The sequence below is a fragment of the Tumebacillus amylolyticus genome, assembly GCF_016722965.1.
GTDB lineage: Bacteria > Bacillota > Bacilli > Tumebacillales > Tumebacillaceae > Tumebacillus > Tumebacillus amylolyticus.
The window spans coordinates 1-56,463 of the sequence record NZ_JAEQNB010000004.1; the positions used below are offsets into that span (position 1 = coordinate 1).

The window sequence follows — 56,463 nt, forward strand, 5'->3', positions numbered from 1 at the left end:
GAAGGGATAAGCGCTGAAAGCATCTAAGCGCGAAGCCCCCCTCAAGATAAGACTTCCCACACGGTCAACGTGGTAAGACCCCCTGTAGACGACAGGGTTGATAGGCTGGAGGTGTACGTGCCGCGAGGCATTCAGCTGACCAGTACTAATCGGTCGAGGGCTTATCCTAAGTTCTTGAATCACACACAAAGTTTGCTCCACCAGTTTCATGTCTCGTGATGATGGCGGAAAGGTCACACCTGTTCCCATCCCGAACACAGAAGTTAAGCTTTCCAGCGCCGATGGTACTTGGACCGCAGGGTCCCGGGAGAGTAGGACGTCGCGAGGCAACATGCAGCATGAGAAAGACCCGAGCCTACAGGGCCTCGGGTCTTTTTACTAAAAATTTTTGACAAGTGTAGAGGAGGTTGACCCCCATGTTGAAGTCTCCTATCGGTCGTTTGCGTGCCATCGGGATCATCGAGGGACTGTCGTTTCTCGTGCTCCTTTTGATCGCCATGCCGCTCAAATACGTCGCAGGGAAACCGGAAGCGGTGCAAATTGTCGGGGCCGTTCACGGTGTGTTGTTTGTGCTGTACATCGGAGCCGTTCTTCTGGCGGCGAAAGCGCGTCGGTGGTCGTTCGGACGCGTGGTGATCGCGTTGATCGTGTCTTCGATCCCGATCGGAACCTTTGTGTTCGATAAGAGTTTGCGCCGTGAGCAACATAACCTTGCATAATTATACAGTAAGACCTGGTCCATTCATGGATCAGGTCTTTTTTTTGATCAACAGCCGTTGATAAATAATTTTTTTCAGTAATTATTTCTTACGCTTTTTCCACTTTTTAAGGTATCATAAGGTAATGGTAATGTTGTTGGCGACTTTTCCGGAAGGGAGGTAAATATCTTAGGAGTTAACGGTATTGATTAAATGGCTGACAACGTGTACCATCTAATTGGGGAAACTATGGATTAAATGGGGGATAACAATGGGGATCTTGGTTAGTGAATTGGTGAAGAACTTTAAGGACTGGGGTATTACGCACGTTTTCGGTATCCCGGGCAAACCGATCGTTCCGCTCTTGGGGGAGTTGGAAGATCAAGGCATCCGTTTTGTATTGAGCCGACATGAAGCAGGCGCAGGCTTCGCGGCAGCAGGGTATGCATTCCGTAAAAAAACGGTCGGTGTAGCAATCGGGACTTCGGGCCCGGGCGGCACCAACATGCTGACAGCTGCAGCGCAAGCGAAGGCGTACAACTTGCCGGTCTTGTTCATCACAGGTCATTCGTCTATGAAAGCGGTTGGGACAGCCCATGGGCAAGATTCCAGTGCTTTCGGTACGGACTTGGAGCGTCTGTTCGAGTCTGTTACCCTGTTCAGCGCACGTGTGGAGAGAGCTGATCTCCTGCCGGTTTACTTGATGCATGCGATTCATAAAGCGACGGTAGGAGCTCGCGGGCCGGTGCATTTGTCGATACCTTATGATGTTTTCTACGAGAAAATCGAGCCCTTCACCGTGGAAATTCCGACGGAAGTTCCGCAGATGATCTCGTCCAACGCCGAGAAAGTCGTAGACCTCTTGAACCAAGCGAAAAAGCCGCTCTTGTTCGTCGGCAAAGGCGTTGTGGCTTCAGAGGCTTATGACGAAGTCATCGAGTTGGCTGAACGCTGGCATGTACCTGTGATGTCGACTCCGGGCGGCAAGGGCGTATTCCCGACCCATCATCCGCTGTGCCTGGGCGGTTTTGGTTTGGGCGGTACGGAAGAAGCGACCGAATATTTGAAATCCGGTGTTGACCTCATGCTCGTTGTGGGCACCAAACTTTCGGACATGTCGCTTGCTGGTTTCACCACCGACATGTATCCGAAGCAAGTGGCTCACTTTGACATCGACATCACCATGGTCGGCCGCTCTCTACAAGTTCCGACGCTGGCTGTACAAGGGGATGCGAAGCAGAACCTTCGTCGTGTACTGGAACTCCCGAACTCCGTGGAGCTCCCGGTACGCGACTACTCGGCCTTTCGCGAAATCGCCGCTTCTGTGGTGACCGATTCCGACTCGTCTGATTCGGTAAAAGCCTTGATTGAAACTTCCTCTGTGGAAGCTGTTGAAGAAGAAGAAGGCAGCGGTATGATCTCCGCTACGGAGACCGTTCGCGCGATGCGTCGTGCATTGCCGTCGAACGCGCTGCTCTTCGGAGATGACGGCAGCCATACGTTCTATGCGATCGCAAACTATGACATTCTCGAGCCGGGCACGTTCTTCTTTGACGATGTGTTTGGTGCGATGGGTCATGCGATCGGGTACGCGGTTGGCGCGAAATTGGCCGAGCCGGATCGTCCGGTTGTCTGCTTGACGGGGGACGGTTGCATGTTCATGCATGGTACGGAAATTGCCATGGCCGTCCAAGAGAAATCGCCTGTCATCTTCGTCTGCCTCAACAACGGTCGTCTGGACATGGTTGAAAAAGGCATGTCCCGCATGATCGGGTCTGCAACCGGTTCTGTGTACGAAGATGTGTTAAAGGTCAAGGAGTTTGCAGAAGCGATGGGTGCCACCGCACATTGCTGCCACACGATTGAAGATGTGGAACAAGCGATTGCACTCGCTCTGGAAAACACCAAAGGACCGACTGTCATCGAAGTTCTGGTCGACCCGTTTGAAACGCCGCCGACCATGAAACGCGCACTCTAATTCAAGTGTAACAAGGGAGAATGGAATCGATCATGGAAAACGAACGCGCCAAAGTTGGTTGGAACATCGTCGAAGACAATACCGGAGAGTACGGCAAAGCAAACGTCGATGACGTGAAAAAGAACTTCCCGGTACTCGGCAAATGGGAAGTGGAGTTCGGTTTCGGCGAGATCTGGTCTCGTCCGCAATTGGACATGAAGCAGCGCGAACTGATCACGCTGGCGGCTCTGACCGTTCTGGGAGATGCTCAACGCGCGCTCGACCACCACATCCGCGGTGCGTTGAAAGTAGGCCTCACGCCTGCTGAAATCTCGGAAGTGATGTTGCATTGCGTCGGGTACATCGGGTTCCCGCGCGCGATGAACGCTCTGTACATCATGAAGGACGTGTTCGATGAACTCGGTGTGGAACTGCCGAAAGACTAACGCCAAGTCAAGATTGGAAGTACCACCAGACCTGATCTCTTAACGGAGATCAGGTCAATTCATTATCGGGGTATTCTGTCTCAAAAGTTCCCGAAAATAAATTTACATATAAAGAGGTATTCCATCGTAATACAGCGAATATAAAACAAAGGTTAGTAGACTAAAAGATAACAAAGGAAAATGAGGTGTCGTGTCAAGGGATTCGAACAAAAAATTGCGAAGATATACGCTGGCAGCAAGTTGAACTGAGGTCGTACATGATGTTGAATGCAATTCGTTCAATTTCGTGGTTGAGAGATCGAAGAGATCTTCTCACCGCCAAGAAAGGGTGTAAAGGTGATGGCGATTTTAAGATTTTTGAAAAACAAGTGCTTCTCGAACCTTACAAGTGAATCGCAGAAGAACAACTTGCTGTTTTTGATCATTGTTTCTGTTTGTTCGTTTGCTGAGTTGAACGTTACCGTATCCGTAGGCTTCCTTACTCAGGCGAACCTCATTTGGGGTATCGTGATCCTGACCCTCTGGACCATCGGTGCGGTGCTCTTGTTCATCCCGGCCTTGGTGAGACTGTACAAGTACATTATGATGACTTGCTGGTTCGGATTTACCCTGATGGTCATCTACATGTTCAACGTTATGCCTTCGCAGTTTGAATCGATCTACTTCATGCTGGCATTGGCACTTATCTACCTCAATGGTCGACTGATTTGGTATCTTGGTATTACGGCAACTGTATTCACCGTTTTGGGTTACATGATGTGGAAAGACATCTTCTTCCCGCACAGTGATGTGACCGACCTGAACGTCCGCTTTGGTATGATCCTCCAAGTTACCTTCGCAATGTGGGGTGTTACCTCCATCGGGAAATACCTGCTGGGTGTCCTGAACAAGGAAAAAGAAGACGTGATGCGCAAAGCATCCGAGTTGGAGAAAGTCCAAGGGCTCATCCAACAAACCGCATTCCGCCTCAAGGAAAACTTCGATGTCCTCAAAGGCAACGTCGAAATTTCCAACCAATCCTCTGAAGAAATTCGAGTCGCGTTCCACCAGATCGCGATCGGTGCACAATCGCAAGCAGAGAACATCTCCTCCTCCGCGATGCAACTGACGGAGATGGAGCAATTGATGGACAACCTGTTGGATCAAGTCCGTGGGGCGGCCAACAACATTAGCGAGAGCCTTTCGTTCTCGCACACTTCCAAAGAGAAGCTCGGACTCTTCGAAGAGCGCATGCGCATCTTGGACGAGATCATTCACGAAACCGGCATGGTCGTTCGTACCTTCACCGAACAATCCAAGCAGATCAACGGCATCGCGCAATTGATCACCGGCATCTCGAACCAAACCTCTCTGCTCGCACTGAACGCGAACATCGAGGCAGCACGCGCCGGCGAAAACGGTCGCGGCTTCGCAGTCGTAGCAAACGAAGTCCTCAAACTTGCAGAAGAGTCCCAAAAATCTGCACAGGGCATCCAAGAAATTCTCACCAAGTTCAAAGAGCAAGCGGACATCGTCGAAGACCGCATCGCCCGCGGCGAGAAAGTCCAAGAAGAGTCCTCGCAAATGCTCCACGACATTCTGTTCAACGTCGAACACCTCGGCAACTTCATCACCTCGTTGGACAACTTGATGGGGAACATCGTTCACCACCAAGAGAACTACAAGACCAAGACGACGCAAATCGCGCAAGAAGTTACGGATGCTTCCTCCATCACCGAGGAAACGTCGGCGGCAACGCAAGAGATCTTGGCATCCATCGAGGAATCTTCCTCGCGCAACCGTGACTCTGTCCGTGCTCTCCACGACGTCAACGACTATGTGGAAGAACTCGAACGCGTCATGAACTCGGACGCTGCAGCAACTGCAGAAGAAACCGACAAGTAAGAACAAGCGTCTACTTCGAAAAAAAGGCTTGGTCCCATTTGGGATCAGGCCCTTTTTTCAAAAAAGCGTGTTGACACTCTCATGCCGACCATGCTATATTACTAATGTCTTCACCACATTATATGCGGCCATGGCGGAATTGGCAGACGCGCAAGATTCAGGTTCTTGTGGGGGCAACCCCGTGGAGGTTCAAGTCCTCTTGGCCGCACCAAACGAATGTAAAAAGCAAGAAGCCCGATCTCATCACAGAGATCGGGCTTCTTGCTTTTTATTGCCTGCTCAAAAAAAGACTCGAGCCCCTACAGGCCCGAGTCTTTTTTTACATCCCGATGTACTTCGCATACAGACTTCGTGCGACCGACAGATCATCTGTCCCTTGCACCAGCACGCGCCCGTCTTCGAAAATCACCAGACGAATTTCCTCCGTCGCGTAGAACCGCACCAAAAACTTGTTGCTCTCGACACGCCCGCTCGTTTCCAAGCGTTTCGCCAACGCCGGGAGATCGACTTCCCACGGTTCAGACGGGGAAATTTGAATCGTGTTGCGACCGCACAGGGTGGTCGTTTCATCGCCGGCGCGCGTTTCCAGATACAGAAACTCTCCGCGTCCGCAGCACGGACAATCGGCCCGGCGTGCTTTCGAAATGTCGATGGAGTTCGTGCTGTAGTCCCACATCCCGATGTTCAGCATCGTCCGGCGCACTTTGTCCAACGCGCCGACGAGAATTTTCATGCCTTCCACCGCTTGGTAGGATGCCACGACATGAATGATCGGCCCGACTACGCCTGCTGTATCGCAAGTCTGCGTCGTCCCCGGAGCCGGAGCGCTGTCGAACATGCAACGCAGGCACGGAGTGTCGCCCGGCAGAATCGGCATCGTCATCCCGTGCGCAGAGACCCCGCCGCCATACACCCACGGAATCCCGTGCTTCACGCAGACGTCATTGATCAAAAAGCGGACTTGAAAATTGTCCGTCCCATCCAGCACCAAATTCACGTCCGACAGCAGAGCTTCTGCATTCTGCCACGTCAAATCGGCGACAACCGGCTCAATTTGCACACCGGAGTTCACGCGATGCAACGTCTCATACGCCGCCATCGCTTTGGGCATGCCGTCTGCGGCATGGGATTCATCGTACAGCATCTGTCTTTGCAAATTCGACGCTTCCACAAAGTCGCGGTCGATGACGCGCACGAACCCAACTCCGGCGCGCACCATATGATTGGCGAGCACCGTGCCCAGCGCACCCATGCCGACGATGGCGACACGGCTGGTCAGGAGCTTGCGTTGTCCTTCTTCTCCAATGCCGTCAAACAAAATCTGTCGCGAATACCGCGAGCGGTCCAACGTAACGTCCTCTTGCATATGTACTTATCCCTCGCTTCCCGGTCGCAACGGGTTCCACGGGCCTTGTTGGTGGCCCATCCATTGGGTGTTATCCGACCAGACTTCTTTTTTCCAAACGGGTACGATCTCTTTGAGCCGTTCGATGGCGTAACGGCCCGCTTCATAAGAAGCGGCTCTGTGCGGAGTGGCGACGGCGATCACCACAGCGGCGTCCTCGATCTCCAATTTCCCGACTCGATGTGCCATCGCGACCTGCGTGTCCGGCCAGCGCTCTTGAATTTCATCGGCAATTTGCGCCATCATCTTGATCGCCATCGGCGCGTACGCTTCGTATTCGAGATGCACGGTGCGCTGGCCGTGCGTCATCTCCCGAACGGTGCCGACGAAGAGGTTGACCGCACCGCAGAGCGGGTTGCGGACTTTTTTCAACATCTCTTCTACAGAGAGCGGGGATTTCGTGATCAGGAACCGTTCCTCCGTCATCTCTGTGTCTTGACCGCCCGATACAGGAGGCAGGATGGCGATCTCGTCGCTCGAAGACAGCACCGTCTCCGGCGTTGAATAGGCATGGTTGACCGAGGCGAACGCAACGCGCAAAAGCGAACTCGCTCCGGGATGCTCGTCTGCAAGGCGAGCGAACAAGTCGGCAACGGTAGCTCCCTCCGGCAAGTCGCCCGACCACGTGCGGGACCCGACGGCCTCCGCCACTCCGGCAAATAAGTGGACGTTGATCTGCATAAGGTAGTCAATCCTCTTTTCTCCGAGTTGGATGTCCATGTATGCTATAATAATCTTTGCCTGACAGAACGGCAACAGGAGGAACGTATGACGGATTCTCATTTGACCCATTTCAACGCCGAGGGCCGTGCCCACATGGTCGACGTTTCGGAAAAAAGCGCGTCGGATCGCTCTGCAACCGCCGCCGCTACGCTGCGCATGCGCGCGGAGACCCTCACGCTCATTCGCCAAGGCAAGATGAAAAAAGGCGACGTCCTCGCCGTCGCGCAAGTCGCCGGCATCATGGCTGCGAAAAAAACGTCCGACCTCATTCCGATGTGCCACCCGCTCCCGTTGACCAAGGTGGACATCTCCTTCTCCGAGCGCTCGGAGACCGAACTCGACGTGGAGGCAACTGTGAAAACCACCTACGTCACCGGAGTCGAGATGGAAGCGCTGACCGCCGTCACCGCCGCAGCGCTCACGGTATACGACATGTGCAAGGCGGTGGACAAAGGCATGGTGATCGCCGACGTGAAGCTCGTGGAAAAAACGGGTGGCAAGAGCGGAGATTTTCGCCGTACCTAATACATACCTCAGAGAATAGGAGGCGACCCATAATGGCTGCTTGGAACGTTGGCATCCTCACATCCAGCGACAAAGGCGCTCGCGGCGAACGGGAAGACCTGAGCGGACAAGTCATCCGCGAGATGGTACGCGATGTGAACATGGAAGTGACCGAATACATCGTGATCCCCGATGAATTCGAGGTGCTTCGGGATTCTCTGCTCCACTTCTGCGACGAAGTGAAACTCGACCTCGTCGTCACAACGGGCGGCACCGGCTTGGCGAAACGCGATGTCACGCCGGAAGCGACGTTGGCGGTCATCGACCGTGAAGTGCCCGGCATGGCGGAGGCGATGCGCGCCGCGTCGCTCGCGAAGACCCAGTTCGCCATGCTCTCCCGCGCCGTCGTCGGCACGCGGGGCAACACGTTGATCGTAAACCTGCCCGGCTCTCCGAAAGGCGTGCGCGAATGCCTGGAAGTGATCTTGCCTGTGATTCCACACGCGTTGGAAATCTTGCAAGGCACGCACGGGGAACACAAGTAAGCCCCCCTCAGAACACACCCAAACCCTTCTGAAAAAATTTCTTCAAAAAAATTTGCCGAAGGGTGAAACTTTTTTGGAACAAGTGTCGTCTTCTATGGTGAACAGTAAAATCGGCTCCCTCCATTCGCGTATGGCTAGCGCAACTTGGAGGAATGTTCCCCTACAACAGACACGCTCTGGCAGGCGTGAGGGGAAACGTATCGAGCTTATAAGAAAATGAGACCCCTCTATCGAGCCGGGGGTCTCTTTTTCTTTTTCCGGGATATTTTGGGTCTGCGTTGTTCCATACTAAGGAAGACTGTATGGGAGGTGTGAGACGCGATGATGAAATTTGCCAATGCACGGCGGCAGAATCCGAGGCAACTTGCGGGTACGGCACGTGCCGACCGCAGAACCAAAGTGTTGGTCAAAAGGTTGCAGCCGGGCGACATCGCCGTCCTGCATCACACCGACCTCGATGAAGTGGCGGCCGATGCGCTGATCAAAGCCCGCGTCCGTGCGGTGATCAACACGGCCCCTTCGATCTCTGGACGCTACCCAAACTTAGGCCCGCTCAAGCTCGTTCGAGCGGGAGTCCCTTTGCTCGATGCACAGGTACCAGATGTGCCGGATGTGCTGTCGGCGCTCGAAGAAGGCGGACGCGTGCAGGTTCAGGAGAATCTGTGGCTCCTCGAAGAGCAAGTGCTGGGCTCCGTGGACTGGCTCGACGAAGAAGCGGTCTTGGCGCAGATGGCGCGCTCGATGAAAAACCTGCGGGCGGAACTTGAACAGTTCGTCGAGAACACGTTGACGTTTGCGAATTTGGAGAAAACGTTTTTTCTCAATGAACTACCTCAGTTGAGCCTGCGCCTGTCCATGCAGGATCGTCATGTACTGGTCGTCGTGCGCGGGCCGACGTACCGCGACGATTTGCGGGCGATTGCCTCGTACATACAAGACGTAAGACCCGTGCTGATCGGCGTCGACGGGGGAGCAGATGCGTTGATGCAAGCCGGGTTTCGCCCGGATTTGATCGTCGGCGACATGGACTCGGTGAGCGATGAAGCGTTGGCAAGCGGAGCGGAGTTGATCGTGCACGCCTATCCGGACGGTCGTGCGCCGGGACTCTCCCGATTGGAAGATCTCGGCTTGCAATCGCATCTCTACCCGGCGCCGGGCACCTCCGAGGACGTCGCGATGCTTCTCGCGCACGAACACGGCGCCGAGCTGATCGTGGCGGTCGGCACGCATTCGAACATGATTGATTTTCTGGAAAAAGGCCGGCGCGGCATGGCGAGCACTGTGCTTACGCGCATGCGCATCGGCAACAAACTCGTCGACGCCAAGGGCGTTTCGCTGCTCTACGGCTCCAAAGTCGGGTGGCGGGCGGCGTTGGTGGTGGCAGGTGCGGCGATGGTGCCGATGGCGGTTTTGTTATGGTTGAACACGTCGACGCGCGTGTTTTTGCACCAGTTGGTTCTGAATTTGAAATTGCTGTGGTCCTGAAGTTGACAGGAGGGGAGCACGACGTGTACGGCATCCGCTATCACATTCTAACGCTCGTCGCTGTGTTTCTGTCGCTTGGGCTCGGGCTGTTGCTCGGGGGAACACTCGGTGAGCAAGTGATCGTCAAACAGCAAACCCAATTGCTTCAAAAACTTGAAGATCGCTACACGCAAACCAAAGCGGACAACCTCAAACTCCAAAAACAATCTCTTGATCTCTCCCAACAAACGTCCGATCTGCAAAGCTTGATGTCGCAAGTCGGAGGCCATTATGTGCGGGACAAACTCGCCGGACAAAAAGTCGCCGTGCTGCAATTGCAGTCCGCCGACCTCACCGCGATTCGCTCCACGCTTGAAGCTGCGGGAGCCAACTTGACCACGACGGCGGAAGTGACCGATGCGCCGGGGCTGCTCACCGCCTTGCAAACCGATGAAGTGGCGGATCTGCTCGGGGTTGGCAAGGACGCTGATGAGAGCCGACGAAGTTCGGCCCTTGCCAAGAATCTCGTCCAAGAGCTCTACGGAAACGAGCAGGGGACAGAAAGCGAGCCATCCACCCAGAGCCTCGGCCCGGTCACAGACTGGCTCAAATCGCACAACTACTTGACCGTCACAGGCACCGTCGGCAGCAAGCCCGACCATCTCGTTCTCGTCGGCGGGGCGAGCGACGCGACGGTTCTGCGCTTACGAAAACTGGACTTGCCGTTGGTCCAACAACTGCGCGAGGCGGGCTTACATACGGTCGGAGTGGAGCGCTCCGACGTCGCACATTCCAGCATCGCGAATTTCTCCGACGGCGGGTTCTCGACCGTGGACAACATCGACCACGTCACAGGCCGTGTCGCGCTGATCGACGTGCTGAGCGGTGCGGTCGGTCACTACGGCACCAAGAAAACAGCCCAAGCCCTGCTTCCGTACGTCACGAACGCCAAGGAGGTCTCCATCACGAGATGAACGGCTATCCCAAGATCGAACGCTATCGAAAAAAAGTCGCCGTCCTCATCCCGGCGTGGAACGAGGGAGACATCATCGACCGCACGATTCTCGCCGTCCGCACGCTGGATGCCGTCACGGAGATCATCGTCATCGACGACTGCTCGACCGATGAAACCTACCGCATCTCCCTGGAGTCGGGCGCACGAGTTGTGCGCCATCGCAACAACCACGGCAAGGGAGCCGCGCTCTACTCCGGCATCCTCAGCACCGATGCGGAAATCGTCGTGTTTCTCGATGCCGACATGGGCGAGACGGCTGTCGAGATCGAAAAATTGCTCCGCCCGGTGCTCGAAGATCGCTGTGACATGACCATCGGTCGTCTCCCAAGCCCCTTGCGCGGCGGATTCGGTCTGGTCAAAGGCTTCGCACGACGCGGGATCAAACATCTCTCCGGCGTCGAACTTCAAGCTCCGCTCTCCGGTCAACGCGTGCTCAACCGCCGCGTGCTCGATGCGATCGGACGGCTTGGCAACGGGTACGGTGTCGAAGTTGCGATGACGATTGACGCTGCCCGCAAAGGCATGCGGCTCTTGGAAGTGGAAGTGGACATGAAAAATCGCGAGTACGGTCGAGACCTGCGCGGCTTCCTTCACAGAGGCAAGCAACTTCTGCAGATCGCGCGCGTGCTCCTCAACAGGTGGCAGATGAGATGAACCCTTTTTTCAATGACACGATGTTACGGCTGATCGCATGCATTCTGCTCTCGTTCTGGGGCGGCTATCTCTTGACGAACCAACTGATGGAGCCTTTGAAAAAAGCGTTCGTCGCCGCCGGCTTCGTCCGCTCCAACTATCGCGGTCAACACATCCCCGTCGGACTCGGCGTTTCGCTGTGGGGCGGGGTTTTTGGCACGATGGCGCTGCTGCTGATGGTGGGCGATGTCTTCCACATGTCCTGGTTGCAACAAAAAGACCTGTTGGCGATCCTCACGGTGAGCACCGGATTTCTCGTCATCGGCCTGCTCGACGACCTCGCCGGAAACCGCGACACGACAGGGCTGATCGGGCACATTCGCCGTTGGCTGACACAGGGGGAAGTGACGACCGGTTTTTTGAAAGCGGTGTTCGGACTCCTGCTCGGCTTCCTCGGTGCGTACTTGAGCGGGGCAGAGGGCTGGCGGTTGTTGCTCGGCGGGTTGACCGTTGCGCTGTCCGCAAACTCGATGAATTTGCTCGACCTGCGGCCCGGACGGGCTTGCAAGGGCGTTTTTTTCTCCCTCGTGCTGCTGTCCTTGGTTTCGATGCGCGGGTTGGAGAGCCCGGCGTTCTGGCTGTTGCTTGGCGCAACTCTTGCGTACTTCCCCGATGACTTGCGCGCCTGCACGATGATGGGCGACGCCGGTTCGAATTTGCTCGGCGGGGGCGTCGGGATGTTGGTCGTGTTGACCTGTTCAACGACGACGCTTGGCGTTTGGCTTGCGGCGTTGGTGATCTTGCACCTCTACGCGGAGAAATACTCGATCTCGGAGACCATCGAGCGCAACCGACTTTTGCGCTGGATCGACGTCCTCGGAAGGCAAGCATCCTGAATTTCCCGCTAGCATCTCACATCTCCATCCCCTATCATAGGAACGATAGGAAGGCGGGGATGCACGATGAAAAAAAAGATCTGGCTCGCCACGCTCGTCGCAGCAGCCGGAACACTGCTCGCCGCGACCCCTTACGCGCTTAAAAAAGGACAGTCCCCCGCACAGCCGACTCTCGCGGAACCTGTTGCCACAGAATCGACTCCGGCAGACGGCCCGACGTTCGGACCACCGATGCCGGACTGGCAATCGGAACTCACGCAACCGTTGGCGGTGCTCGGGTACTACACCGTTTCCAATACGAACAAGTCTTCGCTGAACTCGCTGAATTCATTTGGCGGCGGGTTCTTGAACCAGATGACGACGATGACCTTCTCGGCCCAAGCAGACGGCAGCATTGCAGGCCAAGCTCCGCCGGACGGCATGCAAGCGGCACAACAGAAGCAAGTCAAAGCGTTGGCGTCTCTGACCAACGGCAAGGACGGCTTCTCAAAGGACGTGGCGCATGCGGTTCTCAGCGACCCGAACTTGCGCGGGCGGTTGGTTCAAAACGCAGTCGTCCTTTGTCGGCAGGGTGGGTATGGCGGGGTCAACGTCGACTTTGAAAACATGTTGCCGAGTGACCGTGCGAATTTCACGGCCTTCATGACCGAACTTGCAAACGGGTTGCACGCGGACGGAAGGACGCTGACGATCTCCGTCATGGCGAAGACGTCCGACTTCCCGAAAAGCGATTGGATCGGCACGTTCGACTATGCAGCACTGGGACAAGTGGCCGATCAGATTCAACTCATGACCTATGACCAGCACGGCACATGGGGCGAACCGGGTGCTGTCGCGGGTCTGCCGTGGGTGGAGAAAGTGGTACGCTACGCTTCTTCGCAGATCCCTTCGCAAAAACTCCTGCTCGGGATCGCCGCTTATGGCTACGACTGGAACATGGGGGACGCAGGGAAGAACAAAGCCATTCCGTTGAAAAACATCCCGGCGCTCTTGAACAAAACCGGAGCCCAAGCCCAGTGGAACGACGCCGAACAATCGCCGTACTTCACGTACACGGCCGACGACGGTTCCACGCACAACGTCTGGTACGAAAACCCGCAATCCATTGAAACCAAAGCCAAACTCGTCTCGCACTACCACCTCGGCGGCATTGCGATGTGGAAGATGGGATTTGAGGACAATTCCTTCTGGCAAGCGGTGAAAACCGGGTTGCAAGTACCGCAAGGACAGTAGAGCAAGCCGATAAAAAAAAGACCTCGTCCCAGCTCGGCTGGTCGGAGGTCTTTTTTGCGATTCCGTTTCTATTGCTGTTGTTGCATGCGCTTCTGCAGTTCCTTCACGATCCAATCCTGCGTCGCGGCATCGAGTTTGCCGCCGTTGTTCTGAACGGCTTGCTCGATGACCTGTTGGACGATTTGGTCGCCCAACTTTTTCTCTGCGTCGACGACCGCTTGGTTTTTCATGAGGTCGCCCATGAAGGACTCGACTTTGTCCTTGGTGGCGTTGGCGGCCGACATCAGTTTGTTTTTCAACTCGGTGTTGTTCTGCAGTTTGTTCAACGCATCTTGCGCCGACTGCTGAAGTTGGTTGCTCACGTCTTGCGAGCATCCCGCCGAAGTCATCGCGGTGCAAAGCAGTGCCCCGGTGAGCAAGAGGAGGGTCAGTTGTTTTTTCATGAATTCCACACTCCTTACTTGGTTTTCCAAGCCGGCGGGCGTACTTTGTTCTGCTTGCGGTCGCGGTAGAACACAAATCCGCCGAGGAACGACAATCCTCCAACCATCAACACGCTGCCGATCAACACTTTCCACCAGATCACAATCTCCGGATTCGCGATCTTGTCCACAATCGCGATGCGGATCAAGTTCAGCCCGTATCCGGACAACACAAAGATCCCAATCAGGATCACCCATACGATGAAACGTCCCACGATCTATCCGTCCTTTCTCAAGGTCCATGCTTCTCTCTAGCATACGCTTTCGTTACCTACTATATCGTACGATTCCAACACCTTCAAGAAGGAGATCAACCTCCCCTGACGAAGTAATTCTTTGCATGCAATTTTTTTCACACATGCAAAGAGTTGCAGAGTAGGATGGGGGTACTTGTCTTGATATATGCATTGATTGTAGGAGCGGGCCGCGGGGGGACGGCGATGCTTCGCGCTTTTCACGATTTGTCCTCTGTATCTGTCATCGGCGTCGTTGACATCGACGAGCAGGCACCGGGGATGGTGCTGGCTCGCGAATTTGGCATCCGAACGGGGCGCAGTGTGGAGGAATTCGCCTCGGAGCAGATCACCGTTGTATTTGAAGCGACGGGGGATCGACAGGCGTATGAAGCGATTCGCGGCCACCTGTCTGAGCGCACGGCGTTGATTCCGGGTGAAGTGGCGAATTTCATGATGCGACTGTTGCTGGAGAAGGAAGGTCTGATCCACGAACTGACGATCACCAACCAGAAGCTCGGCGTCGTTCTCAACTCGACGCACGACGCGATGATCGCGATCAACGACCAGGGCATCATCACCCTGTTCAACGCCGCAGCAGAACGCCTCTCCGGAGAGCGTGCCGACGAAATGATCGGGGAATTGGCGAGTGTCGTTATCCCGAATTCGCGACTGCACGTTGTACTGGAAAGCGGCGAACCGGAATTGAACCAACTGCAAGTCCTCGATACGAACCGCATCATCACCAACCGCGTACCGGTGCGTGACGAGCACGGCAACCTCGCGGGGGCGGTCGCCGTTTTTCGCGACATCACGGAAATTCAGACGCTGGCCGAGGAAGTCACCGACCTCAAGGAATTTCGCATGCTGCTCGAAGCGATCATCAATTCGACCCAAGACGCGATCTCGGTCGTTGACAAAGAAGGCCGCGGGATCATGATCAACCCGGCGTACACGCGTCTGACGGGGCTGACCGAAATGGACATCATCGGCAAACCGGCCGATGCCGACATTGCAGAGGGCGAGTCGATGCACATGCAAGTCTTGAAAACGCGCCGTCCCGTGCGCGGGGTCTCGATGAAACTCGGGCCCAAACGCCGCGAAGTGCTCGTCAACGTCGCTCCGATTGAAGTCGACGGCGAACTCAAAGGCTCGGTCGGGATCGTCCACGACATCTCCGAAATCAAGAAGTTGACCGACGAACTCAACCAAGCCAAGCAGTTGATCCGCAAACTGCAAGCGAAATACACGTTCGAAGACATCATCGGCACCTCCAACGAGATGGTCATGGCGATTGAACAGGCGAAAAAAGCGGCCGAAACGCCCGCCACCGTCCTCCTGCGCGGCGAGTCGGGGACGGGGAAGGAACTTTTTGCCCATGCGATTCACAATTTGAGCGCCCGGCGTTTTAACCAGTTCATCCGCGTCAATTGTGCGGCTCTCTCCGAGTCGCTTTTGGAATCGGAGCTGTTCGGGTATGAGGAGGGCGCGTTTACCGGAGCGAGACGAGGCGGCAAAAAAGGCCTGTTCGAAGAAGCGTCCGGCGGGACGATTTTTCTCGATGAAATCGGGGAACTCTCCATGCACATGCAGGCGAAAATTCTGCGCGTCCTGCAGGAAAAGGAAATTCTCCGCGTCGGCGGGGCCAAGGCACTGCCCGTGAACGCCCGCGTCATCGCCGCCACCAACGTCAATCTCGAACGCGCCATCCAGCAGGGGCAGTTCCGCGAAGACCTCTACTACCGCTTGAACGTCCTGCCGATCATCATCCCGCCGATGAGGTATCGCAAGGGCGACATCGAAACGATCTCACATCGCCTGATCGCGAAATTCAACGAGGAATACGGTCGCAAAGTCGAGCTCATCTCGCCGTCGGCGCTCGTGCGGATGCGCGATTATTCGTGGCCGGGCAACGTCCGTGAATTGGAGAATGCGATCGGACGCGCGATGATCCAGATGAAGTTCACGGAGACGGTGATTGAGCCGCATCACTTGATCCTTTACGGAGAAGCGGCCAGCGGGGTGAAGGAAACGACGCTCCCCGTGCCGGTCGCCGCGTTCCACGAACCGGAAGGGGAGTTGCAGACGCTCGATGATGTGGTGGGTCGCGCCGAACGCCAACATCTTGAACTCGTCTTGCAGAAAACCAAGGGCAACAAAACCGAAGCCGCCAAATTGCTCGGCATCGCCGTGCGCAGTCTGTATTACAAGTTGGAAAAGTACGGCATGCAATAAGTTGCGCATTCCTGAAAAAACTTGCTTGCAAAAAACTGCGCAACTTTGCAAAATACTGCACACCTCAAAAGAGTTCACCGTATAGGGAGAACTCTTTTTTGTATAAAAAATGACCGATGTATCAGGGTTTTGTAATCGCTTTCAAAAAACTTGGCATCGATCTTGCATATATAAATTGGCGTGAACGAGAAAAAGCCAATATTTTTTCCGACCCAAACTTATACGGACGGTGGATGTAGCAGAAACTGTCCATATATGCCGTTCACTACCACCCTAGACATAAGTTGTGGTATTCTGTTGCTTGTGAATAGGGTGTTCGAAAAAAAGTCACTCACTCTCCAATCACACTACGCAAAACACCTGAAGGGGGCACTATTGTGAAAATTTTTGAATATATGGAGAAGTATGATTATGAACAGCTCGTCTTCTGCCACGACCAAGCATCCGGTCTGAAGGCGATCATTGCGATACATGACACCACGCTCGGTCCGGCACTCGGCGGCACCCGCATGTGGACTTACGATAACGAAGAAGCAGCAATCGAAGACGCTCTGCGTCTCGCAAAAGGCATGACCTACAAAAACGCAGCAGCTGGCCTCAACCTCGGCGGCGGCAAAACGGTCATCATCGGCAACCCGCGCACCGACAAGTCGGAAGCGATGTTCCGCGCATTCGGTCGCTACATCGAATCTCTGAACGGTCGTTACATCACCGCCGAAGACGTCGGTACCACCGTGCAAGACATGGAGTACATCCGCCAAGAAACCCGTTATGTCACCGGCGTTTCGGAAGCGTTCGGCTCCTCCGGCAACCCGTCTCCGATGACCGCACTCGGTTGCTTCGTCGGCCTGAAAGCAGCTGCGAAGGAAGCATTCGGCACCGATGATGTAACCGGCAAAGTCGTTGCCGTTCAAGGCGTGGGCAACGTCGGCTACTACCTCTGCAAACACCTGCACGATGCGGGCGCGAAGTTGATCGTCACCGACATCAACCAAGAAGCAATCGACCGCGTTGTCACCGAATTCGGCGCAGAAGTTGTGGCACCGAAGGACATCTTCGGCGTACAAGCCGACATCTTCGCTCCGTGCGCACTGGGTGCAATCATCAACGATGAAACCATTCCGCAACTCAAAGCGAAAGTCATCGCAGGTTCTGCGAACAACCAACTTCGTGAAGAGCGCCACGGCGACATCATCCACGAAATGGGCATCGTCTACGCTCCGGACTATGTCATCAACTCCGGCGGCGTCATCAACGTTGCAGACGAACTGAACGGCTACAACGCAGAGCGCGCAACCAAGAAGATCGAGAACATCTACAACATCATCGCCAACATCATCGAGATCTCCAAGCGCGACGGCATCCCGACCTACAAAGCGGCTGACCGTATGGCCGAAGAGCGCATCAGAACCTTGGGTTCCTCCCGTTCGAACTACTTGACCACCGAACGTTCCATCCTCTCGAAGTAACCATTATACGCAGCACTTCTTTATAGATACGTTTGGAAGGAGTCACTCCCTCATGGCTGAACAGTTAGATGTAGTGATCCTGGGCGGGGGCACGGGCGGCTATGTAGCCGCCATTCGTGCTGCCCAATTGGGGTTGAAAGTGGCGGTTGTGGAGAAGGACAAAGTCGGCGGCACCTGCTTGCATCGCGGTTGCATCCCGTCCAAAGCCTTGCTCAAGAGCGCGGATATCCTCGCCACCGTTCAGAAGTCCAAGGAGTTCGGCGTCAACATCGACGGCACGGTCTCGTTTGACTTCGGCAACGTCATGGCGCGCAAGGAAAAAATCGTCGGCAACTTGCACAAAGGCGTACAGTCGCTTTTGAAAAAACACAACGTCCAAGTCATCGAAGGCACCGGCACCGTCATGGGGCCGTCGATTTTCTCGCCGCTGGCGGGCGCCGTTCGTGTAGAACGCCCGGACGGTGAGCAAGAAATCATCAACCCGCGCAACTTGATCGTGGCAACGGGCTCTCGTCCGAAGTCTCTGCCGGGCCTGACGGTAGACGGCAAGCATGTTATCAACTCCGACCATGCATTGGAGCTCGAAGAACTGCCGAAGTCTGTCATCATCGTCGGCGCAGGCGCGATCGGTTGTGAGTGGGCTTCGATGTTCTCCGACTACGGCGTGCAAGTCACCCTCGTGGAATTCGCGCCGCAGATTCTGCCGCTCGAAGACGAAGACGTCGCCGCAGAACTTGCGAAACTGCTCGGCCGCCGCAAAACCAAGGTCAAGATCATGACGTCGACCGGCGTCCTCCCGGACACCTTGAAGATCGAGGGCGACACCGTCACGATCCAAGCCAAAGTCAACGTCGGCACCGACAAGGAAGCGATCGAAACCCTGTCGGCCGAAAAACTGCTCGTTTCTGTCGGTCGCGGCGCTGCGATTGACAACATCGGCTTGGAAGCGACCGAAGTGCAAATCGACCGCGGCACCATCGTCGTCGACGAGCACTACCGCACCAAGGAGAAAAACATCTTCGCCATCGGCGATGTGTTGAACACTCCGCAACTGGCGCATGTTGCATCTCATGAAGGCATCCATGCGGTCGAAGTGATTGCCGGACTCCATCCTCATCCGATTGATTACGCGATGATTCCGCGTTGCACCTATACTCGTCCGGAAGTGGCGTCTGTCGGGTACACCGAACGTCATCTTCGCAACGAAGGACGAGAGATCAAAGTCGGCAAATTCCCGTTCCGCGGCATCGGCAAAGCGTTGGTCAACGGCGAATTCGACGGTTTCGTCAAAATGATCGCAGATGCGAACACGGGCGATCTGCTCGGCGTTCACATGATCGGTCAGAATGTCACCGACATGATCTCGGAAGCGGGCCTCGCTGCATTGCTCGATGCAACCGCTTGGGAGATCGGCCTCGCCATTCACCCGCACCCGACGCTGTCGGAAGCGATTGGTGAAGCGGCGCTTGCGGTCGATGGCATGGCGATCCATTATTAAGGCGTACTAGTATCGACAGGAGGTTGTGGAAGCATGTCTAAGTTGAATCACAAAGATCTGGGCTTGACCGATGATCAAGCGCTGGAGATGTATTACTACATGCTGCTTGCGCGTAAACTCGACGAGCGTTTCTGGCTGTTGAACCGCGCGGGCAAAATCCCGTTTGTTATCTCCTGTCAAGGTCAAGAGGCGGCGCAAGTAGGCGCTGCCTTTGCCCTTGACAAGAACACAGACTATGTTGCTCCGTACTACCGCGACCTCGGTGTCGTCTTGGCGTTTGGCCAAACCCCGACCGAAGTCATGATGTCCGCATTCGCGAAACCGGGCGACCCGAACTCGCACGGTCGTCAGATGCCGGGCCACTTCGGCGGCAAAAAATACCGCATCTTGACCGGTTCGTCTCCGGTTACGACCCAATTCCCGCACGCAGTCGGTGCAGCACTTGCAGCCAAGATGCGCGGCGAGAAGTCTGTCACGTTCACGTCGACGGGCGAAGGTTCGTCCAACCAAGGCGACTTCCACGAAGCTTGTAACTTTGCCGGGGTACATAAACTTCCGGTGATCTTCTGCGTCGAGAACAACGGCTACGCAATCTCCGTTCCGCTCGACAAGCAGCTTGGCAACCACAACACCGCCGACCGCGCACTGGGCTACGGATTCCCGGGCTACTCCATCGACGGCAACGACGTGCTCGAAGTCTACAAATACTTCAAGGAAGCGGCAGACCGTGCTCGCAACGGCGAAGGCGCGACTTTGATCGAATCCCGTACCTACCGCTTGACCCCGCATTCCTCGGACGACGACGACAGAAGCTACCGCGCACGCGAAGAAGTCGAAGCGGCGAAGAAAAAAGACCCGCTGATCACGTATGCGGAGTACCTGCGCACAAACGGCGTCCTGACGGCTGAACTGGAGCAAGAGTTGACCGACCGTGTCATGCGCGAAGTCAACGAAGGCACCGACGCGGCGGAAAAAGCGCCGTTCTACGAACCGGAAGACGTGCTGACCCACGTCTACGAAGAACGTTAGGAGGTCTCGTCTCATGGCGATTAAATCATACATCGAGGCTGTCACGGAAGCGCTCGCAGAAGAGATGGAGCGAGATCAATCGATCTTCATCCTCGGCGAGGACGTCGGCGTTCGCGGCGGCGTGTTCCGCGCAACGGCCGGCTTGATCGAAAAATTCGGCGAAGACCGCGTCATGGACTCTCCTCTGTCCGAATCGGCGATCGTCGGCGTCACCACCGGCGCTGCGATGGTCGGGATGCGTCCGGTAGCTGAAATTCAGTTTGCAGACTTCATCTTCCCGGCGTACAACCAGATCGTCTCCGAAGCGGCGCGCATTCGCTACCGCACGAAAAGCGACTGGACCGTTCCGCTGACCATCCGCGCTCCGTACGGCGGCGGTGTTCACGGCGCTCTGTACCATTCGCAATCCATCGAAGCTTTGTTCCACCACGTACCGGGCATCAAAATCGTCATGCCGTCCACTCCGTATGACGTCAAAGGCTTGCTCAAAGCGTCGATTCGCGACAACGACCCGGTGCTGTTCTTGGAACACAAGCGTTGCTACCGCCTGATCAAAGGGGAAGTGCCGGAGGGCGACTACACCATCGAGATCGGCAAAGCGGATGTCAAGCGCGAAGGCGACGACGTCACCGTCATCACCTACGGCCTGATGGTTCACTACGCACTGGAAGCGGCGGAGACGCTCGCGAAGGAAGGCATTTCCACGCACATCCTCGACTTGCGCTCGATCAAACCGATCGACCGTGAAGCGATTCTTGAGGCGACCCGCAAGACCGGCAAAGTCTTGATCGTGCACGAAGACAGCAAATTTGGCGGCGTCGGCGGCGAAATTTCGGCGATCATCGCCGAAGAAGCGCTGTTCGATCTCGACGCTCCGATTCAGCGTCTGTGCGGTCCGGACGTTCCGGCGATGCCGTACTCCCCGCCGCAAGAGAAGTTCTACATGCTGAACCCGACCAAGATCGCGGACGCAATCCGCGAACTGGCGAAATTCTAAGCGCGGACAGGAGGAACTTCGAACATGGCAACCCTCAAAATGCCCCAACTCGGCGAGTCCGTTACCGAAGGCACCATCGCCAAGTGGCTGAAACAGCCGGGGGATATTATCAACAAATACGACCCGCTCGCAGAAGTGATTACCGATAAAGTCAACGCCGAAGTACCGTCCGAGTTCGTCGGCACCCTGACTGAAATCCTCGTTCCCGAGGGCGCAACGGTTGCAGTCGGCACTCCGATTGCGATCATTACAGAAGCTGGCGAAGTAGCAGCTCCTGCTCCGGTCGCAGCGGCACCTTCTGCTCCGGCGGCAGCTGCACCGACTCCGACTGCGGCCGCAACTCCGGTTGCCGCTTCGACTCCCGCAGGCGCGGATCGTCCGCGTTACTCGCCGGCAGTCATGCGACTGATCCAAGAACACAACGTCGACCCGAACCTGATCGCAGGCACCGGCACCGGCGGTCGCATCACTCGCAAAGACGTTCTGACGTTCATCGAACAGGGCGGTGCGGCAGCAGCTCAGGCTGCAACCCTCACCAAAACCCAAGAGGACCTCGCGTCTGTCGCAGCTCCGACGCAACCGGCAACCGGCCTGACCGAACTTGGCGCCCAAGGCGTTCAAGCGGCAGCAGCTCCGGCTCCGACCGCACCGTCCGCTCCGGCGTACCAAGCGGCAGACGGTGACACCGTCATCGAAGCGACCGGCATCCGCAAAACCATCGCGCGCCGCATGGTCGAGTCCAAGCACAACGCACCGCACGCTTGGACGATGATGGAAGTTGACATGACCAACCTCGTTCGTTTCCGCGACCGCAGCAAGGAAGCGTTCAAGAAAAAGGAAGGCGTCAACCTGACGTTCCTCCCGTTCATGATCAAAGCTGTCGTCGATGCGATCAAGCAATATCCGATCATCAACTCGACATGGCAGGACGACAAGATTATTATTAAAAAAGACATCAACATCTCGATTGCCGTCGCCACCGACGATGCGCTGTTCGTTCCGGTGATCAAAAACGCCGACCGTCTCTCGATCCTGGGTCTTTCCCATGCGATCAACGATTTGGCGAAGCGTGCGCGTGCAGGCAAGCTCAGCCCGAACGACATGTCGGGCGGCACCTTCACCGTCAACAACACCGGCGCGTTCGGCTCCGTGCAATCGATGCCGATCATCAACGCTCCGCAAGCGGCGATTCTCTCCATGGAATCGATCATCAAGCGTCCGACCGTGATGCCGGATGATTCGTTTGCGATCCGTTCGATGATGAACATGTGCATGTCGCTCGACCACCGCGTCCTCGACGGTTGGGTTTGCGGCCAGTTCCTGCAGGCTGTCAAGAAAAACCTCGAAAGCGCACTCGAGCCGACCTTGTACTAATCTTGCAAAAAGAGGTGTGCCAGCGTGGAAGAGCTTGACGTTCTCGAAGAAAAACCGCTTCGCCGCCCGGACTGGCTGAAAATCCAGTTGAAGACCGGGCCGAACTTTACCGAACTCAAAGAGCTGATGCGGGGTCAAACGCTCCACACCGTTTGTGAAGAAGCTCGTTGCCCGAACATCTACGAATGCTGGGAGAACCGCACGGCGACGTTCATGATCCTCGGCGACATCTGCACGCGTGCTTGCGGCTTCTGCGCGGTCAAAACCGGCCTTCCGACCGAACTTGACCTCGCCGAACCGGAGCGCGTTGCCGAATCGGTTGACACGATGGGTCTGCGTCATGCGGTTGTCACCGCTGTAGCTCGCGACGATCTCAAAGACCACGGTGCCGCCGTGTTCGCAGAGACGGTCCGTGCGATCCGCCGCCGCCGACCGCAGTGTACCGTTGAAGTGTTGCCGTCCGACATGGGCGGTAACATGGAAGCGTTGCATGCGCTGCTCGACGCCGAGCCGGATATCTTCAACCACAACATCGAGACGGTACGCCGCTTGACGTCGAAAGTCCGCGCCAAAGCGACGTACGACCGGACGCTCGAAGTGCTTCAGCGCTCCAAAGCGTACAAACCGCACATCCCGACGAAGTCGAGCTTGATGCTCGGCCACGGCGAGACATGGGACGAGATCATCCAAGTCATGGACGATCTGCGCGCTGTTGATTGTGACATCATGACGATGGGCCAATACCTCCAACCGACCAAGAAACATCTCCCGGTCCGCAAGTTCTGGACGCCGGAAGAGTTTGCCCAGTTGAAGGAAGAGGCGTTGAAGCGCGGTTTCAAGCACGTCGAATCCGGCCCGCTCGTGCGCAGTTCCTACCATGCTCACGAACAAGCACAGTCGGCTGAACAACAGATCAAACAAGCGAAGTAAGTCAAAAGAATCACAGCGAGGCTTTGGCCTCTGCTGTGATTTTTTTCAGGAGGCAGAGCGATGAGACCGCAATGTGACATCTATGACCTTCATCGGGTGGAGTACGGACAAGCGTTCGACCTGCAAAAAAGCGCCGTGCGCCGCATGTTGAGGGGAGAACTCGGCAACACCGTCCTGCTGCTTGAGCATCCGCCCGTCTACACGATCGGACGGGCTGGAGGAGGAGAAAACGTCCTGATCGGAGAGCAGGAGCGAGAAAAACTCGGCATCGCCCTGTTCGACGTCGACCGTGGGGGAGACGTGACCTACCACGGGCCGGGTCAGTTGGTCGGTTATCCGATTCTGCATCTGCGCGATTGGAAAAACGACGTGCGCGAATACCTGCGCTTGTTGGAGGAAGTCATCATCCGCCTGCTTGCGGGTTTCGGCATCGAAGCGGGCCGCAAGGAAGGGATGACCGGCGCGTGGGTTGGCAACGAAAAAATCTGCGCCATCGGCGTGAAAGCAAACCGCGACACGGCAAACCAAGGTTACATCTCTTCACACGGCTTTGCGTTGAACGTCGACCCGGATCTATCGCACTTCGGCCACATCGTTCCCTGCGGCATCACCGAGTTCGGCGTGACGTCGCTTCGTAAAGTGCTGGGACGCCCGGTGGAGATGGAGGACGTGAAACAACGTTGGCAATCCGCTTTCACCGAAGTTTTTGAGATCGACTTGAAGATGGGCACGGCAACGGTCGACGAACTCAGCACCCGCTGGGGCGAAGTCCTCTAAGCAGGAGAACACTACGCAGGAGCGGCGAGACCGATACTGCTGGTACTGCAAGGGCCCGTTTTCGCGGGTCCTTTTTTTAATGGAGAGGGCTGACGTTTTTTTGTATGAGTATTCATTCAGTATTGCGTCTTGTAATCGCTTTCGTATGGTATAATAAGGCGGTGTGACCACTGTCCTCATTTTTTACTTCCTCTAGGAGGGTTTTTCATGTCTGATTTCAAGACCCAGTATGACGCTTGGCAAGCCAAAGCGGACAAAAGTTCGTCCCGTTTCCCGGAACGCAAGGAGGAGTTTACCACTACCTCTGAAAACCCGGTGAAGCGCCTGTATACACCTCAAGACGTGCAAGGCGACTACATGGACAAGTTGGGCTTCCCGGGCGAGTATCCGTTCACTCGCGGCGTGCAACCGACGATGTATCGCTCTCGCTTCTGGACGATGCGCCAGTATTCGGGCTTCGGTTCTGCCGAAGAAACCAACCAACGCTTCAAGTACTTACTCGAAAACGGCCAAACCGGCCTCTCCACTGCATTCGACCTGCCGACGCAAATCGGCTATGACTCCGATGATATGATGGCCAAGGGTGAGGTCGGCAAAGTCGGCGTCGCCATTTCGTCGCTCGCCGATATGGAGCGTTTGCTTGACGGCATCGCGTTGGACAAAGTCTCCACCTCGATGACGATCAACGCTCCGGCGTCCGTCCTGCTCGCGATGTACATCGCCGTCGCAGAGAAAAACGGCGTCCCCGCAGACAAGATCTCCGGCACGATCCAAAATGACATTCTCAAGGAATACGTTGCACGCGGTACGTACATCTACCCGCCGGCCGCTTCCATGCGTTTGATCACCGACATTTTTGAATATTGCTCCGAACATGTGCCGAACTGGAACACGATTTCCATCTCCGGCTACCACATTCGCGAAGCAGGTTCCACGGCTGTACAGGAAGTGGCGTTCACGCTCTCCAACGCCATCGCATACGTCGATGCAGCGGTCAAAAAAGGCCTCGACGTCGACAAGTTTGCTCCGCGTCTGTCGTTCTTCTTCAACGCGCACAACAACTTCTTGGAAGAGATCGCGAAATTCCGCGCCGCTCGCCGTATGTGGGCCCACATCATGAAGGAGCGCTTCGGCGCCAAAGATCCGAAGTCTTGGCAACTGCGCTTCCACACCCAAACCGGCGGCTCCACGCTCACCGCTCAACAACCGGACAACAACATCGTCCGCGTGACCCTGCAAGCACTGGCAGCCGTTCTCGGCGGTACGCAGTCTCTGCACACCAACTCCAAGGACGAAGCGCTCGCGCTCCCGACCGAAGAGTCGGCACGCATCGCGTTGCGCACCCAGCAGATCATCGCCAATGAATCGGGCGTCGCAGATACGGTCGACCCGTTGGCAGGTTCCTTCTATGTAGAAGCTCTGACCGACCAAGTGGAACGTGATGCGCTGGCCTACATCGCGAAAATTGACGAAATGGGCGGCGCTGTCAAAGCGATTGAGCAAGGCTACATGCAACGCGAGATCCAGAACGCTTCGTACCAAACCCAGATGGCGATCGAAGACGGTTCCGAAGTCGTCGTCGGCGTCAACAAGTTCCGCATCGAGAACGAACCGAAGCCGGAACTGATGAAGCTCAACCCGGAACTCGAACGCACCCAGTCTGCCCAATTGTCCGAACTGCGCAATACCCGCGACAACGAAGGAGTTCAAGCGGCTTTGGACGCGCTGCGTCAAGCTGCATCCGGCACCGACAACCTCATGCCGCACATCGTGCATGCCGTGAAAGTCTACGCGACGCTCGGTGAGATTTGCAACGTGATGCGTGACGTGTTCGGCGAATACCAACCGGCTCAATGGTAATGGAGAAGGAGGAGCACCCCAATGTCTGAAGCAAAAATTCGCGTCCTCGTCGCGAAACCGGGTCTTGATGGTCATGACCGCGGCGCACTCGTCGTCGCAAAGGCCCTGCGCGACGCGGGTATGGAAGTTATCTACACCGGCCTGCGCCAAACTCCGCAACAGATCGTGGCAACGGCGATCCAAGAGGACGTCGATGCAGTCGGCCTGTCCTCGCTGTCCGGGGCGCACATGCATCTGTTCCCGGAAGTGGTTCGCCTCTTGAACGAACAAGGCGCGGGTGACATCCTCGTCGTCGGCGGCGGCGTCATCCCGGACGAAGACATCCCGCAACTCAAGGAAGCCGGCATCGCAGAAGTGTTCACGCCGGGCTCCTCGCTCAGCGTCATGGCCGATTACATCCGTGACAGCGTGCAAAGCAAGAGGGGGTAACAGCATGGCCGTTAACGCATATAAAATCGACCATGTCGCCATCGCCGTCCACTCGATTGAAGAGACGTTGCCGGTCTACACGGGCGGCATCGGACTGAAATTCCTGCACGAAGAAGTCGTCGAGGACCAGATGGCGCGTCTGGCATTCATCGAGGTGGGGGAGAGCTTGATCGAACTGCTCGAGCCGACCTGCCCGGAGTCTCCGATCGCCAAGTTCTTGGAGAAAAAGGGACCTGGTATCCATCACATCGCCTATGCGGTTCCCGATGTCGTGGAAGCGCTCGCCTCCGCCAAAGAAGCCGGGTATCGCCTGATCGACGAAGTGCCGCGCAAGGGCGGGCACGGGAAAATGATCGCGTTCCTGCATCCCAAGGATACCCACGGCGTCCTGACCGAGTTCTGCCAGCGTATCGAAGACTAGAACTCCCGTAGTAGAGAGAAGTGGAGGGGACTCTTTTGGAAAAAAAGATCATGGAACTTCATGACCGTCGCCGCAAGATCGAACTCGGCGGCGGTGACAAGCGAATCGCCGCTCAACATGCCAAGGGCAAGTACACCGCTCGCGAACGCATCGAGATGTTGCTCGACCCCGGCACGTTCCGCGAACTCAACCCGTTCATCGAACATCGCGCCACCCATTTCGGCATGGACAAAGCCGAAGCACCGGGTGAGGGCGTTGTCACCGGCTGGGGGAAAGTCAACGGTCGCATCATCTACGTGTTTGCCCAAGACTTCACCGTGTTCGGCGGTGCGCTTGGCGAGATGCACGCGCTGAAAATTACCAAATGCATGGACCTCGCTGCGAAAAACGGCGCTCCGGTCATCGGCCTGAACGATTCCGGCGGCGCACGCATCCAAGAGGGTGTCGCTTCTCTGGATGGCTATGGTCAAATCTTCTACCGCAACGCGATCTACTCCGGCGTCATCCCGCAGATTTCCGTGATCATGGGCCCGTGTGCCGGCGGTGCTGTGTATTCCCCGGCGATCACCGACTTTATTTTCATGGTCGAAGGCAACTCGCAGATGTTCATCACCGGCCCGAAAGTCATCGAGACGGTCACCGGCGAGAAAATCACCGCAGAGAACCTTGGCGGCGCACGCGTCCAAGAATCGATCTCCGGCGTCACGCACTTCAGCAACAAAACCGAAGAGGACGTCTTGAACGACGTTCGTCGTCTGCTCTCGTTCCTCCCGCAGAACAACATGGAAGAGCCGCCGCGCGTCTACAACAAGCCGGATAACGGTTGGAACGACGAACTCGTAACCGTCGTGCCGGTCGAACCGACCAAAGCGTACGACGTGCGCGAAGTCATCCACCGCGTCGTCGACGACGGGGACTTCATGGAAGTGCAGAAAAACTTCGCGAAAAACGCCGTGGTCGGCTTCGCTCGCATCGAAGGCCACCCGATCGGCATCGTCGCCAACCAGCCGAAGTTCATGGCGGGCGGTCTCGACATCGATTCCTCCGACAAAATCGCCCGCTTCATCCGTTTCTGCGACTGCTTCAACATCCCGCTGGTCACGTTCGAAGACGTCACCGGTTTTATCCCGGGCGTTATGCAGGAACACCGCGGCATCATCCGACACGGCGCCAAGATGCTCTACGCGTACTCCGAAGCAACCGTGCCGAAGATTACGATCATCTTGCGCAAAGCGTTCGGGGGCGCGTTCGTCGCGATGAACTCCAAATCGATCGGCGCAGACCTCGTCTATTCGTGGCCGACCGGCGAAGTTGCCGTCATGGGCGCAGAGGGTGCAGCCAACATCGTGTTTGCCAAGGAAATCTCCGATTCCGAAGACCCGAACGCAACGCGTGCAGCCAAGATCGCCGAGTACAAGGAGAAATTCTCCAACCCGTACGTCGCCGCGTCTCTCGGCATGATCGACGATGTCATCGACCCGCGCGAAACGCGTCAGAAGCTCAAGGAAGGGTTGGAAATTTTGCGCACCAAGCGTGAAACCCGCCCGCCGAAAAAACACGGCAACATCCCGCTGTAGGAGGTCTCTCCATGAGTAGCGAACGATTTGACGTGACGTTCATCCGAGGGCCGCGCGATGTCTCGCCGTGGAAACAAGCGGCACGCCGCCTGAACCTTTTGACGAACAGCCCGCAGAACGACGAAGACGCTCTGCGCGCTCGCTCCGCCTACAACGAAAAACGCGACGGATTCCGCCTGGAGCAGTACCCGAACGCGATCTACCAAGAGAAAGGACGAGAACGCAGATGTACCAAGTGAATCGTGAACGTCTGATCCAAACCTTCCTGGAGTTGGTGCAAATCAACTCCCTGTCCCGTGATGAACGCAACGTTGCAGACCGCCTGACCCGCGAACTCCAAGAACTTGGAGTCGAAGTGGTCGAGGACAGCGCAGGGGAAAAAGTCGGCGGCAACGCCGGCAACCTGATCTGCACGTTGAAAGGGGACGAGTCCAAACCGACCATCCTCTTCACCTGCCACATGGACACCGTAGCCCCGGGCCTGAACATCAAACCGCAACTGCTCGAAGACCGCATCACCTCGGACGGCACCACGATCCTCGGCGCCGATGACAAAGCGGGCGTTTCCGGCATTCTGGAAATGGTGCGCACGTTGAAGGAGCAAAACCTCCAACACGGCACCATCGTGCTGTTTCTGACGATGGGCGAAGAGACCGGCTTGCTCGGCTCTCGTCATGCGGATTGGGAGAAACTCCCGAAAGTCGACATGGGCTTCGCGTTCGACTCCAACGGACCGATCGGCAAAGTCGTCACCCAATCTCCGGCACAAGCACGCCTTGAAGTTACCGTTCACGGCAAACTCGCACATGCGGGCGTCAACCCGGAAGCGGGCATCAACGCGATCAACGTGGCAGCATTGGCGATCTCGCGCATGAAACTGGGTCGCATCAACGAGCGCACCACCGCGAACATCGGCAACCTGCACGGCGGGGACGCGACCAACGTCGTCTGTGACAAAGTCACCATCGCGGCGGAAGCTCGTTCCTTGGTACTCGACGAGCTCGACGAGCAAGTCAAGCACATGGTCGACACGTTCCACGCAGCCGCAGAGGAATTCAAGACCACGTGCGACATCTCCGTGCAACGCATGTACTCCAACCTCAACCATGACGTCGAGGCTGAAGTGGTGCAAACGGCATTCAAAGCGGTTCGTTCGCTTGGCTTTGAACCGACCACGATGGCTTCCGGCGGCGGTTCTGACGCGAACATCTTGAACGGTCAAGGCATTCCGACCGTCAACATCGCCATCGGCTATGAAAAAATCCACACGGTCGAAGAGTTCATTCGCCTCAACGACCTCGAAAACGGCGCACGCCTGCTCGTCGCGATGACGCAAGCTGTGCTCTAATACGCCTTCCGAAAAGCAACCACCCCATCCGTGAACGAATGGGGTGGTTTTTTCATGTACACTAAACAGGTAAACGGACTAGTTGTGTCAAACAAATAGAATTACAACAAGAGTGGAATGGGGTTGAAGGGAAAACAACATGAAACTGCGCACAAATACTTTAGGCATGTTGCTGGTTATGGCTTTGGTCCCGATGGTCGTCATGGGCGGTGTCAGCAACTACATCTCGATGAAGGGATACACCAAATTGCAAGACGCAGCGGTGCAATCTGCGGAGAAGAAAATATCGGAAAGCATCGAATCGGAAAAACGCACCGCCACGTTGATCGCCGGACTGGCCGCACGAGACCCCCAAATCGACAAAGCGTTAACCGACAAAGACCACACCGCGCTTTCCATCGGGTTGGATACCTTGTTCAAAACGCTGAAACCGCAGGGCGTCACGCTGATGGAAGTCGGGGACTCGATGGGGGTCGTCCAGTACCGGGCGCACGATCCGGGCCACTATGGGGACGACAAGTACAAAACCGCTTCGGTTTCCATGGCCCTGAGCCTGCACCATGCGGTCGGTGACATCGAGACGGGATTGTCCGGATTGGCCATGCGCGGCGTCGCACCAATTATGGACGACAGCGGCATCGTACACGGAACTGTGACAGCCGGGTTCAACATGGATCAGAAATTCGCCGACAGCATGAAAAATATCATCGGTGGCGACATCACCGTCTATTACGGAGACGCCCACGAGATGATCACGTCGACGCTCGGGGAGCAGGAAGCACCGCTGACCGATCCTGACATCGTCAGCGTCGTCTACGACCAGCAATCGCTCTATCGCACGACGAACACCGTGAAGGGCCTTTCTTATGACTTCATCTACGTGCCGCTTACCGACTACGATCATAACAACACGCTGGGTGTCGTCCGCATCGGCATCTCCCGGGAAGAGATCCTCGCGTCGGAACGAAACCTGATGTATGATTCTGTGGGTCTTGCCCTGCTCGTCATCTTGCTCGCGCTGCTCGTCGGCACGAAAAACTCCAACTCCATCGTCCGTCCGATGGTCGCCGTGATGGAAGGGCTGCAAGAGGCCTCGAACGGTCGCTTGCGTGAGATCCAGCCGATCAAATCGGCGGGCGAGTTGAAGCAGTTGCAAGACTTCTACAACGTGATGATCGCCAACATCCGCGGACTGCTTCAGAAAGCAGCGGGGACAGCTACACAAGTTGCCGATCTCTCCGAACACCTCTACGTGGGGGCTCAAGAAGCGACGCAAGCCGCGGGACAAGTTTCTGCCGCCATCGAAGATGTGGCACGCGGCACCGAATCGCAGAACGACGCGCTTCAGCGAGGCAACGACCGCTTGACCGTCGTCGTGCGCTCCCTCGAAGAGATCGCGAGCCGGGCGAACGGCTTGCGTGAGATGGCAGTCGTTGTGGACGAAGCGTCCCACGTGGGACGCTCCACGATGCAACGCACGCGCGAAGAGATGGATTCCATCAAGTCGCATGTCGAACTCACAGCGTCGACGATGAACGCTTTGGGCGAGCAGTCGCAGAAGATCGGGCACATCTCGGAGTTGATCTCGGGCATCGCCTCGCAAACCAACTTGCTTGCGCTCAACGCCGCCATCGAAGCGGCACGCGCCGGTGAACACGGGCGCGGATTTGCGGTCGTCGCCGACGAAGTTCGCAAATTGGCGGAGCAGTCCGGCAACGCAGCGGATGAAATCGCCCAACTGATCGTCCTCATTCGGGAGCAAGTGCAAGCGAGCATCGCCGGCATGCAGGAGGGCATCTCTGCTGTCCAATCGGGCAGTACGGCAGTCGAAGAAGCGGAGCACGCGTTCCGGATGGTCGGAGATCGACTGGACGGCGTCACGTCCGGCATCGCAGACGTGCATGCCTTGACCGAGGAAGCCTCCGTGCAATCCAACGGAGTCGAGCACGAGTTCCATGAAATCGCCTCCGTTGCCGAAGAGTCGGCCGCTTCTTCACAGGAAGTCGCTTCAGCCGTCGAAGAGCAAAGTGCGACCATCGGGTCGCTGTCTCAATCGATGGAAGACCTTAAACGACTTGCCGATGATTTGAAGCAAGCTGTCGATCAATTTCAATTCGAGTAAGTAAACCGCATGAAGACCAGTTGAAGCTCTGCTTCTTCGGGTCTTTTTTTGTTAAAAGTCTGTCTAATCAAAAGGAATCCGACAAGATTCGTCAAATCTGTACAATAGGAAGTTACGGGGTAAAGGGGAGCGACACCATGAAATTACGTACCCAAACGGTGGGCCTGTTGTTGAGTCTGGCACTCGTGCCGATGATGGCGATGGGAGTAGTCAGCAATACCGTGTCGATGCGTGCGCTGTCCGACTTGCAGGCAACGTCTGTCCAAGCCGCACAGAACACCGTCGTGCAAGCGATTCAATCGCAAGAGCAGAACGCCACGGCGCTTGCCATCCAAGCGTCGCGCGACCCGCAGATCAATGCGGCCTTGCAGACACAGGACCGCAAGAAATTGTCGGAGTTGATTGATCCGGTCTACCAAGACCTGAAAACACAAGAACTTTCCGTCCTCGAGATCGGCAATTCGATGGGGACTGTCATCTATCGGGCATACGACCCGGAAAAGTTCGGGGATAGCAAGTCTGCCAATCCGATGATCTCGCTTGCGATCTCGTCGGGCAAGACGATCGCTGCCGTCGAAGAAGACAACGATCGCCTCTCCGTGCGCAGTGTCGCCCCGATCAAGGCCGGCAACATCGTCAAAGGCACGATCTCCTACGGCTACGCAACCGATGACAAACTCGTCCAACGTCTCAAGGGCATCGTCAACGGCGAAGTGAGCGTGTACAGCGCCGCCACGAAAAAAATGCTCGTTTCCACCATCCAAGGGGAGCAAGACACGATGAGCGGTGACGCGTTGCTGGCAAGCGTCATCGACAAACAGCAAGCGTTTCAGACCACGGGCGATGTCAACGGCGCGCCGTTCGATTTCGTCTACGTTCCGCTCACCGACTATGACAAAAACGTCACGCTCGCCGTCATGCGCGTCTCGATGTCGAGAGAGGCGATTGTGAGCGCCCAACATAAGATCCTCACGTACAGCATCGCGCTGGCGGTTCTGACGATCTTGCTCTCCGTCTTCATCGCCGTGCGCAGTTCCAACCGCATCGTGCGTCCCATGACGGCGGTGATGGACGGCTTGTCGGAAGCGGCAAACGGTCGCTTGCGTCAGGTGAAAAAAGTCAAAGCTTCTGGAGAACTTCAACAGTTGCTTTCCCACTACGATCTCATGATTCGCAACATTCGCGATCTCATGATGGTTGCGGGACAGAGTGCGGCGCAGGCGTCGGAGCTGTCCGAGCAGATTCACAGCGGCACCCAAGAAGCGACGGCGGCCGCCGAGCAAGTCACCCGCTCCGTGGATGAAGTAGCGTCGGGCAGCGAACGCCAGAATCAGTCGCTGCAACGCGCCAACGACGAGATGAGCAACATCGTGCACGACTTGGAGAGCATCGCGGCTTCCACCAAGGAACTGAGCGACCTCGCCCTTGACGTAGACGTTGCTTCGAACGCCGGCCGCAAGACCCTGCAACGCACACGCGAAGAAATGAACCAGATCCACCGCCATGTCCAACACACCTCGGAAACGATGAACATCTTGGGCGAACAGTCGGAGCGAATCGGTTCCATCGTCGACGTGATCGGTGCGATTGCCGGACAGACCAATCTCTTGGCACTCAACGCCGCCATCGAAGCTGCACGAGCCGGGGAACAGGGACGGGGCTTCTCCGTCGTCGCCGACGAAGTGCGCAAACTCGCCGAGCAATCGGAGCTGGCGGCACGTGAAATCGCCGAGCTCGTTCTGGGCATTCGCGAGCAAGTAGAAGCGAGCATCGCCGGCATGCAACAGGGCTTGCAAGCGGTGATCGGCGGCGAGCGGGCGATGGTCGAAACCGAGCAGGCGTTTGGCATCGTCGGAGAGCGTCTGCTCGGTGTGACGAGCGGAGTGGCAGGGGTCTACGAACTGACGAAGACCGCCTCGCTGCACTCCAAGATCGTCGAGCAGGAGTTCCATTCCATCGCCCACGTCTCCGAAACGACCGTCGCTTCCACCGAGGAAGTCGCGGCCGCCATCGAAGAACAGAGCGCGATGATGATCTCTCTGGCGCAATCAATGGAAGAACTGCGTCGTCTCTCTGAAACCCTCAACGGAGCGGTCGGACGATTTGAATGCAACGAGTAATGGATCATTAAAAAAGAAAGCGGCACTCTCATGAGACGAGAGTGCCGCTTTTTCTATTTTTCAAAAAAAGACTTTATTTCGCCCGCCGAAAAGAATATAGTAAGGATACCGACAAATTCGTGAAGTTTTTGAAGCGATTGAAAAAAGTTTAAGAGAAGGAGTGACCCCAACAATGGAATCATCCTCATCATGGAAACGCACCGTCTGGATTCTTTGGTTCGGCTCGTTGCTCACCAATGCAAGTTACACCATGGTCGTGCCGTTCCTGCCGCTGTACCTGATCCAAGAGCTCGGGGTTGCCAAAAGTGACGCCAACTGGTGGTCGGGGATCATCTTCTCGGTTTCCTTCCTCGTCGGTGGAATCATGGCGCCGTACTGGGGCGCACTTGCCGACAAGCACGGCAAGAAAAAAATGATCTTGCGCGCCGGATTCTCGCTGTTCTTCGTCTACTCGCTCGGTGCGTTTGTCCATTCCCCGTGGGAATTGCTCGGCGTGCGCGTCTTGCACGGCCTGGTGGCAGGCTTCGTGCCCGCCTCGATGGCCATCGTCGCCTCGACCACTCCGGAGAAGCACATGGGCTGGAGTCTCGGTCTCATGCAGACCGCGGGTGCTACGGGCGGCATCCTCGGCCCGCTGATGGGCGGAGTTTTGTCGGAGATCTTCGGCATGCGGATGTCGTTCATCGCCTCCGGGGTCTCCGTTTTGCTCGCCACCTTGCTCGTCCTGAAATTCGTCCACGAGACGCCGGTCGCCCCGGCCAAGGAGCGCTCCCGCATCCGCGACGACGTCAAAGTCGCGTGGAACAACCGCCCGATGCTGCGGGCGCTGTCGATCTTGATCGTTTTCCAAACCGCATTGGCGATCTTGCAACCGGTCCTGACGCTGTACGTGGCCGATCTGCAAGGCAGCCTGGACGGTTCTGTACTCTCCTCAGGCCTGATCTTCTCGCTCTCCGGCATCGCGATGATCATCGCGGCTCCGTACTGGGGACGCTGGGGGCAGAAGCAGGGCTTCCGCAGCACGTTGCTGATCGCGTTGCTCGGAGCGGGCGTGCTGACCATCGCACAAGTCCTGCCTGACAACTTGCTGACGTTTAGTATCAACCGTTTTGCCATCGGGTTGTTCATGGCGGGGATCTTGCCCGCATGCAACGCCATCGTCGTGGAGAACACATCGGCTGACTTCCGGGGTCGTGCGTTTGGCTTGACGACGTCCGCCAACCAATTCGGCGCGATGATCGGCCCGCTGATCGGCGGCTTCATGAGCGGCTTCGTCTCGATACCGTTCGTGTTCGTGATCACCGGACTGCTGCTGCTCGTAAACGCCGGCAACGTCATGCTCTGGCCGCGTCAATCGGTCGTCAAACCGCAAACCGCCAAAAGCGCATAACCTCACGTTCAGCAAAAAAAAGGGAGCCCTTCACGTGGAAGGACTCCCTTTGATTGTGTAAAGGTGGAGCATGGAGGTCTACAGTTGCGAGTCGATTTGATCCAACACGGGATGTGAGATCACCGCACCGTTCAGTTCATAGACGAGCACCGTGTCGGCCGCCGGCACTGTTTCCTCGACATAGTGCTGGTTGGGGCAGGCGCGGTATCGACTTCCGAAACCGGTATCCGAGGGTATGGTGATCAGTTTGTCGTTGCAATACGGGCAACGTCCGGTCAACGGTTTCCAAAAGCGGTTCCATGCGTTCATCTGTTATCACCATATTCCCTATCATTATACTTGGATTATACGGCGGCGAATCCTCCCGCGCAAGTGCAACTTTTGTGGTATCATAAAAATATAGAAATTGACCGTTGTCAAGGCGTACAGGGGAGGCATAAACGTGACGGCTGCAGATGTTGCAGTATACGTGATCATAGGCTTGATCGGTTCCTTTTGCTCCGGCCTACTAGGCGTTGGCGGGGCGATTGTTACATACCCGCTTCTCTTTTTTGTTCCCCCATTGTTTGGGGCGTATGCGATGACGCCCAATGAAATTTCGGCGGTGACGATGTTTCAAGTGTTTGCGTCCAGCGGGATCGGGATGTTGATGTACCGCAAATCTCCGTGGTTGAACCGAAGCGTCGTACTGACGATTGGCGGAGGGATGACCGGAGGGAGTTTGATCGGCAGTTTGTTGTCCGGTTTCATGCCGGGGCAAGTCATTCACATCCTGTACGGTTGCATGGCACTGCTCGCCGTCGTGCTGATGTTGAAAAAACGACAAGGCGGAACGCTTGAGAGTGCAGAGCCGCCGGCGCACATCGAATTCAAGCGGTCGCTTGCGATCACGCTTGCCGTCGCCGTCGGGTTGCTCTCCGGCATCGTCGGAGCGGGTGGGTCGTTCCTGCTGATTCCGATCATGCTCGGCATTTTGAAACTGCCGACCCGAACGGCGATCGCTTCGTCCTTGATCGTTGTGTTTCTCTCCTCGATTGGCGGTGTGATCGGCAAGTCGGCGGGGGGACATGTCCACATCGCGCTGACGGCGATGATCGTCGCGGCGAGTCTGTTCGGCTCCACGTTCGGGGCGCGGATCGGGCAACGTATGAACGTGCAGGTGCTTCGTTTGGTTTTGGTCGCGATCATTTTCGTCTCTGCGCTGAACATCTGGGGCGAGTTGATCTACAAGTGGATCGAAACCTAAGACCGAAGATATGAAAAAAGTCCACGGGGACCGCTGCCCCGTGGACTTTTTTTTACAAGACGATCCCGCGATGGTTGAGCGTTTCGAGGATCAGGGAGTGTGTGCCGAGCAGTTCCTTAAAAGCGACTTCAAACGATTGCGTGGTGGCAAGCGAATCGCAGAGCTCTTGGGTCGCTTGTTCAAGTTCGTGCAGACGGTTGTGGCTGCGGTAGGAGGAGATGGCGAGTCGCAGTGATTCGATGCCTTGCGTGTGGCGGTTGTTGGCAAGGTGCAGGGTGGCAAACAGACGGTGCAGATCGCCCGTCTCCGGTTGGTCTGCCGGAAGCATCTCTTGGGCGCGAAGGGCCACTTGCTCGGCGAGCGGGTAGTTGAACGATTCAAGCGCCATCTTGCCCAAGGCAATCAGCGTGGTGCTTTCTGCCACTTCATCGCCTTCTCGCTCGTATTCGTCGGCGACTTCTTCGAGGACGGCCATTGCAGCGCTGAGCGACCCGGTTTCTCCTTGGAGGATCGCGTGTTGACGGCGAACTTCCAAGAGCGAATGTTGGAAGCGCATCGTTTTGTAGAGGGTGATCGCTTGTTCCAAATGGTGAATCGCTTTGCTGTGCTGTTCGAGGCGGCGGTAAGAATCGCCGAGACGACGATGCAGTTCTGCCATCTCGCGGATATGGCCGGAGTCGCAGTAGCGGGTGACGAGGTCTTCGTAAATTTCCACCGCGTCTTGAATTTTGCCGGAATCGAAGTGCGCCGAAGCGATGCGGGTCAACAGTTCGACTTCGAGCGCCGGGTCGGGGCAATCGGTGCGATGGAGTTCGTCGAGGCCGTGCAACCAATTGTGCAGAGCCACGGGCAAATTGCGTTTCTCATAGGCGATGTGGCCGAGCATGAGCAGCGACTGCACAGTCGCATCGACATGGCCCTCCACTTGAGCGAGTTCCATCGCTTGTTGGAAATTCAATTCGGAAGCATGCAGTTTGCCTTCGTGAAACTGGCAGGTGCCGAGCGCTTGGAGCAGGTCGATCTGCGGAATGTTGCCTTCGCCGGCGTGGTCGGCTACGCTTTCCAAAAGCGGTAGGGCGGCGCGGTATTCTTTGGAAGCCATCATCGTTTGCGCCATTTTAAAGGTGCTCATATGTTCAAGGTCAAGGTCTACATTGACCAGCAGCTTGTCCAACGTGACATCTAATTTTTTGGCGATCTCGAACAAAATTTTATAACTGGGTCTTGCACGGTCCGATTCAATTTGCGAAATCATGCTCGGCGTACAGAGATCCTTGGCAAGATCAATTTGGGTCATCGATTTTTTTAGGCGCATCTCTCGAATGCGGGTTCCCAAGCTTAACATATGTGATATCTCCTTTTTTCAAGACAATCGTATTTTGTGAAATCACTCTAATACTAAATATGATAATATTCACTTTGAAGAAAGGGAAGGTCTGAGAGAAAGGTAGAGAAACATTCCGCCTTTTTCGAAAGTTTTCTAGTTGATGAGAAAAATATTCCTGAAAGCAGGAATTATGTTTAGGTGATCAAAACTATGGTATCATTCTAAAGTGCAGATAATTCAATTCGAGGTGATTCACCATGACACTGGCGATCGACGAACGAAATCGCCTCATAGGCGAAAACCTTCGCAAATATAGGTTGCTTAAAGGGTTAACCCAAGATGAACTGGCTGAAGGACTTTGTAGTGTCAGCCAGTTGAGCAAAGTGGAAAATGGGAAGACCTATTTGAAGCGAACGATCTTAAAAGAGATGTCCAACCGCTTGGGAGTCACCGTCGAACGGATCGAATCACAAGACGCGCTGTTGGAAGAATTGAGCGAGACGTTGCAGTTGGCCAAAGACTCTCGAACGGCCGGCAACATCGAGCGAGCGTTGGAGTATGTGGTGCTCGTGGTGGAACAGTCGCGGGCGTTTGAGTATCCGTCGTTGTTGCTGGAAAGCTTGCAAATTCAATGTTCGTTGCTCAATCAGATCAACGAAACGGAGAAAGTTATCCAGATTGTGCAGGGAGTCTTCGAAGAAAACTTGCCGATGACGGCGGAAGACCGGTTGTTTTTCCATTTGGAATATGGGATTGCATATGAATACAGCGGTCACCAAGTTGCGGCATACGATGCGTATTGCCGCGCCGATCAGGAAATTGACAATCTGCAAAGCAACTTTGAAACCCGTTTTCGCGTCTACTACTCTCTGGCGCGCATTCATTTCAGTATGAACAACCACCGCACCGCCCTGCGTTATTTTGAGAAGGCGGAGCTGATGGCGACCGAGATCAACCGACACTTGTGGCGGATTCGTTCTACTTATATGAAAGCGACCGTCATGAGGCTGCTTGGCAACTTCGAGCAGGCGGAGGAGATCTTCACGGGAACGCTCAAGGAAGCGACCGACAATCAATACCTGATCGACGTGGGGATTATCAACAACAACATGGGCTGTATGTACCTGGAGCGCGAAGAGTACGGACAAGCGTTCTCCCATTTAAATCGTGCCGTCAAAGTCTATGAGATTCTGGAGAACCACAAATTCCTGTGCGAAACGCTGCTCTATCTGGCGGAACTCAAGTTTCGAACGGGTGAATATACCCGGACGATCGCGTATGTGGAGCAGGCTTTGGAAGTTTCCGAACGCGCCGCGAAGCAGACGTACCAAGAGCGCGCCAAGGCGAATCGCATCTTGGGTTGGGTTAAAAGGGAGCAAGGGGACTTTGAAGCCTACGTTACACAGTTGGAAAAAGCTCTAAACATTTACGACGACAATCACGTGGTCTTCGAAGCGTATGAAGTTGCCAAAGAATTGGCAGAAGAATTCTATAAAAAAAGTGATTCTAGGGCTGTTGAAATCTATCGAAAAGCTGTACAATACAATGAGAAAGCACTAGAATTCGGCAAGAGGAGGTGACGGGATTCATGAAAAAATTCGTAGCTTTGGCACTGGTGGCTGCACTGGCATTCGTCTCCATCGTTTCCACAGTTGAGCAAAAGGAAGCCAACCAAATGCCTCCTTACAACCTGGTAGGTACGACGACGACTAAATAAATAGAACGTATCTGGAAAGAGCTCGCCGTCAAAACCGGGGAGCTTTTTTGTGTTTTACAGGATTTAGGAAACATATGTATGGGTAAGAGAGAGGGGGAGCCTTATGCATTGGTTCTATTGGGCCGCCGGGATCATGCTCGCGTTCGTCGCGTTGATCGCGTATTTCATCTATACGCCGTCCATGCAACGCGCCGAAGTGTCCAGCGGCTTCTCGATCCAAGACCTCGTCGGCAAGATCGGCGTTGTCACTGTGACCATTCCGGTCAAGGGCGGCTATGGCGAAGTGTTGATTCGCGTGGGTGCGAGCAACACCAACCAAATCGCCGGCAGTTTTTCGGGCGACCCGATTCCGGAAGGCACACGCGTCGTGATCGTCCGTGCGGCTCAGCACACGATCTACGTCTCACCGTTCGAATAAGAAAGGGGTTGTCGCTCACATGCCACCGATCTATGTCACTCTCCCCGCCGTTTTTCTCGGAGTCTTATTGATTCTCGCCCTTGCATTCTGGGCTCGATATCGCACCGTCGGCCCGGAGTCGGCGATGATCGTCACGGGCAGTTTCCTCGGGCACAAAAACGTCAACGTCGACGAATCGGGCCGCAAGATCAAGATCGTGCGCGGCGGCGGTGCGTTCATCGTGCCGATTTTTCAAAAAGCGGAGTTGCTCTCCTTGCTCTCTCATAAACTTCACGTCTCCACGCAGGAAGTGTACACCGGGCAGGGCGTGCCGATCATGGCGGACGGTGTGGCGATCATCAAAGTCGGCGGCACGGTCGAGGACGTCGCCACGGCGGCGGAGCAGTTCATGGGCAAGGATGAAAAAGCGGTCGATGCCGAAGCGCAAGAAGTGCTGGAAGGCCATCTGCGGGCGATCTTGGGCGCGATGACCGTCGAGGAAGTGTACCGCAACCGCGAGAAGTTCGCCCAAGAAGTGCAGTCGGTCGCCGCCAAAGATTTGCGAAAAATGGGCTTGCAGATCGTCTCGTTCACCATCCGGGACGTGCGGGACAAAAACGGCTACCTCGAAGCGCTCGGGAAACCGCGTATCGCCGCAGTCAAGCGGGACGCCGACATCGCAGAGGCGGAAGCGTTCCGCGATGCCCGCATTCAGAAAGCGAAGGCGCACGAAGAAGCCCAGCGTGCCGAACTTTTGCGCGACACGAACGTCGCCGAAGCGGAGAAAGACAAGGAACTGAAAGTGGCATCCTTCAAACGGGAGCAAGACATGGCGCGTGCCGAAGCGGACCAAGCGTACGCCGTGCAAGAAGCGCGGGCGAAGCAGCAGGTCGTGGAAGAGCAGATGCAGATCGAACTGGTGCGCAAGGACCGCACGATCGAGTTGGAAGAAAAGGAGATCGTGCGTCGCGAGAAGCAATACGACGCCGAGGTCAAGAAAAAAGCGGACGCCGACCGCTACGCCGTCGAACAAGCGGCCGAAGCGGACAAAGCCCGCCGCATGCGTGAAGCGGACGCCCAGCAATACAAGATCGAAGCGGAAGCCAAAGCGCATGCCGAACAGAAGCGATTGGAAGGCTTGGCGATTGCCGATGCAGAACGGGCAAAAGGGACAGCCGAAGCGGATGTCATCCGCCTGCGAGGTCTTGCCGAAGCGCAAGCCAAGGAGAAACTCGCCGAAGCGTTCCAGAAGTTCGGTGAAGCGGCGGTCTTAGACATCATCGTCAAGATGCTCCCGGAACTGGCAGGTCGAATCGCACAGCCGATCTCGCAGATCGACAAACTGACCGTCGTGGACACCGGTAACGGAGCCGGCGCCACCCGCGTCTCCAACTACGTCACAGAACTGATGGCCACCGCCCCCGAAATGCTAAAAAGCGTCTCCGGCCTCGACGTTGAAGCCCTGATCAAAGGGCTCACCCAACGCAAAACCAAAGTGGAATAAAAAAAGCCCGCCGTCTCCCTGCGAGACGGCGGGCTTTATTACAGACCGTATTGCGTCAGCAACTTCTCCGCAACCGACCCCTCATCAGCCGTTGCAATCTCCACCAAGTCACCGAGGGAATTTGCAAAACTTTCGCTCACCTTCACCAATCGCTTCAATTTCACATCATGCCGATACAAGTTCCCTGACGTATGGTACACGATCCATTGCGCTTCATCGACCACCACGAACACCAACGCATCTCGATACGGTTGATCCAAATCGTCCAGCCGGTGCAACGCGGGCAGGTAAAACTCACGCCCGTTGACGTCGAACTTCCATTCATTCGGGCCGATTTCCTTGTAAAAAGCCGCCAACTCCTCCGGCAGCGTCGGCAACGGACCTTGGAATTCAATCGCCAGTTGTTTGCGGAAGTGGCCCGGATCGTACTTGCGCAACAACTTGTTCAGCAGTTCATCGTAATTCGGCGTGTTGGGGTTCGTGGTGGTCGTGGACATGAAGCTCCTCCTCCGTGCAGGTGTTTGTCTTAGAATGCCCGATTCCAGCGCATACTAGTTCAGGTACACCAACCATTTTTCGGCAAAGGAGTGAGTCGGGTGGAACTGAATGAAAAACGAGTCGTCGATACCTTTCTGGAGCTCGTGAAGATCGACACCCCTTCGTATTTCGAGCGGCCGATGGCCGATCATCTTTTGAAAACATTGAAAGAACTCGGCCTGGAGGTCACAGAGGACGATGCGGGCAACAAAGTCATGCAAGGATTGGGCAAGGAAACTCGCGAACTGCTCAAGCACGAGAAACAGACCGGCAACTTGATCGCCACGCTCAAAGGCACCGTCCAAGGCGCGCCAAAACTCCTGTTCACCGCCCACATGGACACCGTCGTCGCCGCACCGGGCATCAAACCGCAGATTGAGGGCGACGTCATCCGCACAGACGGCAAGACCATCCTCGGTGCCGACGATCGCGCCGGGATTGCTGCCATCCTCGAAGCGATTCGCTTCCTCAAGGAAAACAACATCGAACACGGCGACCTGCAATTCGCCTTCACCATCGCCGAAGAGACCGGCCTCTACGGATCGCTCTACCTCGATATGAAAAAAATCAACGCCGACTTCGCGTTCGTCATGGATTCCGGCGGACCGCCCGACTCGATTATCGTCTCGTCCCCGACGGAGGTGGACTTTACCGTGCTCATCTACGGCAAAGCGGCACACTCCGGCGTCAACCCGGAGGACGGCCTGAACGCGATCTCCGTCGCCGCCGATGCGATTTCCAAACTCAAACTCGGACGCATCGACGAAGAAACCACGATCAACATCGGCATCATCCAAGGCGGGGAAAAAACCAACATCGTCTGTGACCGCTGCGAAATTCTCGGCGAAGTCCGCAGCCGCAACGAGCAGAAACTCAGCGAGCAGATCGCAAAAGTTCACTCCGCCTTCCAGATGGCCGGCGAAAAGTGGAGTGCGAAAGTGGACATTCGCGAGGAAAAAATCTACTCCGGCTTCAACTTGAGCGCAGAGGACGAAGTGGTGCGCCTCGCGATGGAAGGCCTGCGCAAAGTCGGCATCGAACCGAAACTGGCTCCGCGCGGCGGAGGCTCCGACACGAACAACCTCAACACCAAGGGCATCCCCGCCGTCAACCTCGGCGTCGGCGCCAACAAGGACCACACGGTCGAAGAAAACCTGCGCATCAAAGACCTGACCGACGCCACCCGTCTCGTCGTCGGCATCATCCAAACAGCGGCGGAACGTGCGGGGGTAGAAGCCAAATGATGCGAAGCTTGGAGCGCGGCACCGTTTCTGCGGTGCTGGAAGGAGAATTGCTGGTCGAAGTCAACGGGGAACTCGAGCGGGCGATGATCGAACCGTCGCTCGCCCAAACGGTCGAGGTCGGGGACACCGTCCTCCTGAACACAACGGGAGTTCGCTTGCGTCTGGGCACGGGCGGCGTTCATTTCGTGGTCTCCATCGAGGGAAAAAGCCCGTCGACTCTTTCCGGCGACGGGCACATCATCAAACTCCGCTACACTCCGCAACAAATGGCGGTCCACGCCGTCGAAGAGCAAAGCCATCCGATGCACGCCGTGATGACAGAGGCAGAAACTCTCGACGGAACCCCCGTCATCATCTGCGAACTTCACAGCATGATCCCCGCCGTGGCGATGTCGTTTCACCACGAGATGTCAAATGGTGGGGGAGAAAACGAAGGGGAAGAAATCGAGGACACAGCTCAGCCCCGCGTCGTCTACGTCATGACCGACGGCGGAGCGCTTCCGATGCACTTCTCCAAAACCATCGCAACGCTCAAAAAACTCGGCCTGCTCACCGCCACCGTTACCGTGGGCCATGCGTACGGCGGTGATTTGGAAGCGGTCAATCTCTACAGCGGCCTGCTCGCGGCCAAACACGTTTTGCAAGCGGACATCATCCTCTGCGGCATGGGCCCCGGCATCGTCGGAACGGGTACACGCTATGGGCACACCGGCATCGAAGTCGGGCAGGCTGTCAACGCCGTGCATGTGCTGGAGGGCGAAGCGATCGTCGTCCCGCGCTTGTCTTTTGCAGACAAACGCGAACGCCACCAAGGTCTCTCGCATCACACCTTGACCGCCCTCGGCCGCGTGGCTCTTGCCTCGGCTACCGTGCCGCTCCCCAACCTCGACGATGCCCAAGCGACCGCCGTCTGGAAGCAGATCACGCAGTCGGGTCTGCATCTGCGTCACCGACTCGTCGGACTCTCCGGACGTTCCATACTGGACGCATCACAGCGTTTTCCAGTACCATTAAGAACGATGGGTCGGACGCTTTCGGACGATCCGGCTTTTTTCCTCGCTGCAGGTGCGGCGGGAGAGTGGGCCGCAAGACAAAAAAAACGCCCGCAGAAGAAGCGTGCGCTTCTTAGCGGGTCGTCGAAGTCGAATTCGCATTCCGTTCCAAAAATTGTTGAAGCGTAAGGTTGCTGCCTGCGTACTGGCGGAGCAGGGCGCGGACTTGCCACGCTTTGCCCGCGATGCGCAGGCTGTTTTCCGTGAGTTGCGTTTTCAACATTGAGAATCCCTCCCGGCTTGTCCGTATCAGATGTTCAAGTCTATGACGGGAGGGGCTCCGTTTATTCCGGAGGAGGAGAAAAAAGCAATGACGCAAAACGTAGACCACTTGATTGAAAAACAGCTGAACTCGGAGACGATCTACGAAGGCAAATTCATCACTTTGACCGTCCAGACGGTCGAACTGCCCAACGGCAAACAAGCCACACGCGAAGTCATCCAGCATCCGGGTGCAGTTACGGTGCTCGCCATCACGGCGGAGGACAAGATCCTGCTCGTCAATCAATTTCGCAAAGCGACCAACCGCACGCTGTTGGAAACGCCGGCAGGGAAGTTGGAGCCGGGCGAAGATCCGTTGACTTCGGCGAAGCGCGAGTTGGAGGAAGAGACCGGCTACCAAGCGGCCCAGTGGAAACACTTGAGCTCGTTTTACACCTCGCCCGGATTTGCGGACGAACTGATGCATTCCTACGTCGCGACCGATTTGACGCTTTTGAAGCAGAATCTTGATGAGGACGAATTCCTCGACGTTCTGCACGTCACGGCAGACGAGGCGGAAGCGATGGTCCTCGACGGCCGCATCGCAGACGCCAAGACGGTCGCACTCGTCTACTGGTGGTTGCGGGAACGTCAACGTGAAGGGAAGTAAGACGTATGGCGGATGAGCTCCGCGAGTTTTTTCTCGACCTACATATTCACATCGGGCGCACGAGAGATCATCGGCCGGTGAAGATTACGGCAGGGCGCGACCTGACGTTTTTTGAAATCATTCGGGAGGCGGGCGAGCGCAAGGGCATCGAGATCATCGGCATCATCGACGCCGTTTCGCCGCCTGTGCTCGATGAGATTCAAGATTTCGTTCGCGACGGCGTGATGCGCGAATTGCCGGGCGGGGGCTATGATTACGAAGGCAAGACCACGCTCCTGCTCGGAGCCGAAGTTGAAACCTCCGGCCCGAACGGCGGAGCGGCACACTTTGGCGTCTGGATGCGCGACATCGCGACGATGCGCGAGTTTTCAGATTGGCTCGGGGAGCGCGTCACCAACCGCGTTTTGAGCTCCCAGCGGGCACGATGCACCTCGTTTGAATTGCAGCAGAAATGCACGGAGCTTGGCGGGATGTTCATCATCAACCACGCCTTCACCCCGCACAAAAGCGTGCTCGGCAACTGCGTCTCGCGAATTTCCGAGATGGTCGAGCTTGAACATCTGACCGCGCTGGAACTGGGGCTCTCGTCAGACTCCGACCTCGCGGATCTTTTTTCCGAGCATGAGAACGTGACGTTCGTATCGAACTCCGACGCCCACTCGCTGGCGAAGATTGGGCGCGAGTACAACCGTGTGCGGGTGGCTGAGCCGAGCTTTGACGAGGTAAAAAAGGCGCTGCTCCGCCAAGACGGGCGCGCCGTCACCGCCAACTTCGGGCTGGAACCGAAACTCGGCAAGTACCACCGCACGTTTTGTGCCGCTTGCGACGAAGTGCTGGATACGGCGAGCATCGAACACCTGAACTGCCCGGCATGCGGCTCGAAAAAAATCGTGCGCGGTGTCCATGACCGCATCCTCTCGATTGCGGACCGTCCGGAACCTGTCCATCCGCCGCATCGACCTCCCTACTTCTATCAAATCCCGTTGGAATTCATCCCGAAAGTCGGCAAGAAGACGATCGACAAACTGCTGAACCACTTCGGCACGGAGATGAACGTCCTGCACCGCGCCACCGAGGAGCAAATCGCCGACGTCGTCGGCGCCAAGATCGCCCACGACATCGCCCGTGCCAGACGGGGCGAACTGCCGATCTCCGTCGGCGGCGGGGGAATCTACGGCAAAATATTAAATTCATAGACTCGTCCCTCCCGTCATAGGCTGTACTAACAGTCACGACAAAGGGAGGACAACACGATGAGTCAAGTCAAACTCAACGTCTCACGATATCTGCGGGATCACAGTTCCACGCTCGTTTTCGTCACCGTGCTTTTTTTCATCGGCGTCATTTTCGGATCGATTGTCGTAAGTGCGCTGTCACCTGATCAAGCGACGTCGCTCAACGACGCCTTGCAAGGGTTTTTCAAAGCGCTGAACCTCGATTCGACCAACACGACACCCTCGGAGATCACGTGGCATTCGGTGGCGAGCTTTTTGAAAACAACGGGGCTGATGTGGATTCTCGGCCTGTCGATCATCGGGCTGCCGGTCATCGTCGTTTTGATTTTCATGAAGGGCTTCGTCATCGGCTTTACGGTCGGCGTCATCGTCTCGCAATTTCACGCCAAGGGCGTGGCGTTCGCATTGGCGGCGATCTTGCCGCAGAACTTGATCTACATCCCGGCGTTGCTCATCTGCGGGGTGGCGGGGATTTCGTTCTCGCTGAGCCTCGTGCGCAACCGCTTCACAGGCTCCCAACCGCGCACGGTGGGCACGACGGTCGGAACGGGTTCGATGCTCTACCGGAGTTTTCTGAGCTACACGGGGCTTGTGACCTGCATCGCCGTCGCGATGGTTCTGGCAGCGTTTGTAGAAGGCTACGTATCCCCGGCGCTGATGCGCGCCGTGATCCCGCAACTCTAAGTTAGGAGATGCAACCTCGATGTCCCGCAAGTTTACCGTCATCAACGAATCGTTTACCTGCGAGCAGTGCGGCTCGAACGTCGAGCCGTTGGCGCAAGGCTCCTGCCGCAACCACTGCCCGGTTTGTTTTTATTCGAAGCACCTCGACATCAACCCGGGCGACCGCGCCGCCAATTGCGGCGGTCTGCTGGAGCCCGTCGGAATCGAAGACCACAAGAAAAAAGGCTACATGATCGTCCACCGCTGCCAAACTTGCGGCCACACCGGCAAAAACAAATTGGCCCTCGACGATCCGAACCAACCGGACTCGTTCGACCGGATGCTTGAGATTATGAAAAAGCAAAACTCGTAAACCCAGTAGTCGCTGCTTGTCGGAATCGTCTATACTATGGACGTATCCGGAAGGGGCGATTTTTTTCTATGGCCAAAAAACGCGCACTGTCCGAGCGCGAATTGGAAATCCAACGCGTCGCCGCCACAGGCAACGCCGGTGAATTGGCGGTGCTCTTGAACAGCGGCTTCCACCACGGGAAAAACGGAGCACCGCAAGCGGAGAAAATGCTCGCGGCGAAGACGATTTGGGAGACATTTGGGACACACTCCACAGGGGAGACGTGCGAGGAGGTTCTCTCCATCACCCGCGACCTCGCATCTTCTTACTCTCCCTCCGCCCGCCAAGTGGCTTGTGCGCTGCTCCAAGAACTTTGGCTTCGCGACGAAACGCTTACACCGTTGCTGATCGAACTTACGCTCGACGAGGACTGGGAAGTTCGCGAGTGGGCGGCGGGGGCGTATACGGCGAAGATGCGGCATGAGTTTCCGACGAACATGCCGTTTTTTCACGAACTGATTGAAAAATACCCGCACGAATCGGTCTTGCGGCAAACGGCGTTGGGAATCAAACAGACCGCCCAAGCCCGCATCCCGGACAGCGTCGACCACCTGCTCAACCTGACCGACAAATTGATGACCTCCGAATCGGAGTATGTCCGCAAAAACCTCGGTCCGTTTGCCATCGGAGACGGTCTCCTGCGCCTCTACCCGGACCAAACGATCTCGTTTCTGAAAAAAGCGGCCCGGCACACCGCGTGGCCCGCCCGCTGGAATGCGGTCATGTCCTTCAGTGCCGCGCAGGGGGCCAAGCATCCCGACCTCGCCTTCGAACTTCTCACGCGCTTGCAACACGACCCGCAACAAGAAGTGCAGCGCGCCGTGCGCACGACCGCCAAGAATCTTGCCAAACGATTGCCGAATGATAATCGGTTTGTTTCTTTTTTCGTTCGGATGTAGAAATTGTGATTTCATAAGGTTATAATGAAATAGGATTTTGACAGGTTTGCGCAGGGGGAGAATGTCGATGCAAGAGAGACTGGATCAGATTAAGAAACAGCTTCATAACGAGAACTTTAAGCTGACCCCTCAGCGCGAAGCCACTTTACGGGTCTTGCTTGAGAACGAAGAAGCTCATCTCAGTGCGGAAGAGATTTTCATGCTGGTCAAGCAGAAAGCCCCGGACATCGGGCTCGCGACCGTCTACCGCACGTTGGATCTCTTGTGTGAATTGAAGATCATCGAGAAACTGAATTTCGGCGACGGTGTGGCACGCTACGAATTCCGTTCCGAAGACCATCCGCATCATCATCACCATTTGATTTGTCTCAAGTGCGGGTTGCTGTTCGAGATCGAAGACTTGCTCGACGATCTGGAGGAGCGCGTCGAACGCGATCACAAATTCAAGATCGTGGATCACCGGGTCAGTTTCCTCGGGTATTGCGCTTCCTGCTTGGACAAGGAAAGCAACGACTAGGCAGGTTGAGGGACGTCGCTGTAATAAACTTTGCAGACTCGTATGGAGGTTTCACTTTGTACGGGCTCTTGCACTGCTCAATATACTGAACTTACATAGGAGGCATACATACATGATCGTAGGGATTCCGAAAGAGATTAAGAACAATGAAAACCGCGTTGCCATCGTTCCGGCAGGCGTCGAAGCACTGAAACAAGCAGGTCACGAAGTTTACGTGGAAACTGACGCAGGTCTTGGTAGCGGTTTCACGGACTCTGATTATAAAAACGCAGGTGCAATCATCCTCGACTCCGCAGCAGACGTTTGGGGCAAATCCGAAATGATCATGAAAGTCAAAGAACCGATCGCTTCGGAGTACGGCCACTTCCGTCAAGGTCTCGTTCTGTTCACCTACCTGCACCTCGCTCCGGAACCGGAACTGACCAAGGCTCTCGTGGACAACGGCGTCATCGCCATCGCGTACGAAACCATCCAATTGCCGGACCGTTCCCTGCCGTTGCTCACCCCGATGTCTGAAGTCGCGGGCCGCATGGCGGTACAAATCGGTGCTCAGTTCCTCGAAAAACCGTGGGGCGGCAAAGGCATCCTGCTCGGCGGCGTTCCGGGCGTATTGCCGGGCAAAGTCGTCATCGTCGGCGGCGGCGTCGTCGGTACCAATGCAGCGAAAATGGCGATGGGTCTCGGTGCAGACGTCACCATCCTCGACAAGTCCGAAGTTCGCCTCCGTCAACTGGACGACATCTTCGGCGGTCGCGTGAAGACCCTGATGTCCAACTCCTACAACATCGAGCAAGCGGTCAAATCCGCAGACCTGCTGGTCGGCGCGGTTCTGATCCCGGGCGCACGCGCACCGAAACTCGTCAAGGAGTACATGGTTCAACAAATGTCTCCGGGCTCCGTCATCGTCGACGTTGCGATCGACCAAGGCGGTTCCGTGGAAACGATCGACCGCATCACCACCCACTCCGAGCCGACCTACGTCAAGCACGGCGTCGTTCACTACGCAGTGGCGAACATGCCGGGCGCTGTCGCTCGCACTTCGACGCTGGCTCTGACCAACGCAACCCTCGACTACGCGCTGCAACTCGCGAACAAGGGCTGGAAGAAAGCTTGCAACGACAACGTGGCTCTCGCGAAGGGCATCAACGTCGTCAACGGCCAAGTGACCTTCGAAGCGGTCGCTTCGTCCCTGGGTTACGAGTACACCGCAGTCGAAAAAGTTCTCGCATAGTGAAAACCAAGGGTTCCGCTGCGGCGGGGCCCTTCTTTTTTACCCACCCCTGTACATATAGATAGAAGAGGAGGTGGGAGCATGATCATATCCCTGCGCCAAGTATCGCGGTTGGCACGTCTGGCGGTCTACGTTGCGCTGTTCAGTTTCATCGGTTTCAAATGCCTGACCATTGTCCAAGAAATGTTCGCCCCCGAGGACAAATACCACGCGCCGGCGGGCCGTGACGCAGTGAAAGTCGATGCCGCCGCACAACAGGTCAAGGCGGAGGAGAAGCCGTTTTGGGAAGAGGCCAGAGAGCGGTTGGGCGTGTTTTATGAACTTGGGGAATAAGATTCCTTTACATAACTTTTGCACATAGGCAGGAATTTGGGGTTGGCTGACGAATTTTCAACTCCAACAGAAAGCGCTTGAAGCATGGGCAAAAGGAGTCTGCGAAATGGACAAGCTGATCGAACGATTCATCCATTACTTGGCCGTTGAGAGAGGCCTGGCTCAGAACACACTGGAGTCCTACGCTCGCGATCTCAATGCCTACATTGAGTTCCTCAAGCGAGGGGGCATCGTGGATCTGAACCAAACACGCCGGGCGAACATCATCGCTTACTTGGCGGAGTTGCAGCGCAAGGGGAGAGCGACGACGACGATCTCGCGCAACCTGGCGTCGCTTCGGGCCTTTTACGGATTCCTGTTGCGCGACGGATTGCTGGATGGCGACCCGACGGCGAACTTGGAGTCGCCGAAGATTGAGAAGCGTCTGCCGAAGGTGCTCTCCGTAGCCGAGGTCGAATCCCTGCTCGAAGGGCCGGATGGCGGCACGACGGCAGGCGTTCGGGACAAGGCGATGCTTGAACTGCTCTACGCGACCGGAATTCGCGTCTCGGAGCTCGTTTCCCTGAACATTTCCGATGTCAACCTGAACATGGGCTTTTTGAAATGCTACGGCAAAGGTTCCAAGGAGCGGATCATCCCGTTGGGGACGGTGGCGTTGCAGTCGGTCAGCGACTACGTCATGCGCAGCCGTGTGAAACTTGTGCGCAACCCCTCGGAGGAATCGCTGTTCTTGAACCACCACGGCCAACGGCTTTCTCGCCAAGGCTTCTGGAAGATCATCAAGAAGTACGCACACACCGCTTCCATCGACAAGGAAATTACACCGCATACGTTGCGTCACTCGTTTGCGACGCACTTGTTGGAGAACGGAGCCGACTTGCGCGCCGTTCAAGAGATGCTCGGACACGCCGACATCTCGACCACTCAAATTTATACGCACTTAACCAAATCGCGCCTCAAGGAAGTTTATGCCAAGGCGCATCCTCGGGCCTAATAATGAATACTTGATCTGCACAGGAATCGTCATGGGCGGTTCCTGTGCTTTTTATGGAGTGTGAAGGCATCGTGACGGTTTTTTGGCTTGGAGTTGTACTGGCGGCTCTGGTCGTGGCTCTTCTCGTGGACGTGGTGTTTGAAACTCGCTTCCCGAAGATCGTCGAAGTGACGATTGCCACGCCGAAGTTGCAGCGCGGGCAGGAGTTGCGGATTCTGCAAGTGACAGACATTCACAACCTGCCGTTGACAGAGGATTTTTTTGAAAAAATGGCGGGGACGCGGCCCGACCTGATCGCCATGACCGGCGACTTGATCGACGGGGCGCACCGCTCGTTTGATCTCGGGTTCGCGCAGATGGAGCGTTTGAAAGCGATGAACCCGCATGTGTTTTTTGTGACCGGCAATAACGATTGGGAGAGCAAGCGGTTTGAAGCGTTGATGGCGGGACTTCGTGAGCGCGGGGTGATCGTGTTGGACAATGCCTCGACGACGCTTGAAACTCCCATAGGCGAAATTCAAATTGCGGGGGTGGACGATGCCTGCACGTGGCACCAGAGCGTGCCCCAAGCGATGGAGGGCATCGTGCCGGACGAGCGTTTTTTCCTGTTCCTCTCGCACGACCCGATGGTGATCCGGCGCGGGGGCGAGGGCGTGTTCACCGCAGACTTGATTTTGTCCGGGCACACACACGGCGGTCAAGTGCGCTTCCCGCTGTTGGGTGCGTTGTACGCACCGACGCAGGGGCTTTTTCCGAAGTATGATCGCGGGTTGTTTCCGTTGGAGTCGGGCACGCAACTCTACATCTGTTCAGGACTTGGCACGTCGCGCATCCCGGTTCGCTTTTTGAACCGCGCGCAAGTCACGATTTTAAAAATTGTGGGCGCGTAACCCCCACACCGAACTCCGGCGATCCGTACTTCTGTATCAGCAGCGATTGAGAAACACCCACTTTTTCCCCCTCAACCCCATTGAATAGAGAAAAAAGCCTTGGGCCGCAACAGGCGGCGACCCAAGGCTTTTTTCCATTTGTGGGGGTTTGGGGTTGTCAGACATCTAACCTTTGCGGTAAGTTAAGGAAGTAGGGGTACACTAATCAGCATGAAATCCAATTTTCGGAGGTACATAGAGATGGCATATACTCGCATTGTGACAATCGTATTGGACAGCGTAGGCATCGGGGAAGCGCATGATGCTCCCGCTTATGGCGATGTAGGAGCCAACACCATCGCCAACATCGCGAAAGCAGTCGGCGGTTTGAACGTGCCGAACCTGGAGAAACTCGGTCTCGGCAAAATTCATGAAATCCAAGGCGTCTCCGCTTCTGTAGATGCGCTTGGCAGCTTCGGCAAGATGGAGGAGCAATCGGCGGGCAAGGACACCACCAACGGTCACTGGGAGATGATGGGCGTCAAGCTCGACAAGCCGCTTCCGGTCTACCCGCACGGATTCCCGCCGGAGATCATGGACGAATTTGAAAAGCAGATCGGACGCAAGACGCTCGGCAACAAACCGGCATCCGGCACCGAGATCATCGCAGAACTGGGCGACGAGCACGTGCGCACCGGCTACCCGATCGTCTACACTTCGGCAGACTCCGTGTTCCAGATCGCGGCGCATGAGGAAGTCATTCCGCTTGAAGAACTGTACAAAATGTGCCACATCGCGCGCGAACTGCTCGTCGGCGACCATGCGGTCGGCCGCGTCATCGCACGTCCGTTTCTCGGCAGCGACGGCCACTACACCCGCACCTCGAACCGCCACGACTATTCCCGCGACTTCGGGCGTACTGTGTTGAATGAGATGGACGAGAAAGGCCTCACCGTCGCAGGCGTCGGCAAAATTTACGACATCTACGGCGGCTCCGGCGTTAACGACAAAGTCGGCACCAAAAACAACATGGACGGCGTCGACAAAACGCTCGAGATGATGGCGAAAGTGGAAAAAGGCTTGATCTTCACCAACCTCGTCGACTTCGACGCGCTGTACGGCCACCGCAACGACCCGGAAGGTTTTGCAAAAGCGATTGTGGACTTTGACAAGCGTCTGCCGGAAATCCTCGACGCGATGCGCGAAGACGATCTGCTGATCATGACCGCCGACCACGGATGCGACCCGACCACCGAAGGGACCGACCATACCCGTGAGAACGTGCCGCTGCTCGTCTACGGCAAAAAAGCAAAGCAAGGCGTAGACCTCGGCCTGCGCACCTCGTTTGCCGATCTCGGCGCGACCATCGCAGAGAACTTCGGTGTCGACGGCACCGGCTTCGGGGAGAGCTTCCTGAAATCCATCGTCCAATAACAGGGGGAGATCGAATGTCTCTGCTACAGAAAATTGAGCAAGCCAAGCAATTCATCCAATCCAAACTCACCGACCGTGCGCCGCGCATCGGACTCGTTCTCGGGTCGGGACTCGGCGTGCTGGGAGATGAAGTGCAAAACCCTGTCGTCATCCCGTACGGCGAGATCCCGAACTTCCCGGTCTCGACCGTCGCGGGCCATGCCGGTCAATTGGTGATCGGCGATCTGTCCGGGCAACAAGTGATTGCGATGCAAGGACGTTTTCATTTTTATGAAGGGTGGAGTTTGGAGGAAGTCACGTTCCCGATCCGTGTCATGAAAGCGCTGGGCGTCGAGATCATCCTCGTCACCAACGCGGCGGGCGGCATCAACCCGGAGTGGAACGCGGGCGACCTCATGCTGATCTCCGACCATCTGAACTTGACCGGACGTAACCCGCTGATCGGCGCCAACGAAGCTGACCTCGGGCCGCGCTTCCCGGACATGTCGAACGGCTACGACAAAGGCCTGCGCGCCAAAGCACACGAAATCGCCAAGGGGCTTGGCATTGAAATTCGGGAAGGCGTGTACGTGGGAGTCTCCGGCCCGTCCTATGAGACACCGGCGGAGATTCGCATGTTCCGAATCATGGGCGGCCATGCAGTGGGCATGTCCACCGTGCCGGAAGTGATCGTGGCAAACCACGCGGGGCTGAAAGTGCTCGGGATCACCTGCATCTCGAACATGGCGGCGGGCATCCTCGACCAGCCGCTGACCCACGAAGAAGTCATGGAAACCACGGAAAAAGCCAAAGCGAACTTCATCAACCTCGTCAAAGCGATTGTGAAAGAGGTATAAACACACCATGAGAATGTATGACATTATCCATAAGAAACGTGACGGAGAAGCCCTGACCCAAGCGGAAATCGACTTTGTGATCAAGGGCTTCACGGACGGCTCCATTCCCGATTACCAGATGGCAGCGCTTTCGATGGCGATCTTCCTGCGCGGCATGAGCCCGGAGGAAACCGCGCATTTGACGCTCGCCATGGCTGCATCGGGTGACCAGATCGACCTGAGCCAAGTCCAAGGGGTAAAAGTTGACAAACACTCCACCGGCGGCGTCGGCGACACGACCACGCTCGTCCTCTTGCCGTTGGTTGCGTCTGTCGGCGTACCGGTTGCCAAAATGTCCGGGCGGGGCCTGGGACATACGGGCGGCACGATTGACAAGCTGGAATCGATTCCGGGCTTCTCCATCGAGCGCACCAAGGAGCAATTCATCGAGCAAGTCAACACCAAGGGTGCAGCGTTGATGGGCCAAAGCGGTTCCATCGCCCCGGCGGACAAAAAACTGTACGCCCTGCGCGATGTCACCGCGACCGTTGACTGCATTCCGCTGATCTCTTCGTCGATCATGTCCAAAAAAATCGCCGCCGGAGCCGATGCGATCGTCCTCGACGTCAAGACGGGCGAGGGCGCTTTTATGAAGACGCTCGACGGGTCGTTTGCTCTGGCCGAAGCGATGGTCAACATCGGAGAGAACGTCGGCCGCCATACGATCGGTGTCATTTCCGACATGGACCAGCCGCTGGGCTTTGCGATCGGCAACGCGCTTGAAGTGCAAGAAGCGATCGACACGCTCAAAGGCCACGGTCCGGCAGACCTGACCGAACTTTGCCTCGTGCTCGGTTCGTACATGGTCGTCGCGGCAGGCGGCGCAGCGACCGCCGAGGAAGCGCGCGAGAAGCTCACCGAATCCCTGTCCAGCGGTCGTGCGTTGGAAACCTTCAAGACCTTCTTGAGGGCGCAGGGCGGCGATGCATCCCTCGTCGACGAGCCGACCCGACTCCCGCAAGCAGCGAAAAAAATCCCGGTGACGCTCCCGCGCACCGGATTCGTCTCGCGCATCCACGCCGAGGAAGTCGGCACCAGCGCCATGCTGCTCGGTGCGGGCCGCGAGACCAAGGAATCGGAAATCGACTTGGCGGTCGGCATCGTCCTGCACAAAAAAGTCGGCGACCGCGTCGAAGCGGGCGAAGCGATTGCGACCCTCTACGTCAACGACGAGCGCAAAGTGGCAGAAGTCACGGAACGCCTGCAAGCGGCGTATGAACTGTCCGAGACGGAACCGCCGCAGCACCGCTTGATTTTTGGCGTTGTCACGCAGGCGGGGACGCAGCGTTTCGCCTAAGGGCTTTGAAGTATAGGCATCTGTTGGCAAGGCAACACTAGCCGTATAGGGGGTGAAGCCGATGCCAGCAGGAGTAAAATGCCAAGTTGAAGAGTGTACGTACAACAAGGAAACC

General features: G+C 56.3%; 57 protein-coding genes, 1 tRNA gene and 2 rRNA genes (1 of these 60 only partly in view). 52 read left to right on the top strand and 8 right to left on the bottom strand.

The genetic code is table 11. From position 1 onward, the window contains the following. From JJB07_RS12735 to JJB07_RS12765, 7 genes are all read left to right on the top strand, one after another. A 23S ribosomal RNA gene (locus JJB07_RS12735) occupies positions 1-169 on the top strand; the annotation flags it as partial. Positions 170-211: 42 nt separating this feature from the next. Continuing rightward, positions 212-328, top strand: a 5S ribosomal RNA gene (gene rrf, locus JJB07_RS12740). A gap of 88 nt (positions 329-416) precedes the next feature. Next, positions 417-719 (top strand): DUF3817 domain-containing protein, encoded by a 303-nt coding sequence (locus JJB07_RS12745; protein WP_201635593.1) that lies wholly within the window; start codon positions 417-419, stop codon positions 717-719. 250 nt (positions 720-969) lie between these two features. Continuing rightward, positions 970-2,676, top strand: a complete 1,707-nt coding sequence (locus tag JJB07_RS12750; protein ID WP_201635595.1) for a thiamine pyrophosphate-binding protein — start codon at positions 970-972, stop codon at positions 2,674-2,676. A gap of 32 nt (positions 2,677-2,708) precedes the next feature. Then, the gene (locus tag JJB07_RS12755; protein ID WP_201635597.1) at positions 2,709-3,101 is read left to right on the top strand and encodes a carboxymuconolactone decarboxylase family protein; all 393 of its coding nucleotides are present in this window, start codon (positions 2,709-2,711) and stop codon (positions 3,099-3,101) included. 339 nt (positions 3,102-3,440) lie between these two features. Beyond that, the gene (locus JJB07_RS12760) at positions 3,441-4,985 is read left to right on the top strand and encodes a DUF4077 domain-containing protein (RefSeq protein ID WP_201635599.1); all 1,545 of its coding nucleotides are present in this window, start codon (positions 3,441-3,443) and stop codon (positions 4,983-4,985) included. A gap of 124 nt (positions 4,986-5,109) precedes the next feature. Next, positions 5,110-5,196: transfer RNA gene (locus JJB07_RS12765), tRNA-Leu, on the top strand. Positions 5,197-5,304: 108 nt separating this feature from the next. On the opposite strand, the gene JJB07_RS12770 is transcribed toward JJB07_RS12765, so the two are convergent. Together JJB07_RS12770 and JJB07_RS24240 are read right to left on the bottom strand one after the other, a co-directional pair. Beyond that, positions 5,305-6,351 (bottom strand): ThiF family adenylyltransferase, encoded by a 1,047-nt coding sequence (locus JJB07_RS12770; RefSeq protein WP_430727225.1) that lies wholly within the window; start codon positions 6,349-6,351, stop codon positions 5,305-5,307. Positions 6,352-6,357: 6 nt separating this feature from the next. After that, positions 6,358-7,071, bottom strand: coding sequence for a molybdenum cofactor biosynthesis protein (locus JJB07_RS24240; protein WP_201635601.1), 714 nt, complete (start codon positions 7,069-7,071; stop codon positions 6,358-6,360). A gap of 87 nt (positions 7,072-7,158) precedes the next feature. On the opposite strand from JJB07_RS24240, the gene moaC reads away from it, so the two are divergent. The 7 genes from moaC to JJB07_RS12810 all read left to right on the top strand — a co-directional run bounded on the left by moaC (position 7,159) and on the right by JJB07_RS12810 (position 13,403). Further along, on the top strand, positions 7,159-7,638 hold the full coding sequence (gene moaC, locus JJB07_RS12780; RefSeq protein WP_201635603.1) for a cyclic pyranopterin monophosphate synthase MoaC: 480 nt from the start codon (positions 7,159-7,161) through the stop codon (positions 7,636-7,638). Between the two features lie 32 nt (positions 7,639-7,670). Further along, entirely contained in the window at positions 7,671-8,162 is a 492-nt protein-coding gene (locus tag JJB07_RS12785) for a MogA/MoaB family molybdenum cofactor biosynthesis protein (RefSeq protein ID WP_201635605.1), read from the top strand. Between the two features lie 321 nt (positions 8,163-8,483). Beyond that, the gene (steA, locus tag JJB07_RS12790) at positions 8,484-9,647 is read left to right on the top strand and encodes a putative cytokinetic ring protein SteA (protein WP_236588074.1); all 1,164 of its coding nucleotides are present in this window, start codon (positions 8,484-8,486) and stop codon (positions 9,645-9,647) included. 23 nt (positions 9,648-9,670) lie between these two features. After that, the gene (locus tag JJB07_RS12795; RefSeq protein ID WP_201635607.1) at positions 9,671-10,600 is read left to right on the top strand and encodes a copper transporter; all 930 of its coding nucleotides are present in this window, start codon (positions 9,671-9,673) and stop codon (positions 10,598-10,600) included. Further along, complete coding sequence (locus JJB07_RS12800) at positions 10,597-11,295, top strand: glycosyltransferase family 2 protein (protein WP_201635609.1); 699 nt, start codon at positions 10,597-10,599, stop codon at positions 11,293-11,295. The genes JJB07_RS12795 and JJB07_RS12800 overlap by 4 nt, the downstream gene beginning before the upstream one ends. Beyond that, entirely contained in the window at positions 11,292-12,170 is an 879-nt protein-coding gene (locus JJB07_RS12805) for an MraY family glycosyltransferase (protein ID WP_201635611.1), read from the top strand. The genes JJB07_RS12800 and JJB07_RS12805 overlap by 4 nt, the downstream gene beginning before the upstream one ends. Positions 12,171-12,236: 66 nt before the next feature. Further along, positions 12,237-13,403: a glycosyl hydrolase family 18 protein gene (locus JJB07_RS12810; protein WP_201635613.1), complete on the top strand. Its 1,167-nt coding sequence runs from the start codon at positions 12,237-12,239 to the stop codon at positions 13,401-13,403. A gap of 68 nt (positions 13,404-13,471) precedes the next feature. Here JJB07_RS12810 and JJB07_RS12815 read toward each other — a convergent pair whose 3' ends face one another. Beyond that, positions 13,472-13,846, bottom strand: a complete 375-nt coding sequence (locus JJB07_RS12815; RefSeq protein WP_201635615.1) for a hypothetical protein — start codon at positions 13,844-13,846, stop codon at positions 13,472-13,474. 14 nt (positions 13,847-13,860) lie between these two features. Beyond that, positions 13,861-14,100: a DUF2627 family protein gene (locus JJB07_RS12820; protein WP_201635617.1), complete on the bottom strand. Its 240-nt coding sequence runs from the start codon at positions 14,098-14,100 to the stop codon at positions 13,861-13,863. A gap of 225 nt (positions 14,101-14,325) precedes the next feature. Here JJB07_RS12820 and JJB07_RS12825 point away from each other — a divergent pair, with 225 nt between their 5' ends. The 17 genes from JJB07_RS12825 (at position 14,326) to JJB07_RS12905 (ending at position 35,694) form a co-directional block, all read left to right on the top strand. Continuing rightward, positions 14,326-16,353, top strand: a complete 2,028-nt coding sequence (locus JJB07_RS12825; protein WP_430727228.1) for a sigma-54 interaction domain-containing protein — start codon at positions 14,326-14,328, stop codon at positions 16,351-16,353. A 395-nt stretch (positions 16,354-16,748) separates the two neighbouring features. Then, positions 16,749-17,822 (top strand): Glu/Leu/Phe/Val family dehydrogenase, encoded by a 1,074-nt coding sequence (locus tag JJB07_RS12830; RefSeq protein ID WP_201636503.1) that lies wholly within the window; start codon positions 16,749-16,751, stop codon positions 17,820-17,822. Between the two features lie 52 nt (positions 17,823-17,874). After that, positions 17,875-19,320, top strand: coding sequence for a dihydrolipoyl dehydrogenase (gene lpdA / locus JJB07_RS12835; protein ID WP_201635621.1), 1,446 nt, complete (start codon positions 17,875-17,877; stop codon positions 19,318-19,320). 33 nt (positions 19,321-19,353) lie between these two features. After that, the gene (locus JJB07_RS12840) at positions 19,354-20,349 is read left to right on the top strand and encodes a thiamine pyrophosphate-dependent dehydrogenase E1 component subunit alpha (RefSeq protein ID WP_201635623.1); all 996 of its coding nucleotides are present in this window, start codon (positions 19,354-19,356) and stop codon (positions 20,347-20,349) included. A 13-nt stretch (positions 20,350-20,362) separates the two neighbouring features. Next, complete coding sequence (locus JJB07_RS12845; protein WP_201635625.1) at positions 20,363-21,346, top strand: alpha-ketoacid dehydrogenase subunit beta; 984 nt, start codon at positions 20,363-20,365, stop codon at positions 21,344-21,346. 24 nt (positions 21,347-21,370) lie between these two features. Next, positions 21,371-22,720: a dihydrolipoamide acetyltransferase family protein gene (locus tag JJB07_RS12850; RefSeq protein WP_201635627.1), complete on the top strand. Its 1,350-nt coding sequence runs from the start codon at positions 21,371-21,373 to the stop codon at positions 22,718-22,720. Between the two features lie 24 nt (positions 22,721-22,744). Next, the gene (lipA, locus tag JJB07_RS12855; RefSeq protein ID WP_201635629.1) at positions 22,745-23,650 is read left to right on the top strand and encodes a lipoyl synthase; all 906 of its coding nucleotides are present in this window, start codon (positions 22,745-22,747) and stop codon (positions 23,648-23,650) included. 60 nt (positions 23,651-23,710) lie between these two features. Then, positions 23,711-24,427 (top strand): lipoyl(octanoyl) transferase LipB, encoded by a 717-nt coding sequence (gene lipB, locus JJB07_RS12860; RefSeq protein WP_201635632.1) that lies wholly within the window; start codon positions 23,711-23,713, stop codon positions 24,425-24,427. 207 nt (positions 24,428-24,634) lie between these two features. Continuing rightward, on the top strand, positions 24,635-26,287 hold the full coding sequence (locus JJB07_RS12865) for an acyl-CoA mutase large subunit family protein (protein ID WP_201635634.1): 1,653 nt from the start codon (positions 24,635-24,637) through the stop codon (positions 26,285-26,287). A gap of 21 nt (positions 26,288-26,308) precedes the next feature. After that, on the top strand, positions 26,309-26,716 hold the full coding sequence (locus JJB07_RS12870; protein WP_201635636.1) for a cobalamin B12-binding domain-containing protein: 408 nt from the start codon (positions 26,309-26,311) through the stop codon (positions 26,714-26,716). A 4-nt stretch (positions 26,717-26,720) separates the two neighbouring features. Next, positions 26,721-27,137 carry a methylmalonyl-CoA epimerase gene (mce, locus tag JJB07_RS12875; protein ID WP_201635638.1) on the top strand — a complete coding sequence of 139 codons (417 nt, stop codon included), beginning with the start codon at positions 26,721-26,723 and terminating at the stop codon, positions 27,135-27,137. 50 nt (positions 27,138-27,187) lie between these two features. After that, entirely contained in the window at positions 27,188-28,714 is a 1,527-nt protein-coding gene (locus tag JJB07_RS12880; RefSeq protein ID WP_201636505.1) for an acyl-CoA carboxylase subunit beta, read from the top strand. Between the two features lie 11 nt (positions 28,715-28,725). Further along, on the top strand, positions 28,726-28,953 hold the full coding sequence (locus JJB07_RS12885; protein WP_201635640.1) for a hypothetical protein: 228 nt from the start codon (positions 28,726-28,728) through the stop codon (positions 28,951-28,953). Beyond that, positions 28,941-30,062 carry a M20/M25/M40 family metallo-hydrolase gene (locus tag JJB07_RS12890; protein ID WP_201635642.1) on the top strand — a complete coding sequence of 374 codons (1,122 nt, stop codon included), beginning with the start codon at positions 28,941-28,943 and terminating at the stop codon, positions 30,060-30,062. Before JJB07_RS12885 ends, JJB07_RS12890 begins: the two co-directional genes overlap by 13 nt. A gap of 139 nt (positions 30,063-30,201) precedes the next feature. Beyond that, positions 30,202-32,184 (top strand): methyl-accepting chemotaxis protein, encoded by a 1,983-nt coding sequence (locus JJB07_RS12895; RefSeq protein WP_201635644.1) that lies wholly within the window; start codon positions 30,202-30,204, stop codon positions 32,182-32,184. A gap of 137 nt (positions 32,185-32,321) precedes the next feature. After that, positions 32,322-34,304, top strand: coding sequence for a methyl-accepting chemotaxis protein (locus JJB07_RS12900; RefSeq protein WP_201635646.1), 1,983 nt, complete (start codon positions 32,322-32,324; stop codon positions 34,302-34,304). Between the two features lie 172 nt (positions 34,305-34,476). Then, positions 34,477-35,694: an MFS transporter gene (locus tag JJB07_RS12905; RefSeq protein ID WP_201635648.1), complete on the top strand. Its 1,218-nt coding sequence runs from the start codon at positions 34,477-34,479 to the stop codon at positions 35,692-35,694. A gap of 78 nt (positions 35,695-35,772) precedes the next feature. Here the strand turns inward: JJB07_RS12905 and JJB07_RS12910 are convergent, their stop codons facing one another. Then, a complete protein-coding gene (locus JJB07_RS12910; RefSeq protein WP_201635650.1) occupies positions 35,773-36,003 on the bottom strand; it encodes a hypothetical protein in 231 nt (76 codons plus the stop codon). Positions 36,004-36,136: 133 nt separating this feature from the next. On the opposite strand from JJB07_RS12910, the gene JJB07_RS12915 reads away from it, so the two are divergent. After that, the gene (locus JJB07_RS12915) at positions 36,137-36,940 is read left to right on the top strand and encodes a TSUP family transporter (RefSeq protein WP_201635652.1); all 804 of its coding nucleotides are present in this window, start codon (positions 36,137-36,139) and stop codon (positions 36,938-36,940) included. A gap of 52 nt (positions 36,941-36,992) precedes the next feature. Here JJB07_RS12915 and JJB07_RS12920 read toward each other — a convergent pair whose 3' ends face one another. Then, a complete protein-coding gene (locus JJB07_RS12920; RefSeq protein WP_201635654.1) occupies positions 36,993-38,285 on the bottom strand; it encodes a helix-turn-helix domain-containing protein in 1,293 nt (430 codons plus the stop codon). Positions 38,286-38,524: 239 nt separating this feature from the next. On the opposite strand from JJB07_RS12920, the gene JJB07_RS12925 reads away from it, so the two are divergent. The 4 genes from JJB07_RS12925 to floT all read left to right on the top strand — a co-directional run bounded on the left by JJB07_RS12925 (position 38,525) and on the right by floT (position 41,885). Then, complete coding sequence (locus JJB07_RS12925) at positions 38,525-39,847, top strand: helix-turn-helix domain-containing protein (RefSeq protein WP_201635656.1); 1,323 nt, start codon at positions 38,525-38,527, stop codon at positions 39,845-39,847. A gap of 8 nt (positions 39,848-39,855) precedes the next feature. After that, complete coding sequence (locus JJB07_RS24245; RefSeq protein WP_283809125.1) at positions 39,856-39,984, top strand: hypothetical protein; 129 nt, start codon at positions 39,856-39,858, stop codon at positions 39,982-39,984. 103 nt (positions 39,985-40,087) lie between these two features. Beyond that, positions 40,088-40,402 (top strand): NfeD family protein, encoded by a 315-nt coding sequence (locus JJB07_RS12930; protein WP_201635658.1) that lies wholly within the window; start codon positions 40,088-40,090, stop codon positions 40,400-40,402. Between the two features lie 19 nt (positions 40,403-40,421). Continuing rightward, positions 40,422-41,885 (top strand): flotillin lipid rafts scaffold protein FloT, encoded by a 1,464-nt coding sequence (floT, locus tag JJB07_RS12935; RefSeq protein WP_201635660.1) that lies wholly within the window; start codon positions 40,422-40,424, stop codon positions 41,883-41,885. 38 nt (positions 41,886-41,923) lie between these two features. Here the strand turns inward: floT and JJB07_RS12940 are convergent, their stop codons facing one another. Continuing rightward, positions 41,924-42,382 carry a hypothetical protein gene (locus JJB07_RS12940; RefSeq protein WP_201635662.1) on the bottom strand — a complete coding sequence of 153 codons (459 nt, stop codon included), beginning with the start codon at positions 42,380-42,382 and terminating at the stop codon, positions 41,924-41,926. 99 nt (positions 42,383-42,481) lie between these two features. Here JJB07_RS12940 and JJB07_RS12945 point away from each other — a divergent pair, with 99 nt between their 5' ends. Beyond that, the gene (locus JJB07_RS12945; protein ID WP_201635664.1) at positions 42,482-43,666 is read left to right on the top strand and encodes a M20/M25/M40 family metallo-hydrolase; all 1,185 of its coding nucleotides are present in this window, start codon (positions 42,482-42,484) and stop codon (positions 43,664-43,666) included. Next, positions 43,663-44,847 (top strand): DUF3866 family protein, encoded by a 1,185-nt coding sequence (locus tag JJB07_RS12950; RefSeq protein ID WP_201635666.1) that lies wholly within the window; start codon positions 43,663-43,665, stop codon positions 44,845-44,847. Before JJB07_RS12945 ends, JJB07_RS12950 begins: the two co-directional genes overlap by 4 nt. On the opposite strand, the gene mciZ is transcribed toward JJB07_RS12950, so the two are convergent. Next, positions 44,792-44,941 (bottom strand): Z-ring formation inhibitor MciZ, encoded by a 150-nt coding sequence (mciZ, locus tag JJB07_RS12955; RefSeq protein ID WP_201635667.1) that lies wholly within the window; start codon positions 44,939-44,941, stop codon positions 44,792-44,794. The two genes, JJB07_RS12950 and mciZ, sit on opposite strands and share 56 nt — an antisense overlap. Positions 44,942-45,028: 87 nt before the next feature. On the opposite strand from mciZ, the gene JJB07_RS12960 reads away from it, so the two are divergent. From JJB07_RS12960 to JJB07_RS13025, 14 genes are all read left to right on the top strand, one after another. Then, positions 45,029-45,589: an NUDIX domain-containing protein gene (locus tag JJB07_RS12960; RefSeq protein ID WP_201635669.1), complete on the top strand. Its 561-nt coding sequence runs from the start codon at positions 45,029-45,031 to the stop codon at positions 45,587-45,589. A 5-nt stretch (positions 45,590-45,594) separates the two neighbouring features. Continuing rightward, positions 45,595-46,785, top strand: coding sequence for an endonuclease Q family protein (locus tag JJB07_RS12965; RefSeq protein WP_201635671.1), 1,191 nt, complete (start codon positions 45,595-45,597; stop codon positions 46,783-46,785). Positions 46,786-46,842: 57 nt separating this feature from the next. Further along, positions 46,843-47,508 (top strand): stage II sporulation protein M, encoded by a 666-nt coding sequence (gene spoIIM, locus JJB07_RS12970; protein ID WP_201635673.1) that lies wholly within the window; start codon positions 46,843-46,845, stop codon positions 47,506-47,508. 19 nt (positions 47,509-47,527) lie between these two features. Beyond that, the gene (locus JJB07_RS12975) at positions 47,528-47,860 is read left to right on the top strand and encodes an RNHCP domain-containing protein (protein ID WP_201635675.1); all 333 of its coding nucleotides are present in this window, start codon (positions 47,528-47,530) and stop codon (positions 47,858-47,860) included. A 68-nt stretch (positions 47,861-47,928) separates the two neighbouring features. Beyond that, on the top strand, positions 47,929-48,798 hold the full coding sequence (locus JJB07_RS12980; protein WP_201635677.1) for a HEAT repeat domain-containing protein: 870 nt from the start codon (positions 47,929-47,931) through the stop codon (positions 48,796-48,798). 67 nt (positions 48,799-48,865) lie between these two features. Then, complete coding sequence (fur, locus tag JJB07_RS12985; RefSeq protein WP_201635679.1) at positions 48,866-49,315, top strand: ferric iron uptake transcriptional regulator; 450 nt, start codon at positions 48,866-48,868, stop codon at positions 49,313-49,315. Positions 49,316-49,427: 112 nt separating this feature from the next. Continuing rightward, complete coding sequence (gene ald / locus JJB07_RS12990) at positions 49,428-50,546, top strand: alanine dehydrogenase (RefSeq protein WP_201635681.1); 1,119 nt, start codon at positions 49,428-49,430, stop codon at positions 50,544-50,546. 81 nt (positions 50,547-50,627) lie between these two features. Further along, positions 50,628-50,879, top strand: coding sequence for a DUF4227 family protein (locus tag JJB07_RS12995; RefSeq protein ID WP_201635683.1), 252 nt, complete (start codon positions 50,628-50,630; stop codon positions 50,877-50,879). Positions 50,880-50,985: 106 nt separating this feature from the next. Further along, positions 50,986-51,873, top strand: a complete 888-nt coding sequence (xerD, locus tag JJB07_RS13000) for a site-specific tyrosine recombinase XerD (protein WP_201635685.1) — start codon at positions 50,986-50,988, stop codon at positions 51,871-51,873. A gap of 71 nt (positions 51,874-51,944) precedes the next feature. Next, positions 51,945-52,763, top strand: a complete 819-nt coding sequence (locus JJB07_RS13005) for a metallophosphoesterase (protein WP_201635687.1) — start codon at positions 51,945-51,947, stop codon at positions 52,761-52,763. Positions 52,764-53,003: 240 nt separating this feature from the next. After that, positions 53,004-54,176 carry a phosphopentomutase gene (locus tag JJB07_RS13010; protein WP_201635689.1) on the top strand — a complete coding sequence of 391 codons (1,173 nt, stop codon included), beginning with the start codon at positions 53,004-53,006 and terminating at the stop codon, positions 54,174-54,176. Between the two features lie 14 nt (positions 54,177-54,190). Next, positions 54,191-55,012, top strand: a complete 822-nt coding sequence (locus JJB07_RS13015; protein ID WP_201635691.1) for a purine-nucleoside phosphorylase — start codon at positions 54,191-54,193, stop codon at positions 55,010-55,012. 7 nt (positions 55,013-55,019) lie between these two features. Next, a complete protein-coding gene (locus JJB07_RS13020; protein WP_201635693.1) occupies positions 55,020-56,348 on the top strand; it encodes a pyrimidine-nucleoside phosphorylase in 1,329 nt (442 codons plus the stop codon). Between the two features lie 61 nt (positions 56,349-56,409). Then, positions 56,410-56,463, top strand: partial view of a DUF1540 domain-containing protein gene (locus tag JJB07_RS13025; RefSeq protein ID WP_201635695.1) — the beginning only. 171 nt of this gene lie beyond the right edge of the window; 54 of the gene's 225 nt are visible here — the first part of the coding sequence; the start codon lies at positions 56,410-56,412; its stop codon lies off the right edge, out of view.

Excerpts from the sequence above, each read along its gene's own strand:
- JJB07_RS12840 (WP_201635623.1), top strand. The coding sequence starts at position 19,354 with ATGTCTAAGTTGAATCACAAAGATCTGGGCTTGACCGATGATCAAGCG.
- fur (WP_201635679.1), top strand. The coding sequence starts at position 48,866 with ATGCAAGAGAGACTGGATCAGATTAAGAAACAGCTTCATAACGAGAAC.
- JJB07_RS12975 (WP_201635675.1), top strand. The coding sequence starts at position 47,528 with ATGTCCCGCAAGTTTACCGTCATCAACGAATCGTTTACCTGCGAGCAG.
- JJB07_RS12895 (WP_201635644.1), top strand. The coding sequence starts at position 30,202 with ATGAAACTGCGCACAAATACTTTAGGCATGTTGCTGGTTATGGCTTTG.
- JJB07_RS12845 (WP_201635625.1), top strand. The coding sequence starts at position 20,363 with ATGGCGATTAAATCATACATCGAGGCTGTCACGGAAGCGCTCGCAGAA.
- JJB07_RS12940 (WP_201635662.1), bottom strand. The coding sequence starts at position 42,382 with ATGTCCACGACCACCACGAACCCCAACACGCCGAATTACGATGAACTG.
- ald (WP_201635681.1), top strand. The coding sequence starts at position 49,428 with ATGATCGTAGGGATTCCGAAAGAGATTAAGAACAATGAAAACCGCGTT.
- JJB07_RS12995 (WP_201635683.1), top strand. The coding sequence starts at position 50,628 with ATGATCATATCCCTGCGCCAAGTATCGCGGTTGGCACGTCTGGCGGTC.
- JJB07_RS12965 (WP_201635671.1), top strand. The coding sequence starts at position 45,595 with ATGGCGGATGAGCTCCGCGAGTTTTTTCTCGACCTACATATTCACATC.
- JJB07_RS12755 (WP_201635597.1), top strand. The coding sequence starts at position 2,709 with ATGGAAAACGAACGCGCCAAAGTTGGTTGGAACATCGTCGAAGACAAT.
- JJB07_RS12980 (WP_201635677.1), top strand. The coding sequence starts at position 47,929 with ATGGCCAAAAAACGCGCACTGTCCGAGCGCGAATTGGAAATCCAACGC.
- JJB07_RS12830 (WP_201636503.1), top strand. The coding sequence starts at position 16,749 with ATGGAGAAGTATGATTATGAACAGCTCGTCTTCTGCCACGACCAAGCA.
- JJB07_RS12800 (WP_201635609.1), top strand. The coding sequence starts at position 10,597 with ATGAACGGCTATCCCAAGATCGAACGCTATCGAAAAAAAGTCGCCGTC.
- JJB07_RS12770 (WP_430727225.1), bottom strand. The coding sequence starts at position 6,351 with ATGCAAGAGGACGTTACGTTGGACCGCTCGCGGTATTCGCGACAGATT.
- JJB07_RS13010 (WP_201635689.1), top strand. The coding sequence starts at position 53,004 with ATGGCATATACTCGCATTGTGACAATCGTATTGGACAGCGTAGGCATC.
- JJB07_RS12815 (WP_201635615.1), bottom strand. The coding sequence starts at position 13,846 with ATGAAAAAACAACTGACCCTCCTCTTGCTCACCGGGGCACTGCTTTGC.
- moaC (WP_201635603.1), top strand. The coding sequence starts at position 7,159 with ATGACGGATTCTCATTTGACCCATTTCAACGCCGAGGGCCGTGCCCAC.
- JJB07_RS12760 (WP_201635599.1), top strand. The coding sequence starts at position 3,441 with ATGGCGATTTTAAGATTTTTGAAAAACAAGTGCTTCTCGAACCTTACA.
- JJB07_RS12805 (WP_201635611.1), top strand. The coding sequence starts at position 11,292 with ATGAACCCTTTTTTCAATGACACGATGTTACGGCTGATCGCATGCATT.
- JJB07_RS12850 (WP_201635627.1), top strand. The coding sequence starts at position 21,371 with ATGGCAACCCTCAAAATGCCCCAACTCGGCGAGTCCGTTACCGAAGGC.
- JJB07_RS12785 (WP_201635605.1), top strand. The coding sequence starts at position 7,671 with ATGGCTGCTTGGAACGTTGGCATCCTCACATCCAGCGACAAAGGCGCT.
- JJB07_RS12750 (WP_201635595.1), top strand. The coding sequence starts at position 970 with ATGGGGATCTTGGTTAGTGAATTGGTGAAGAACTTTAAGGACTGGGGT.
- JJB07_RS13020 (WP_201635693.1), top strand. The coding sequence starts at position 55,020 with ATGAGAATGTATGACATTATCCATAAGAAACGTGACGGAGAAGCCCTG.
- JJB07_RS12920 (WP_201635654.1), bottom strand. The coding sequence starts at position 38,285 with ATGTTAAGCTTGGGAACCCGCATTCGAGAGATGCGCCTAAAAAAATCG.
- mciZ (WP_201635667.1), bottom strand. The coding sequence starts at position 44,941 with ATGTTGAAAACGCAACTCACGGAAAACAGCCTGCGCATCGCGGGCAAA.
- JJB07_RS12885 (WP_201635640.1), top strand. The coding sequence starts at position 28,726 with ATGAGTAGCGAACGATTTGACGTGACGTTCATCCGAGGGCCGCGCGAT.
- JJB07_RS12950 (WP_201635666.1), top strand. The coding sequence starts at position 43,663 with ATGATGCGAAGCTTGGAGCGCGGCACCGTTTCTGCGGTGCTGGAAGGA.
- JJB07_RS12880 (WP_201636505.1), top strand. The coding sequence starts at position 27,188 with ATGGAACTTCATGACCGTCGCCGCAAGATCGAACTCGGCGGCGGTGAC.
- JJB07_RS12900 (WP_201635646.1), top strand. The coding sequence starts at position 32,322 with ATGAAATTACGTACCCAAACGGTGGGCCTGTTGTTGAGTCTGGCACTC.
- JJB07_RS12890 (WP_201635642.1), top strand. The coding sequence starts at position 28,941 with ATGTACCAAGTGAATCGTGAACGTCTGATCCAAACCTTCCTGGAGTTG.
- JJB07_RS13015 (WP_201635691.1), top strand. The coding sequence starts at position 54,191 with ATGTCTCTGCTACAGAAAATTGAGCAAGCCAAGCAATTCATCCAATCC.
- JJB07_RS12960 (WP_201635669.1), top strand. The coding sequence starts at position 45,029 with ATGACGCAAAACGTAGACCACTTGATTGAAAAACAGCTGAACTCGGAG.
- JJB07_RS12910 (WP_201635650.1), bottom strand. The coding sequence starts at position 36,003 with ATGAACGCATGGAACCGCTTTTGGAAACCGTTGACCGGACGTTGCCCG.
- JJB07_RS12825 (WP_430727228.1), top strand. The coding sequence starts at position 14,326 with ATGCTTCGCGCTTTTCACGATTTGTCCTCTGTATCTGTCATCGGCGTC.
- floT (WP_201635660.1), top strand. The coding sequence starts at position 40,422 with ATGCCACCGATCTATGTCACTCTCCCCGCCGTTTTTCTCGGAGTCTTA.
- steA (WP_236588074.1), top strand. The coding sequence starts at position 8,484 with ATGATGAAATTTGCCAATGCACGGCGGCAGAATCCGAGGCAACTTGCG.
- xerD (WP_201635685.1), top strand. The coding sequence starts at position 50,986 with ATGGACAAGCTGATCGAACGATTCATCCATTACTTGGCCGTTGAGAGA.
- JJB07_RS24245 (WP_283809125.1), top strand. The coding sequence starts at position 39,856 with ATGAAAAAATTCGTAGCTTTGGCACTGGTGGCTGCACTGGCATTCGTC.
- JJB07_RS12810 (WP_201635613.1), top strand. The coding sequence starts at position 12,237 with ATGAAAAAAAAGATCTGGCTCGCCACGCTCGTCGCAGCAGCCGGAACA.
- JJB07_RS12865 (WP_201635634.1), top strand. The coding sequence starts at position 24,635 with ATGTCTGATTTCAAGACCCAGTATGACGCTTGGCAAGCCAAAGCGGAC.
- JJB07_RS12745 (WP_201635593.1), top strand. The coding sequence starts at position 417 with ATGTTGAAGTCTCCTATCGGTCGTTTGCGTGCCATCGGGATCATCGAG.
- JJB07_RS12925 (WP_201635656.1), top strand. The coding sequence starts at position 38,525 with ATGACACTGGCGATCGACGAACGAAATCGCCTCATAGGCGAAAACCTT.
- spoIIM (WP_201635673.1), top strand. The coding sequence starts at position 46,843 with ATGAGTCAAGTCAAACTCAACGTCTCACGATATCTGCGGGATCACAGT.
- mce (WP_201635638.1), top strand. The coding sequence starts at position 26,721 with ATGGCCGTTAACGCATATAAAATCGACCATGTCGCCATCGCCGTCCAC.
- JJB07_RS12930 (WP_201635658.1), top strand. The coding sequence starts at position 40,088 with ATGCATTGGTTCTATTGGGCCGCCGGGATCATGCTCGCGTTCGTCGCG.
- JJB07_RS12905 (WP_201635648.1), top strand. The coding sequence starts at position 34,477 with ATGGAATCATCCTCATCATGGAAACGCACCGTCTGGATTCTTTGGTTC.
- JJB07_RS24240 (WP_201635601.1), bottom strand. The coding sequence starts at position 7,071 with ATGCAGATCAACGTCCACTTATTTGCCGGAGTGGCGGAGGCCGTCGGG.
- JJB07_RS12870 (WP_201635636.1), top strand. The coding sequence starts at position 26,309 with ATGTCTGAAGCAAAAATTCGCGTCCTCGTCGCGAAACCGGGTCTTGAT.
- lipB (WP_201635632.1), top strand. The coding sequence starts at position 23,711 with ATGAGACCGCAATGTGACATCTATGACCTTCATCGGGTGGAGTACGGA.
- lpdA (WP_201635621.1), top strand. The coding sequence starts at position 17,875 with ATGGCTGAACAGTTAGATGTAGTGATCCTGGGCGGGGGCACGGGCGGC.